Source organism: Bacteroides salyersiae WAL 10018 = DSM 18765 = JCM 12988 (assembly GCF_000381365.1).
GTDB lineage: Bacteria > Bacteroidota > Bacteroidia > Bacteroidales > Bacteroidaceae > Bacteroides > Bacteroides salyersiae.
In genome coordinates, this window is the sequence record NZ_KB905467.1 from 1,356,644 (window position 1) to 1,414,314 (window position 57,671).

General features: G+C 42.0%; 41 protein-coding genes and 1 tRNA gene (1 of these 42 cut by a window edge). 24 read left to right on the forward strand and 18 right to left on the reverse strand.

What is annotated here, in order from left to right; all coding sequences use genetic code 11:
• The first annotated feature begins 248 nt into the window (after positions 1 to 248).
• On the forward strand, positions 249 to 1,325 hold the full coding sequence (locus HMPREF1532_RS16980) for an endonuclease/exonuclease/phosphatase family protein (RefSeq protein ID WP_005932251.1): 1,077 nt from the start codon (positions 249 to 251) through the stop codon (positions 1,323 to 1,325).
• A gap of 95 nt (positions 1,326 to 1,420) precedes the next feature.
• Here HMPREF1532_RS16980 and HMPREF1532_RS16985 read toward each other — a convergent pair whose 3' ends face one another.
• The 3 genes from HMPREF1532_RS16985 to ettA form a co-directional block, all read right to left on the reverse strand.
• Positions 1,421 to 2,821: a choice-of-anchor J domain-containing protein gene (locus tag HMPREF1532_RS16985; protein WP_005932254.1), complete on the reverse strand. Its 1,401-nt coding sequence runs from the start codon at positions 2,819 to 2,821 to the stop codon at positions 1,421 to 1,423.
• Positions 2,822 to 2,849: 28 nt separating this feature from the next.
• Entirely contained in the window at positions 2,850 to 5,531 is a 2,682-nt protein-coding gene (locus HMPREF1532_RS16990; RefSeq protein WP_005932256.1) for a TonB-dependent receptor, read from the reverse strand.
• Positions 5,532 to 5,747: 216 nt separating this feature from the next.
• Positions 5,748 to 7,442, reverse strand: a complete 1,695-nt coding sequence (gene ettA / locus HMPREF1532_RS16995) for an energy-dependent translational throttle protein EttA (protein WP_025819076.1) — start codon at positions 7,440 to 7,442, stop codon at positions 5,748 to 5,750.
• A 512-nt stretch (positions 7,443 to 7,954) separates the two neighbouring features.
• Between ettA and HMPREF1532_RS17000 the strand changes: the two genes are divergently transcribed.
• Positions 7,955 to 8,027: transfer RNA gene (locus tag HMPREF1532_RS17000), tRNA-Lys, on the forward strand.
• A gap of 179 nt (positions 8,028 to 8,206) precedes the next feature.
• Here HMPREF1532_RS17000 and HMPREF1532_RS17005 read toward each other — a convergent pair.
• The gene (locus HMPREF1532_RS17005) at positions 8,207 to 10,495 is read right to left on the reverse strand and encodes an outer membrane beta-barrel family protein (protein WP_005932261.1); all 2,289 of its coding nucleotides are present in this window, start codon (positions 10,493 to 10,495) and stop codon (positions 8,207 to 8,209) included.
• A 436-nt stretch (positions 10,496 to 10,931) separates the two neighbouring features.
• Between HMPREF1532_RS17005 and HMPREF1532_RS17010 the strand changes: the two genes are divergently transcribed.
• Entirely contained in the window at positions 10,932 to 11,150 is a 219-nt protein-coding gene (locus tag HMPREF1532_RS17010) for a hypothetical protein (RefSeq protein WP_005932265.1), read from the forward strand.
• Between the two features lie 93 nt (positions 11,151 to 11,243).
• Here HMPREF1532_RS17010 and HMPREF1532_RS17015 read toward each other — a convergent pair whose 3' ends face one another.
• Positions 11,244 to 11,945, reverse strand: a complete 702-nt coding sequence (locus HMPREF1532_RS17015; protein WP_005932269.1) for a sensor histidine kinase — start codon at positions 11,943 to 11,945, stop codon at positions 11,244 to 11,246.
• Positions 11,946 to 12,243: 298 nt separating this feature from the next.
• The gene (locus HMPREF1532_RS17020; protein WP_005932273.1) at positions 12,244 to 14,016 is read right to left on the reverse strand and encodes a helix-turn-helix domain-containing protein; all 1,773 of its coding nucleotides are present in this window, start codon (positions 14,014 to 14,016) and stop codon (positions 12,244 to 12,246) included.
• A gap of 273 nt (positions 14,017 to 14,289) precedes the next feature.
• On the opposite strand from HMPREF1532_RS17020, the gene HMPREF1532_RS17025 reads away from it, so the two are divergent.
• The 4 genes from HMPREF1532_RS17025 to HMPREF1532_RS17040 all read left to right on the forward strand — a co-directional run bounded on the left by HMPREF1532_RS17025 (position 14,290) and on the right by HMPREF1532_RS17040 (position 18,357).
• A complete protein-coding gene (locus tag HMPREF1532_RS17025) occupies positions 14,290 to 15,636 on the forward strand; it encodes an MATE family efflux transporter (protein WP_005932274.1) in 1,347 nt (448 codons plus the stop codon).
• Positions 15,637 to 15,733: 97 nt separating this feature from the next.
• Positions 15,734 to 16,408 (forward strand): OmpA family protein, encoded by a 675-nt coding sequence (locus tag HMPREF1532_RS17030; RefSeq protein WP_005932275.1) that lies wholly within the window; start codon positions 15,734 to 15,736, stop codon positions 16,406 to 16,408.
• On the forward strand, positions 16,389 to 17,093 hold the full coding sequence (gene mtgA / locus HMPREF1532_RS17035) for a monofunctional biosynthetic peptidoglycan transglycosylase (protein WP_005932277.1): 705 nt from the start codon (positions 16,389 to 16,391) through the stop codon (positions 17,091 to 17,093). The genes HMPREF1532_RS17030 and mtgA overlap by 20 nt, the downstream gene beginning before the upstream one ends.
• 13 nt (positions 17,094 to 17,106) lie before the next feature.
• Positions 17,107 to 18,357, forward strand: coding sequence for a type IX secretion system plug protein (locus tag HMPREF1532_RS17040; protein WP_005932280.1), 1,251 nt, complete (start codon positions 17,107 to 17,109; stop codon positions 18,355 to 18,357).
• 161 nt (positions 18,358 to 18,518) lie between these two features.
• Here the strand turns inward: HMPREF1532_RS17040 and HMPREF1532_RS17045 are convergent, their stop codons facing one another.
• Positions 18,519 to 20,294: a hypothetical protein gene (locus HMPREF1532_RS17045; RefSeq protein WP_005932283.1), complete on the reverse strand. Its 1,776-nt coding sequence runs from the start codon at positions 20,292 to 20,294 to the stop codon at positions 18,519 to 18,521.
• Between the two features lie 279 nt (positions 20,295 to 20,573).
• The gene (locus HMPREF1532_RS17050; protein WP_005932285.1) at positions 20,574 to 21,077 is read right to left on the reverse strand and encodes an RNA polymerase sigma factor; all 504 of its coding nucleotides are present in this window, start codon (positions 21,075 to 21,077) and stop codon (positions 20,574 to 20,576) included.
• A 244-nt stretch (positions 21,078 to 21,321) separates the two neighbouring features.
• On the opposite strand from HMPREF1532_RS17050, the gene HMPREF1532_RS17055 reads away from it, so the two are divergent.
• Both HMPREF1532_RS17055 and HMPREF1532_RS17060 read left to right on the forward strand, forming a co-directional pair.
• Positions 21,322 to 21,882 (forward strand): LemA family protein, encoded by a 561-nt coding sequence (locus HMPREF1532_RS17055; RefSeq protein ID WP_005932288.1) that lies wholly within the window; start codon positions 21,322 to 21,324, stop codon positions 21,880 to 21,882.
• 24 nt (positions 21,883 to 21,906) lie between these two features.
• A complete protein-coding gene (locus tag HMPREF1532_RS17060; RefSeq protein ID WP_005932292.1) occupies positions 21,907 to 22,872 on the forward strand; it encodes a M48 family metallopeptidase in 966 nt (321 codons plus the stop codon).
• A gap of 111 nt (positions 22,873 to 22,983) precedes the next feature.
• Here HMPREF1532_RS17060 and HMPREF1532_RS17065 read toward each other — a convergent pair whose 3' ends face one another.
• Positions 22,984 to 23,397 (reverse strand): DUF3592 domain-containing protein, encoded by a 414-nt coding sequence (locus tag HMPREF1532_RS17065; RefSeq protein WP_165353988.1) that lies wholly within the window; start codon positions 23,395 to 23,397, stop codon positions 22,984 to 22,986.
• Positions 23,398 to 23,766: 369 nt separating this feature from the next.
• Here HMPREF1532_RS17065 and HMPREF1532_RS17070 point away from each other — a divergent pair, with 369 nt between their 5' ends.
• Together HMPREF1532_RS17070 and HMPREF1532_RS17075 are read left to right on the forward strand one after the other, a co-directional pair.
• Positions 23,767 to 26,664: a M16 family metallopeptidase gene (locus HMPREF1532_RS17070; protein WP_005932300.1), complete on the forward strand. Its 2,898-nt coding sequence runs from the start codon at positions 23,767 to 23,769 to the stop codon at positions 26,662 to 26,664.
• Positions 26,665 to 26,850: 186 nt separating this feature from the next.
• Positions 26,851 to 27,336 (forward strand): DUF4251 domain-containing protein, encoded by a 486-nt coding sequence (locus tag HMPREF1532_RS17075; protein ID WP_005932302.1) that lies wholly within the window; start codon positions 26,851 to 26,853, stop codon positions 27,334 to 27,336.
• Between the two features lie 136 nt (positions 27,337 to 27,472).
• Here HMPREF1532_RS17075 and HMPREF1532_RS17080 read toward each other — a convergent pair whose 3' ends face one another.
• Entirely contained in the window at positions 27,473 to 28,087 is a 615-nt protein-coding gene (locus HMPREF1532_RS17080; RefSeq protein WP_005932306.1) for a trimeric intracellular cation channel family protein, read from the reverse strand.
• 106 nt (positions 28,088 to 28,193) lie between these two features.
• Here HMPREF1532_RS17080 and wecB point away from each other — a divergent pair, with 106 nt between their 5' ends.
• Positions 28,194 to 29,276 carry a non-hydrolyzing UDP-N-acetylglucosamine 2-epimerase gene (gene wecB, locus HMPREF1532_RS17085; protein ID WP_005932309.1) on the forward strand — a complete coding sequence of 361 codons (1,083 nt, stop codon included), beginning with the start codon at positions 28,194 to 28,196 and terminating at the stop codon, positions 29,274 to 29,276.
• 17 nt (positions 29,277 to 29,293) lie between these two features.
• On the opposite strand, the gene HMPREF1532_RS17090 is transcribed toward wecB, so the two are convergent.
• Positions 29,294 to 30,181, reverse strand: coding sequence for a glycosyltransferase family 2 protein (locus tag HMPREF1532_RS17090; RefSeq protein WP_005932311.1), 888 nt, complete (start codon positions 30,179 to 30,181; stop codon positions 29,294 to 29,296).
• A gap of 105 nt (positions 30,182 to 30,286) precedes the next feature.
• Here HMPREF1532_RS17090 and HMPREF1532_RS17095 point away from each other — a divergent pair, with 105 nt between their 5' ends.
• The 4 genes from HMPREF1532_RS17095 to HMPREF1532_RS17110 all read left to right on the forward strand — a co-directional run bounded on the left by HMPREF1532_RS17095 (position 30,287) and on the right by HMPREF1532_RS17110 (position 37,066).
• Complete coding sequence (locus tag HMPREF1532_RS17095; protein WP_044097557.1) at positions 30,287 to 32,875, forward strand: DUF5686 and carboxypeptidase-like regulatory domain-containing protein; 2,589 nt, start codon at positions 30,287 to 30,289, stop codon at positions 32,873 to 32,875.
• Positions 32,876 to 33,254: 379 nt separating this feature from the next.
• Positions 33,255 to 34,532, forward strand: coding sequence for a replication-associated recombination protein A (locus tag HMPREF1532_RS17100; RefSeq protein ID WP_005932314.1), 1,278 nt, complete (start codon positions 33,255 to 33,257; stop codon positions 34,530 to 34,532).
• A gap of 37 nt (positions 34,533 to 34,569) precedes the next feature.
• Positions 34,570 to 36,036 carry a glycoside hydrolase family 140 protein gene (locus HMPREF1532_RS17105; RefSeq protein ID WP_005932316.1) on the forward strand — a complete coding sequence of 489 codons (1,467 nt, stop codon included), beginning with the start codon at positions 34,570 to 34,572 and terminating at the stop codon, positions 36,034 to 36,036.
• A 73-nt stretch (positions 36,037 to 36,109) separates the two neighbouring features.
• Positions 36,110 to 37,066, forward strand: a complete 957-nt coding sequence (locus tag HMPREF1532_RS17110) for a D-2-hydroxyacid dehydrogenase (RefSeq protein WP_005932318.1) — start codon at positions 36,110 to 36,112, stop codon at positions 37,064 to 37,066.
• Positions 37,067 to 37,185: 119 nt separating this feature from the next.
• Here the strand turns inward: HMPREF1532_RS17110 and cydB are convergent, their stop codons facing one another.
• The 6 genes from cydB to HMPREF1532_RS17140 all read right to left on the reverse strand — a co-directional run bounded on the left by cydB (position 37,186) and on the right by HMPREF1532_RS17140 (position 45,774).
• Entirely contained in the window at positions 37,186 to 38,334 is a 1,149-nt protein-coding gene (cydB, locus tag HMPREF1532_RS17115) for a cytochrome d ubiquinol oxidase subunit II (RefSeq protein WP_005932319.1), read from the reverse strand.
• 32 nt (positions 38,335 to 38,366) lie between these two features.
• On the reverse strand, positions 38,367 to 39,935 hold the full coding sequence (locus HMPREF1532_RS17120; RefSeq protein ID WP_005932321.1) for a cytochrome ubiquinol oxidase subunit I: 1,569 nt from the start codon (positions 39,933 to 39,935) through the stop codon (positions 38,367 to 38,369).
• 59 nt (positions 39,936 to 39,994) lie between these two features.
• Positions 39,995 to 40,222 (reverse strand): DUF4492 domain-containing protein, encoded by a 228-nt coding sequence (locus HMPREF1532_RS17125; protein WP_005932323.1) that lies wholly within the window; start codon positions 40,220 to 40,222, stop codon positions 39,995 to 39,997.
• Positions 40,223 to 40,411: 189 nt separating this feature from the next.
• Positions 40,412 to 42,733, reverse strand: a complete 2,322-nt coding sequence (locus tag HMPREF1532_RS17130) for an ABC transporter permease (protein ID WP_005932325.1) — start codon at positions 42,731 to 42,733, stop codon at positions 40,412 to 40,414.
• Between the two features lie 31 nt (positions 42,734 to 42,764).
• Positions 42,765 to 45,086, reverse strand: coding sequence for an ABC transporter permease (locus tag HMPREF1532_RS17135; protein WP_005932327.1), 2,322 nt, complete (start codon positions 45,084 to 45,086; stop codon positions 42,765 to 42,767).
• 13 nt (positions 45,087 to 45,099) lie between these two features.
• Complete coding sequence (locus HMPREF1532_RS17140; protein ID WP_005932330.1) at positions 45,100 to 45,774, reverse strand: ABC transporter ATP-binding protein; 675 nt, start codon at positions 45,772 to 45,774, stop codon at positions 45,100 to 45,102.
• Between the two features lie 506 nt (positions 45,775 to 46,280).
• On the opposite strand from HMPREF1532_RS17140, the gene HMPREF1532_RS17145 reads away from it, so the two are divergent.
• The 7 genes from HMPREF1532_RS17145 to HMPREF1532_RS17175 all read left to right on the forward strand — a co-directional run bounded on the left by HMPREF1532_RS17145 (position 46,281) and on the right by HMPREF1532_RS17175 (position 54,903).
• Positions 46,281 to 47,087, forward strand: coding sequence for a metallophosphoesterase family protein (locus HMPREF1532_RS17145; protein WP_005932335.1), 807 nt, complete (start codon positions 46,281 to 46,283; stop codon positions 47,085 to 47,087).
• Positions 47,088 to 47,109: 22 nt separating this feature from the next.
• A complete protein-coding gene (locus tag HMPREF1532_RS17150; protein ID WP_224204039.1) occupies positions 47,110 to 47,730 on the forward strand; it encodes a hypothetical protein in 621 nt (206 codons plus the stop codon).
• Between the two features lie 92 nt (positions 47,731 to 47,822).
• On the forward strand, positions 47,823 to 49,163 hold the full coding sequence (locus tag HMPREF1532_RS17155; protein WP_005932341.1) for a sigma-54-dependent transcriptional regulator: 1,341 nt from the start codon (positions 47,823 to 47,825) through the stop codon (positions 49,161 to 49,163).
• Positions 49,160 to 50,473: a sensor histidine kinase gene (locus HMPREF1532_RS17160; protein ID WP_005932344.1), complete on the forward strand. Its 1,314-nt coding sequence runs from the start codon at positions 49,160 to 49,162 to the stop codon at positions 50,471 to 50,473. Before HMPREF1532_RS17155 ends, HMPREF1532_RS17160 begins: the two co-directional genes overlap by 4 nt.
• 76 nt (positions 50,474 to 50,549) lie before the next feature.
• Positions 50,550 to 51,215, forward strand: a complete 666-nt coding sequence (locus HMPREF1532_RS17165; protein WP_005932347.1) for a Crp/Fnr family transcriptional regulator — start codon at positions 50,550 to 50,552, stop codon at positions 51,213 to 51,215.
• Between the two features lie 409 nt (positions 51,216 to 51,624).
• Entirely contained in the window at positions 51,625 to 53,256 is a 1,632-nt protein-coding gene (gene hcp, locus HMPREF1532_RS17170; RefSeq protein ID WP_044094000.1) for a hydroxylamine reductase, read from the forward strand.
• Positions 53,257 to 53,457: 201 nt separating this feature from the next.
• Positions 53,458 to 54,903 carry a potassium/proton antiporter gene (locus HMPREF1532_RS17175; protein WP_005932350.1) on the forward strand — a complete coding sequence of 482 codons (1,446 nt, stop codon included), beginning with the start codon at positions 53,458 to 53,460 and terminating at the stop codon, positions 54,901 to 54,903.
• Between the two features lie 162 nt (positions 54,904 to 55,065).
• Here the strand turns inward: HMPREF1532_RS17175 and HMPREF1532_RS17180 are convergent, their stop codons facing one another.
• The gene (locus HMPREF1532_RS17180) at positions 55,066 to 56,853 is read right to left on the reverse strand and encodes an alpha-1,3-galactosidase-related protein (protein ID WP_005932354.1); all 1,788 of its coding nucleotides are present in this window, start codon (positions 56,851 to 56,853) and stop codon (positions 55,066 to 55,068) included.
• A 237-nt stretch (positions 56,854 to 57,090) separates the two neighbouring features.
• On the opposite strand from HMPREF1532_RS17180, the gene HMPREF1532_RS17185 reads away from it, so the two are divergent.
• Positions 57,091 to 57,671 carry the 5' end (the start) of a long-chain fatty acid--CoA ligase gene (locus HMPREF1532_RS17185; RefSeq protein ID WP_005932357.1) on the forward strand. 1,084 nt of this gene lie beyond the right edge of the window, so the window shows 581 of its 1,665 coding nt (coding positions 1–581); the start codon lies at positions 57,091 to 57,093; its stop codon lies off the right edge, out of view.

Genomic DNA, 57,671 nt, shown 5'->3' on the forward strand with positions numbered 1-57,671 from the left:
TTGAGAGTTGAAAGTTGAAAGTTACTATGCAGCGTGGCAGTATTTATTCAGTTGAAAGCCTTGTTCAGTTGAAAGTTGAGAGTTGAAAGTTGAAAATTACTATGCAGCATGGCAGTATTTATTCAGTTGAAAATTAGGAGTTGAAAGCTGCCATGCAATATGACAGTATTATTTAGTTAAAAATTAAGAATTAAGTAACGAACATAAAACTTCCCCTCCCTTCGGGGAGGGGGCAGGGGGAGAGGCCCATGGGAAAAAAAGCCGTATCAAAACTATTTTATCACCTATCCATCTTATCAACCTTCCTATTGGCAGGTATCACCCTTGCCGGAGCTTTCTCCGGCCAACTGTCTCCTGCCGGACACATCCGCTTTGCCTTTATCGGCTTGGCATTGCCCGTATTGCTGCTGATCAACTTCGCAGCACTCATCTATTGGGCTATACGGCTACGTGTCTGGCTGCTCATCCCCCTCATCGCCATTTTAGGCAATTGGGGATATCTGAGCCGGGTCATCCGGTTCTCTTCTCCGCCCCCCTCCCTCGCGGCATTCACCATCGCCACTTACAACGTAGATGCCTTTAATGGAGATCAGACCGGATATTCCTGCAAAGAAATAGCCCGGTATATGGAAGAACAGCACGCAGATATTCTCTGCATGCAGGAGTTCGGCAGCAATCGCGAATTCAATGTAGATAGTGTGAAAAAAGCCTTTTCCACATGGCCTTATTACTCTATTCCCCAAGCTCCCGCCGGAACACCGATCCTGCAACTCGCCGTATTCAGCAAGTATCCCATACTCAGCCAGCAACTCATCACATACCCCGACAGTAAAAACTGTAGCATGTGGTGCGACATCGACATCAACGGAAAACGTATCCGGATATTCAACAATCACCTCCAGACAACCGAAGTAAGCAGCAACAAACGGACGCTGGAAAAGGAACTTAAAAAAGACAATACCACCGGAACCGAACATGCCATCCTCAAACTCACCGACGGACTGGAAGAGAACTTCGTGAAACGTGCCGCCCAAGCAGAGCATATGCACAAACTGATAACCGCCTCCCCCCACCCCACACTGGTGTGTGGCGACTTCAACTCCCTGCCCTCGTCATATACCTACCACACCATGAAAGGCAACCGTCTGAAAGATGGCTTCCAAACCTGCGGCCACGGTTACATGTACACCTTCCGCTATTTCAAGAGACTGCTCAGAATCGACTATATCTTCCACAGCGAGGAGCTGGAAGGACTGGATTACTTCTCTCCGGAGCTGGATTACAGCGATCACAATCCGGTGGTAATGCGGATGAAGATCAAGTAAACGGAAAGGGTATCCCAACCCCTTATAAATGAAAAGCCCACGCTACAACTATCTGTAACGTGGGCGATTTCATTCTATGACTCTATGTGAAATCCTTACTTAGGAATGCCTACATATACATTATCAATCTGACAAGTAGTCGTGAGTCCGGTAGCGTTGTCGCCGATATAACGGAAACCGACGTAGATCGTCTGACCGATATACGATGCTAAATCCACACTATACGAAGTAAATGACTTGTCATTTGTTTTGTCTAAGTTGTCCGGAGTGACATCGACCCAGGTAGCCGAAGATATGCTTGACGGATCACCGTTGAAGTCGGTAGAAATCATCAGCGTAAACACATCTCCTGCCAGATATCTGTACTCAAAATCAAAGTTCAATACCATCTCCTTCTGCATGACCAGTGCCGGAGTAATCAACCATGTCTCCAACTCGCCGTTGTTATAGGCTGTGATATTAGCATATCTGTTATTCTGATACGATCTGTACTCCCAAGATTTTTCACCTTTCACCTTGCTGTTGCACCAGCCCTCCAAAACAACATTGTCATAATCTTTCCCTTTCTCAAAGTCTTCATTCACCAAGATATCCGGAATGTCGCTCGGAAGGGTCACAGTCCACGCACTCTTATCATTGTCTACCACCGCACGTGCCTCTTTCACGACAGTCGAAGTCTCTGATACTTCACGGGCAATATGGATGTTGTCCAACTGGATAGTGGTCGTTTTTGTATCGGCAGCACCCGAATATTTGAATGCAATATTGATAGCCTTTCCTTCATATGAAGATAAGTCCATCTCACCGGCAGGCCCTAACTTGCCATAGGCATTGTCCGGTTCTTTAGGGATGTCAAAATTTTCGGTGACATCCTCCCACGTAGTGTATTTGGAAGTCACATCCGAGCTTGAACCGGAAAAGTCTTCGGAGATGAATACTTGTAGACAATCTCCTTTGTAATATCCGACACAGACGTCAAAGCTCAATTTATCCCCTTTTACCACCGTATACTTGGGAGTGATAAGCCAGGCTTCGGTAGTTTCGGCATCACCGTTCGCCATCTGGGTATATGCATTTCCACTGTATATCTTGTTTATCCAAGTCTTCTCACCGGTAAAATAATTCATCCAGCCGTCAATCTCCGTATTGGCCCCATTTACAAAGTTTCTTTGAAAATCTTCATTAAAGCCTACTTCATCAGAATAAGATGTCTTAAGCAGATTATATTTAATGGTCGCTTCCGAACCCTTTTCTGCCGTATAATAGGTAGAATTCATCCATTTCTCCAGATTTATCTTAGCAGGAGCCGTAGGATCATCGGAATTGTCTTCACCATCAAGAAATCCGCCTGTCGATGTATAATCACCGGCGTAAGTCAATTCTAATTTCAATACGTTTCCCGGACTATATTCTTTCATTCCGTCAAATTCGGGTTCATGGTTACATGAAACGAATACAAGCGCCAACGCTGCAGTTGCCAATATTATTTTTTTCATACTTGTTATATTCTTTATTATCATAAAATTAGAATCTGATCTTCATACCCATAGACCAAGTACGACCGAAACCATAGAACACAGTTGCGTCTTTCCATCCGTGACCACCGGTCTTTGCACCATTGTCCGTAGCATCGGTAATATACTGCTCATTCAACAGATTGTTGCAATTGGCTGTCCAGGTTGCATCGATACCGCCAAGATTGAACTTGTAGCTGATACCCGCATCAAAAGTAAAGAAAGAAGGGATACGCCAAGGTTGTGCCACATCTACCGGATCTCCATTCAAAGTGCTGGTAGTAATCAGACCTGCAATATCGTATTCAGAATAGTTACGTCCATTGAATAATCCGCCTACAAAGACACGAAGACCTTTCAGCACCTCATAATTCACATCCAGAGATGCCGTTGTCTGGGCAGCGTTACCAATCTTCACCCCTTTTGTATTCATCAGCAACCGTGCATGCTCGTCCGAGCCGGGAGTTACCGGTTTCATACTTTTATCAACGGCCTGGCCTTGTCCGTCATACATATAACCCAATACATTGTCTTTCGTCATAGTCCAATCACCGAAAGAGAACATACCGTTGATTGTCAGCGAACGGACCGGACGCAGAGTGAAGTCCAACTCGATACCCTGGTGCAATTCACCCACACCGTTCAAGTATACGTAAGAACTTTCCTGCGATACCGACAGGCGCTTTTGAATTGTACGGTCGTCCCAAGTGGTACGGTACAGATTCAAATTGGCGGAGAAAATAGAAGAAACGAATCCGTAACCCAGTTCAAAAGAGAAAACACCTTCGTTCTTACAATTAGGATTGAGCGCATTGCTTGTCTGGGAATTAAGGAAAATGCCACCTGAGAAATAAGGAGTACGGGAGTAGTAGCCGATGTTGGCAAATACGTTATGATGGCTGTCGATATTATAGTTTACACCACCTTTTACTCCATAACCGACTTTCGTTTTCTTTGCAGACTTTTCATTGTCTGTATAGAAATAACCCTTACGCCAGTTCGAAGCGGCATTCACGTTTCCGGATACGATAACGGATAGTTTATCCTGAGAATATTCAGCCTGTCCGAAAGCACCGTATTGTGCTATATAGCTGTCAAAGTTACGGTAAACAACGTCACCTACCCCTAAGCGCTCGTTCTGCCAGGCGATATCATCCTTTTTATATCCTACATTTTTTCTATCCGGATCGACAATAAAGTCTCCTCCCAACAGATCTACAATTTCAGCTTTGTGTCCGCCGTTATAGTAACGGAGGTCTATACCACCCTGCAGGTTCAGGTAATCATTCACCTGGTTGGTATAAGTTGAAAGAAGTCCGTACCACAAGTGAGTATTCATGTTTTTGGCCAAAGCGACTTTACTTCCATTGTCGGAAGCCGCGTTTTCTTCCATAATAGCAGCATAATTCATCGTTCCGTCTATCCTGCGATAAGTGGTATTCGGGATACCGGCTGTTGCCCCGTAAAGGCTGCTGGTATTACCTACACCCCGATATCCGAAGCCGTCGCCAATAGACATATACACGGAAGAAGAAAGGCTCGACTTGCGGTCGATATCCCAAACGTGATTCAAAGAAATCTGTGGCTTATGGTAAGAGTTATAGCTGGTACCGGTCATGCCTTTACCATTAATGTCATATCCGTAAGCAGCATTATAGCGATAGCCCAAACCTTGATTTACCTTCTTCTGCTTGTCCCACTCTTCGATGGTCAGCTCGTCATAACGCTTATTGTGAGTTTGGGGAGCACCCGTTGCTGTCAGAGACAGAGAATGACTGTCGCCGATACGCTTGGATATATTAATAAACCAGGAATATGCGTCAAACTCACATCCTTGGATATATCCGTCACCCCATGTCTTAGAACCTAAAACAGAAAAGGCCCAGCCATCCTTTGTCAATCCGGAAGAAAGGCTGAACAATACTTTATTATATCCGTCATTACCCATACCATAGGATAATGTACCGCCTTTTTGCGCATCGGTAGAGTTTGTTATAACATTGATAGAACCACCCACCGACGGGGAAGAAAGCTTAGAAGCACCCAATCCTCTTTGCACCTGCATAGAACGGGTTACATCAGACAAGCCTGCCCAGTTGGACCAGTAGATACCTCCCCATTCCATATCATTCATAGGGACACCGTTAATCATCACTCCTACATTGGAAGTACCGAAACCGCGGACGGTTACACGGGATTCACCAAAACCACCGTTGTCTTTGGAAGCATATACGCCCGGAGTGGATTTCAATATCTCCGGAAATTCTTGTGTTCCCAACTTTTCCGAGATAAATACCGGGTCGACCGTAGATACCGCCACCGGAGTTTTACGTGAAATGGCAATGGACGAAGTAATCGTCACGTCATTCAACATCACTGCATCCTGTTCCAGTTTCACAATACCTAAATCCACAGAAGCGCCTTTCTGCGTTACTTTCTTTTTCAGGTCCTTGAAACCTACATACTTAAATAGTAACGTTGCATTGGGCGCGACACTTTGCACAAAATGACCGTCAAGATCGGTGACAGTTCCTTGTGAAGTACCTTCCACCATAATGGCCGCACCAACCAATGGCTCACCGGTTTCTGCATCCACGACTTGACCTTTCACTGTAGTCTGGGCAAAAGCCGTAGCAGCAGAGCATACTGTCAGTATTGCAACCAGCAGAAAATGAATTAGATGTCTTCTCATAATTCTGTTTGTTAGTTAATAGATTTTATTAATTAATAATGTTTTGAAGCGCAAATATAATTAATAAGATTTAGAACTACATTACATTTCCATTTCAAATTTTAAGGATGGTCAACATTTTATTGCATTCTAAAACAAAAAAAGCCCCGCAGGCGATCTGCAGGGCTTTCTATTTAAAACTGAACGAGTTAGAAATCTATCAAACTGACATCGATATCAATCATTCATTAGCTTTCTATAACGTACACGCTTAGGCTCTTCATTTCCGAGACGTTTCATCTTGTTTTCTTCATATTCAGAATAAGAACCTTCAAAATAGAATACATTGGAATCGCCCTCGAAAGCAAGGATGTGGGTACAGATACGGTCGAGGAACCAACGGTCGTGCGAAATGACCACGGCGCATCCGGCAAAATCCTCCAGACCTTCTTCAAGTGCACGAAGCGTATTCACGTCGATATCATTGGTAGGCTCATCGAGAAGCAGCACATTGCCCTCTTCTTTCAATGCAATAGCCAGGTGCAAACGGTTACGTTCACCACCGGAAAGCATTCCGCAGAGCTTTTCCTGATCGGCACCGGAGAAATTGAAACGTGAAAGATAAGCACGTGCATTGATATCACGCCCACCCATGCGAATCAGTTCGTTACCTCCGGAAATTACCTGATAAACAGTCTTGTTGGGATCGATATCCTTATGCTGCTGGTCTACATAGGCCACCTTTACAGTCTCTCCTACCTCAAATTCTCCTTTATCCACCGTCTCAAGTCCCATGATAAGCCGGAAAAGGGTAGTCTTACCGGCACCGTTAGGACCGATCACCCCGACAATGCCATTGGGAGGAAGCATAAAGTTGAGATCATCGAAAAGCAACTTCTCACCATAAGCCTTGGCTACATGTTTAGCTTCAATAACCTTGTTTCCTAAACGGGGACCATTCGGAATGAAAATTTCAAGTTTCTCTTCTTTCTCTTTCACATCCTCGTTCAACAGTTTGTCATAAGAGTTCAGACGAGCTTTACCTTTGGCCTGACGAGCCTTAGGAGCCATACGCACCCACTCCAGCTCACGTTCAAGAGTCTTACGGCGTTTGCTGGCAGTTTTCTCTTCCATTTCCATGCGTTTGGTCTTCTGGTCCAGCCAGCTGGAATAATTTCCTTTCCAGGGGATACCTTCGCCACGATCCAACTCCAGAATCCATCCGGCTACATGATCGAGGAAATAGCGGTCGTGCGTTACGGCGATTACCGTACCCTCATACTGTTGGAGATGTTGTTCGAGCCAGTCGATAGACTCCGCATCCAAGTGGTTGGTAGGCTCATCGAGAAGGAGTATATCCGGTTTTTGAAGCAACAAACGACAAAGAGCCACGCGACGGCGCTCACCCCCTGAAAGGTTTTCCACCAACTGGTCTTCGGGCGGACAACGGAGTGCATCCATCGCACGCTCCAGTTTACTGTCAAGATTCCATGCATCCGTAGCATCGATGATATCCTGCAATTCTCCCTGGCGCGCAAAGAGTTGGTCCATTTTATCTTGATCCTCATAATATTCGGGTAAGCCGAATTTCTGATTTATTTCTTCATATTCATTCAGAGCGTCTACAATAGGCTGTACTCCTTCCATTACGATTTCCTTCACGGTCTTCGTATTATCCAAATGAGGTTCCTGAGCCAGATAGCCTACCGAATATCCCGGTGAAAAGACCACCTCACCCTGATATGATTTTTCCAGTCCTGCAATAATCTTCAACAAAGTAGATTTACCCGAACCATTCAAACCGATGATACCGATCTTTGCCCCATAAAAAAAGGAAAGGTAAATGTTCTTCAGCACTTGCTTGTTATTCTGGAAGGATTTACTCACTCCCACCATTGAGAAAATAATCTTTTTATCGTCTACTGTTGCCATACAATATAATAATGTAAAATGTAATTTTGGGCAAATGTACACAAAATCTTCGATATTCATATCCGTCCCACTAAAAACAAAGTATTCTTCCCTACCCTCAAAGCATTCTTCTCCCCTCTCTCATCCACATTAACATCTTTAACAGTTCATCTTAAAAGACATTCCTCTCATTTGCAACAATCTATACTTTTATGGTATAATAATCTATACTATTGCATAGTAACAATCTATATTTAACACTCCATTAAGTATATACTTTTAATATCTCGGTATAACGACCAATATAAGATGCTATAAATAAACATTTTATATTCAATTCTTATTATTTCCCGTCCAACCATAATCCTAAAAGTGCTTTTGCATCCAATCTGCTTAACTTGCTATTTCAACAACTATAAAATGAATGTATTGTCATAGCTATTCTAAAAAACATTCAAATTATTTTGGTATTTATAAAAAACTCTCTATCTTTGCACCCGCAATCAGGAAATAACTGATTTGCAATAAGGATTGATTCGCTAGCTCAGCAGGTAGAGCACAACACTTTTAATGTTGGGGTCCTGGGTTCGAGCCCCAGGCGGATCACTGAAAATTAGAGAGTTACATAATAGTAGCTCTCTTTTTTTATACCTAAATTATGCTGGTTTACACGGGGAAATGTAAAAACGGATCAACGTAAAAACCTGAGGGATTTTCGAATTTACAAAAGTTAATCCCCAAGATTTCAAACTGAACCGAATTCAATCCCCTTGTATCCGTTTAAATTACATGCCGAAACGGGATGTATCTACCTCTTTTATTTCCTTTTTCTTATATCCGCCAAAACGAAAACTGAAATGCACCGTAAAAGCCCGAGAATAAGCAGCACTATTCATATCCAGATACTGTCCTTTGAAACGGACTTTTGTTTTGGGCATTCCTTCATTAAAAATGTCGTTACAGCGTGCCGACAAACTTATTTTATCATTGGCAAAATTCCATTTTACCCCAGCAGTAAGATCGAAAACAGTCCCTATATCAAATGTTCCTTGTATAGCAGGAGTCTGCACATTGCCAATTAACTCGAAAGAGAGGTTTTTATTGATTTTAAACGCGTTGTCCAACGAACTACTGAAGAGCCATTTTCTCCGGTCAAAGGGAATGTCAAAGAAGTTATCACAACGTTGATGCATTTGCATCCCGGTCATAGTCAAACGGGAATCAAGCCAATTTCCCACTTTGAAAGGAAGGATAAGGTTCACACCCCACAACTGCATGTAATTCCAATTCGTATTTTTGTAGATCAAGGCCAGTCTCTCCGTAGATTGGTACGGAGCTTGGACAAAATAGTCTGACGTATGCATAAAAAACAAATTGAAGATGTATTTTTGCTTCAAGATATAACTCCCATTTAAATTATAAGCTGTCATCGGTTTCAACCCCGGTGTCCCCCACAACTCCGTATATCCGTTAAGATAACCCACTGAAGACTGCATATCCCAATAACTCGGATAGGTTTTATCCGTAGACAATGAGAGTTGGAATATATGCTTCGGAGTTTTAAGATAAGTCAATGATGCTTGCGGATAAACAGCCCATTTATGATAATTACCAATAGTATAATATTCCCCCGTAGCAGATATGGAAAAGGAAGTTCCCGATGCATAATTCCGGCCTAATGAAACATAAAAACCGGCGGTCTGTTCTTTCAGGTCGGAATAAGTATCTTGCGTATAGATATCACCGGTCACCTGACTGTAAGTCTGAAAATCCCGGTCTTTCGCAAACCGGTAAGACACTCCATATCCCAAATTCCATTCTTTAGATAGCTGATGTTTTTGATCTGCATAAACAGAATACCGCTCAATCCTTTGCCCACCGACCATAGAGAAACGGCTCAGATCGCCATCCGTATAATCGGCCAACAGACTCTGATTGTTATTGGAAATATAACGGGTGTAATCACCACCGATATCAAGCCCAAAGCCCGAATGGTATTGCAACATGATGTTATTCATATGAGTATCAATATATTTGTCTACATTACTGGTCTGATAATTACCATTTGTCCGGCTATTGTTGTATTGGTCGGGAGTGTAGCTGCCGGTATATGCTATATTGATATTATTCTTATCGTCAAAGTTGTATTCAAATGCAGTTCTAAGATTATGATTCCAATATTTACTGCGCAATTGTTCGTTTTGTGTGATATCATATAGTTCGCCTTTCAATGTATGCCGGGAATATAGATCTATATATTCCATGTTTTTCACATTATTTGCCCCATACAATACGTCAAAAGCCATTTTAGGTGTCGATAAGCGAAAATTTCCTTTCATATTGCCACTGTTGAAGTACTTGTTCTTGTAGTCAGCGCTTATTTCCCCTTGAAAAGCGTAATCATTCGAGCGCTTTAAAACAACATTGACAACTGCGCCCCGTACATGATATTCGGGAGGGGCGCTGTACATTACTTCCACTTTCTCTACGCGGTTTATCGGAGTATTCCGCAAAAGGGTTTCAAGTTGCCCGGCATCCATCGTTGTAGGCTTCCCATTCAAGATTACAGTCAGACTTCCTGCTCCCGCCAAAGTCAATGTTCCCCTATCCTCTTGTATTCCCGGTAATCTCGTTAATGCTTCATAGGCATTATTCACCACATGGCTTTCTGCGAGAGCCGTAAGATTATATCCTAAACGCCCATCTTCCACTTTTACAAGAGGCCGTTCCGCTTTTACTACAACTTCATTTAAAGCATAATCTTTGGGCTGAAGCTGAATGATCCCCACACTCTTTCCCTGGCCCGTTATCTGTTTCGTTTGATATAAAAGATGCTGTATAATTAGTCGATATTCCTCCGGCTGGCTATTTAAAAGAAATGTGCCGTCGGCATTGGATATGGATGCACCTACATAGATAGAATCCATCGTTTGCAACACGATAGTTGCACCGTCTACCGGCTGTTGGCTGTCATCTGTAATTTTACCACTGATTGTCTGCCCCCAAACAACTGCCTGAAAATTATCTAAAACTATATACCCTATTATACACAAAATAATTCTGCTTAATCTCATATCCGCTCAGTTAAGTATTCAATATTTTCATCCAAAGCTATAGATTGGTGATGTGTTCTCAAATTTTAGCACAAATATTCGCACAAATATATATTGCATATCCATATATGTCGTGAATTATGCAAAAATAGGAAAGACAATTGCCAATTAAAAGCAATTGCAAAAATAAAACCTCAATAATCACCACTCTTTAAGTAATTTTCGGTTAAGATTATATTAATTATCAATATGCATAGTAGACAGCATGCGAAAGTACCCATTCTACTACACATAAGTAATATCCCTATTGGTCGCCCGGATCATACATTTCGTCATAAACAATAAGGGCGTTCGTCGAAAATAATTTTATAGAAACTTTTATTGATGTATCTTCGCGTCCTGAACAGAAAACAGAACATCCGATAACGAAACGATTCACAACAAAAAATGTCCCAATATGCAAAAACAAATTCTGATTTTCCGAACCTCCATAAAGGATAAGCAAGATATGAAGCTCATCCAAACTCTTTTCATCCAATTTCCCCAAATACACAAATGGAACGTGGACTTGGAAGATTGGGAAAAAATCTTAAGAATAGAATGTCATGGAGTGACTTCAACCGATATATTGAATGCATTGCAGACAATTAACATTCATGCAAAAGAATTAGAGTGAATATTTTCTCTGCCAAACCTTTGATCGGGCATTGTGGCAGCAGAAAATCAAAAGAGCATTCATATTATCTGCTTTAAAATATAAATAGCACTTTTACAAGCAAGTGGTATAAGGATGTGTAAACCAAAACCGCGAACCCTTACCCGGTTCGGACTCTACGCCTATATCCCCACCAAATTGTTTTACTACAACCTGACACACAGAAAGCCCTAATCCGGCGCCTTGTGAAAAAGCATCCAATTTAACGAAACGTTCAAAGATCCTTTCTTGCTGTTCTTTTTCAACTCCGATCCCAGTGTCAGTCACATAAAACTCGATGTGTTTATTCTTCAATATATATCCTATCACGATATTTCCCCTAAGAGTAAATTTAATGGCATTAGCTACTAAATTTGTGATAACCTGATGTAATCTTTTCCTGTCAGTCACGATATGGCATTCCGGTAAATCATTCTCCACTGACAACTCAACACCAGCCGGCAATCTGAAAGACATAACACATGCAATATCCTTACATACAGAAGAAATCTCCACATCATCTTTTTCAAAATCAAGCTCTCCGGCATCTATTTGAGAAATATCGATAATATCAGACAGCAAACGTAAGAGTATATCATTGTTTTCGCGGATAATCTGAACGTATTCTTTCCGTTCACCCTCATTTTCAGCATCCACCAACAGATCTGAAAATCCAACGATCGCATTTAAGGGAGTTCTGATTTCATGATTTATATTGGCTAAAAAGGCACTTGTTATGTCAAATTCTTTTTTGTGGCTTTTCTTCTTCTTGTCCATACATTCATCAAATGTAATTATACAATATTATACGTAAAGAAAGTGTATTTGAGATGAATGCGGCTACAATATTTAAAACAAGATATTAAGATTTGTTCTAAAGTTATTAATAAAAATATTAACCTGTTATAAATCAAAGAAATATAAATGAATATTTATAAGATTCAAAGACATACAAATATCATTTTCAAGTATTCGGGCACATTAACGCCCCACGGAATGGAAGCTGATTTCCCGATGCTATTTTATAAATGTATTATCCAGCAACTATAAAAAGACAGCAATATTCTGTCAATAATTATTCCAGTTCGTTTTGGGCTTTTTTAAATTCAAACGGAGTCATTCCGGTTTTCTTTTTAAATAAGATATGAAAAGTAGGCATACTATTAAATCCGGATTCTTCGGCAATGGCCTTTAGTGTATAATTAGGATATTCTTTCAGTAACCTGATCGCATGGGTGATTCGCAAATCATTGATATATCCGCTTAAATTAGTTCCGGTGTTTTCTTTTATCATCTTGGCAAAGCGCGCATTATTCATTCGCACTAACGGCACCAGATCTTCTCTGGCAAGTTCTGAAGAAAGATATAATTTCTCCTGCATGATGACTGTATTCAACTTATTGAATAATATTCTATTCTCTTGCTCTTCTTCATTCACCTCTGTATTATCTGATACATTTTGTACATCACCTGTTGATTGAACGGAACTTACAATACATGAAACTTTATCTTCTTTTATATCCACATTGCGATTACCATCCCCGGTCACTTTCTCTTTTTCATCAATGCCGGCAATCCGCTCATTGATAAGTTTGACCAAAGTCTGATTTTTATATTTGATAATACAGGTATGACGCCACATTCGCCATAGTATGAATAGAATCAGAACTGTAATGCAAGTGAAAAAGAAAATCGAGATATTCCTGACTTTCAATTGAAAAGCCTGCTCTTTAATAAACTCTTCCTTTTCATTCATTTTATGGACAGTGCTCAATTCCAATGCTGCGTTCTGTTTTTCACGAGTGTTCATACTATCCACTATTGTCAAAATCGACTCACGCAATTCCGCCACCTTTTTAAAGTCATGCAACCCGAGATAAGCCTTCACTTGTTTCTGCAAAACACTTAAATACTGCAAGTTTATAGTATCCTGATGTTGTAATACAGCCCTAAAATTTTCACATATATCAACAACTCTCGCGTATTGTTTATTCAGTAACAGATATGGGGTCGCATCATATTGCCCGTCCGGTGTCAAGGCAGCTTTGGTAGACAGATATCGGTTAAAATACTTCTCTGCCTCCATATATAGCTTTTTGAAATGGCAGATATATGCCAATTTTGAATACACATAAGCATATTGCCGGTCAATATACCCTTCCGGAGTCTGATATAACGAATCTATCGCATGAATCAGTTTCTCCCGTTGCAGTCCTATCGCCAAAGCTTCATCATAGCGGGAGTCATCAAGCAGATACCCCATTTTTATCCCATAAAAATACGACAGCATGGCCGCCCCTTCCCTGTCTTTAATATTTTGCAATAACCGGATGGCCGTATCAAAATGTTCGTAACTTCTTTCTTTTAAAGAGAGCATCCTTTCATTTTCACCGATACAGAAAAGTAATTTACTTTCAGCCTTAATATCATTTTGTCTTTGAGCAAATTCAATACCCTGCATTGCGTACCTCATACTTTCTTTATATTCACTGAGCAGATTTGAAAGTTCGGCTAAGGCTATCGTCATTTGCAGCAAGTGTTCCGGATTATTTTGTGAAACAGAATCGAGGACATACGATTTCCGGGCATAATCAAATGCCAGTTTATTCATATACATATTACGATAAGCCATACTACGCAAATCGCTAATAAGGTATGGCAACATGGTTCCCCGATTTTCCGCTTCATCCAATAGTTTCAATGCACGTTCCGGTTCTGCTATGTATATCTGCGAGATATATTCTCTTGTATACAACGAATCGTCACTCGCAACGTCTTTTGCCATTGATAATTGACTGTACAAAAACAGAAACGCAAAAGCATAAGATAAGATAGAGATGTATTTCATTAATTTCCATTATTGCGCTTCAAAAATAGAGCATATTTTCCAAATATTTAGTACGATTTGCCCGACCGGCCATTTAAAAATACTTAAACAGCTTGCAATTACCGGAATATTTCAACGCACTTCATTCTACATAAGAAAACATTATTCCATTAAAAAGACATTGTATCCATACTTTGGTATCAATGAAAAAAATCGCGGCAGGAATAGATATATCCGAGCATAGTTTTTCATATCTTTGCGCCTCATTTCATACGACAAGCAAAAGAATCATCCATGCAAGGAATAAAAAACTTAACCCACGGATCCATAAACCGTCAATTATTCAATCTGGCTATGCCTATTATGGCAACCTCCTTCATCCAAATGGCCTATAGCCTGACAGACATGGCATGGGTAGGGCGTTTAGGTAGTGAAGCAGTAGCAGCAATCGGTTCGGTAGGCATACTTACATGGATGTCCGGTTCTATTTCATTATTGAATAAGGTGGGATCGGAAGTTAGTGTCGGACAATCCATCGGAGCGCAAAATCAGGAAGACGCCCGTCACTTCGCTTCACACAATATCACGATCGCACTTCTTATATCCATATGTTGGGGAGCATTGTTGTTTATATTGGCAGGCCCTATTATACGTATCTACGAACTCGCTCCGCATATTACCGACAATGCCGTAACTTATCTCCGGATAGTTTCCACAGCGATGCCTTTCGTTTTTCTTTCGGCGGCTTTCACCGGTATCTACAATGCTGCCGGACGAAGCAAAGTTCCTTTTTATATCAGTGGGACCGGATTAATACTGAATATCGTGCTCGATCCGCTTTTTATTTTCGGATTCGGACTGGGAACTAATGGAGCTGCCTATGCAACTTGGATTTCCCAGGCAACCGTATGCAGTATCTTTATATATCAATTACGTTTCCGTGATGCACTTTTAGGTAGCTTTCCTTTTTTCACTCAACTAAAGAAAAGATATACGCACCGTATTCTGAAATTGGGGCTTCCGGTAGCTACCCTCAACACTTTGTTTGCTTTTGTCAATATGTTCCTGTGCCGCACGGCTTCGGAGCAAGGCGGGCACATCGGATTGATGACCTTTACTACCGGAGGGCAGATAGAAGCCATCACATGGAATACCTCACAAGGATTTTCTACAGCATTGAGCGCCTTCATAGCACAGAACTATGCAGCCGGAAGAACGGAAAGAGTTATAAAAGCATGGCACACCACTTTATGGATGACGGGAATATTCGGTACGTTCTGCACACTCCTGTTTATTTTCTTTGGAAATGAAGTATTTGCCATCTTCGTACCGGAACAAGCTGCTTATGAGGCAGGAGGCGTCTTTCTTCGGATAGACGGATACTCCCAACTTTTTATGATGCTTGAAATTACCATGCAGGGCGTGTTTTATGGTATCGGAAGAACAGTACCGCCTGCCGTCATCAGTATCACATGTAATTACATGCGTATTCCACTTGCCATTTTCTTCGTCCGTTTAGGTATGGGAGTAGAAGGTATCTGGTGGGCAGTTAGTGTAACAACCATTGCTAAGGGATTAATCCTGCTGATGTGGTTCATTATTATACGAAAAAAGGTTCTTTCCATCAACAAAATTGCATAGTTAGTTGTTTTTGAGAGAAAGGAACGACGGCATAACTAAATATTTTTTTATCTTTGTCCTCGTTTTAGAGTTTATCACTAATAAATTAATAAGAAGTATGAAAAAGATTAAGTTTATGGCCTTCTTCCTAAGTATGGCTTTAGTATTCGGAAGTTGTGGATCAATGAACAATACCGCTAAAGGTGGAATGATCGGTGGCGGTTCAGGTGCCGCTTTAGGTGCAATTATCGGTGGTATCGCCGGTAAGGGTAAAGGCGCTGCTATCGGTGCTGCTATCGGTACAGCCGTCGGAGGTACTGCTGGTGCATTGATTGGCCGGAAAATGGATAAGAAAGCAGAAGAAGCTGCCAAAATCGAAGGTGCACAAGTAGAGCAAATCACAGACAACAATGGATTGGCTGCTGTAAAAGTGACTTTTGACTCAGGTATCCTTTTCGGATTCAACTCTTCTACATTGAGCAATGCCGCCAAACAATCTTTGCGTGAATTTGCCGGTGTGTTGAAAAGCGATCCGACTTTAGATATTGCAATCATCGGACATACCGATAAGGTAGGTACGCAGGAAGCCAATCAGAAGGTTTCGAACAACCGTGCTTATGCAGTAGAAAATTACCTGCAATCTTGTGGCGTTCAGCCTTCTCAATTCAAAACAGTAGAAGGTGTAGGTTACTCACAGTATGACGAATCGTTAACAGCTGCTCAAAATCGTCGTGTAGAAGTATACATGTACGCCAGTGAACAGATGATAAAAGATGCGGAAGCCGGTAAGTAAAATACTTCGTATCATACGCAGTCTGCTGCTCTTTTTCTTCCTGTCAACCCTTGTTGCGGTCGTTATTTACCGGTTTGTTCCGGTATATGTTACCCCGCTAATGGTGATCCGAAGTGTGCAGCAGATAGCATCGGGAGATAAACCCACGTGCAAACACACGTGGGTTTCTTTCAATCAGATCTCCCCACATCTGCCTATGGCTGTTATTGCTTCCGAAGACAATCGTTTTGCAGAACATAACGGATTCGATCTCAAGGAAATAGAAAAAGCGATAAAAGAAAATGAAAGTAGAAAGCGAAAACGAGGTGCAAGTACTATCAGTCAGCAAACAGCAAAAAATGTTTTCTTATGGCCCCAATCCTCATGGCTAAGGAAAGGACTGGAAGTTTATTTCACCTTTCTTATTGAAACATTCTGGTCGAAAGAACGGATTATGGAGGTATATCTGAATTCCATCGAAATGGGAAAGGGCATTTACGGGGCACAAGCTGCTGCCCAATATAAGTTCAATACCACAGCCGCCAAATTAACAAAGGGCCAATGTGCATTAATAGCTGCTACGCTACCTAACCCCATACGTTTCGATTCTGCCCATCCGTCGCCTTACATACTAAAAAGACAGAAACAGATCATGAGATTAATGAATCTTGTACCCAAGTTTCCCCCGCCAACTACTCATCACTAAACCTCTTTTGTTTATGATAAAATATTGTTCACTTCTTTTCTCTCTGTTATGCCTGTCAGGCGGAATCAGAGCACAACGCACAGAAATTTACGCACCTCATATTCAGACGGTGCAAGTGGTAGCCAACAATGACATCAACGCTCCTGCCGTCATTACATTGGACAGTAATGATTATATCGAGCTCTCTTTCGATGAACTATCACATGAGTATCACCGATATCAGTACGTCCTCTCCCACTGTAATGCAGATTGGTCTGCTTCCGACCTTTCGGACATCGATTATCTGGATGGGTTCAACAATAATCCGATAGAAGATTACGAAACCTCCATCAATACAACGATGCCTTATACCCACTATCGCCTGACATTGCCCAATAATGAGGTACGCATGAAATTGTCCGGCAATTATCTCATAACAGTTTATGATGATTCGGACACCAGTAAACCTGTTTTCAAAACCTGTTTCCGGGTATTGGACAAGCAAGTCAGTGTATCGGCTACGGTAAGCAGTGATACGGAAATAGATCGTAACAAAGGTCATCAGCAAGTGAGTTTCAATGTCCGGCACAGAGGGTACAATATACGAAATCCGCAACAGGAAGTAAAAATTCAGGTAATGCAGAACGGACGGACGGACAATATGGTAACCGGAGTACTGCCTACCTACGTCGGCCCGGACGAACTGCGCTATACACACAATAAAGCCCTGATATTTCCGGCAGGAAACGAATATCGCAGGTTCGAAACAGTCAGTACACGCTATGCTAATATCGGTGTGGAAAGTCTTCAATTCCATGATCCTTATTATCATGCGACGCTGTTTCCAAGCGATCCCCGTACCAGAAATTATAGTTATGACGAAGACCAGAACGGACGTTATCTGATTCGTTACGACGATGCTACGGATAATGAAATCGAAGCAGATTATTTCTTTGTACATTTCAGCCTTCCCTGGGAAGATCCTTTTATGGACGGCAAGTTATACCTGCAAGGAGAGTTTACGTATGACAACTTTAACCGGCAAACGGAAATGAAATATAATAAAGAAACATACGCTTATGAATCGGTACAATTGCTTAAACAGGGTGCTTACAATTATCAATATCTATATGTCCCCAATGGAAGTACAAAAGGGGAAACCGGTCCGGTAGAAGGAAATTACTATGAAACGGAAAACGAATATCTGATTTTAGTATATGCGCGTCCATTCGGCGAACGGTACGACAAATTGATAGGCATGCAACAAGTCAGATTCAGACCTTAGAAACGCTAACTCAATAAAGTATAGACCAAGAATTCTTCTAAGATAAAAAGTCGGAACAGGCTTTATCTTTCATCATTCAGGAGTTAAGGAGCAGCACGATAATCGTATCAGAATCTTTTCTCGATAGACCTTTTGCTTCCCTTAACTCCTGAATCCGATAATCAGGCAAATATATTGCTACGTTCGATATAAGCTATTACATCTCCCTTATTTAAAGTAGCTCCTTGCTGAGCACAAACTTCGACAACGCGGCCTGTAAATCCGGTTAATATTTTCTCATATTCCCCCCACGGAGTAGAAAGGTAACAAAAGACTTCATCATGTTGATATTTACGCCCGATAAACGGTGCGGTGGATGGTCCTTCTACGGAAACCTCCCAAAGTATCTGCCCATTGTCCGGTGCTATAATAGGATCGGCTTTGGCGCGTTTCAGTTTTTTTATTTCTTCCTCCGAATACCCGTTCTTAATCATGGCTGCATCCTTGGCACGTTGCAGGTCTTCTTCAAATCGCTTTTTGGCGACACCGGACTTATAATCACGGTATTGCCGGTCATGCATAGCCAACTCGAAAAGTTCCTCGTCATCCGGCCCGTATTCCCAACCATTTTCATCCATCTCCTTTTTATAGTCTTCCAAGGCATCCGGATAATTTTCCTGTGGATCGGTGTCGATAAATTCGTATCCTTTGGAGTGTGCTAATTCGACAATTTCCGGTGCAAGATTACCCGGTAAACGGCCGCTCTTACCCAAAATCATATCCCAAGTATGGTTATCGATCATCGTCCAACGTTCGTCCCCTTTCACCAACTGCATTAAATTCATCAACGCCACATTCTTCACATACTGGCTGAATGGGGTCACTAACGGAGGATAGCCGAGTTTAGGCCACACATACTCCACTTCATCAAAAAGCATCACCAATAGATCATCAATACTCAGCTCCGGCTCGTTTTTACTCTTCAATATCATATTGATACCTGCATGAACACCTTTCAAATCGGCCATCATCGACCCCATCATGCCACCGGGAAGCCCGCATTTCAATAAAAGAGAAGACATCTGCTTATTGGTGGAATCCATGAAATATCCCAAAAAGTCGTCAATGAACTCCTGTGTCATGGCACGCGCTTTCATATAAGCCTTCATATTAATTTCAGGCACATCATATCCTTTATCCTTGAGCATGGCCTGTACGGATATTACATCCGGATGAACCTTTCCCCACGACATCGGCTCCATAGCCACATCAATAATATCGGCACCATTCTCGCAAACTTCAAGAATGGAAGCCATCGACAGCCCCGGTCCGCTATGTCCATGATATTGGATGATCACTTCGGGATGCCTGTCTTTAATAGCTTTCGTCAACCTGCCCAACATACCGGGACGACCGATACCGGCCATATCTTTCAGACAGATTTCCGGTGCACCGGCCTCTATCAGCTTATCGGCAATATCGGTGTAATATTCTACCGTATGCACCGGAGAATGAGTAATACAAAGAGTAGCTTGTGGAATCATGCCGCCTTCAATTGCGTACTTAATAGAAGGAATTATGTTGCGTACTTCGTTCAGCCCACAAAAAATCCTTGTAATGTCCACACCTTGGGCATGCTTTACTTTATACATCAACCGACGTACATCCGCAGGTACGGGATACATACGCAGCCCATTCAAGCCACGATCGAGCATATGGGTCTGGATGCCGGCCTCATTAAAAGGTTTGGTAAATGCACGCACCGCCTTATTCGGATTTTCTCCATACAAAAGATTCACCTGCTCAAAAGCTCCTCCATTGGTTTCGACACGGGCAAAACAACCCATCTCTATAATCAACGGAGCAATTCGCATTAACTGATCGACACGGGGTTGATACTTTCCGGACGATTGCCACATATCCCGGTAAACAAGACTGAATTTAATTTCCTTTTTCATTGCCGTAATCCATAAAGTGATTTCACATAAAATTGGTTAACACATCTTCTTTCACAAATATATAGACTTATTTGACATAAAGACAATTTTTAGCAAGAAAAATAAGCCTAATCGGATATGTTTTATATCATATTGTCACAAAAAACAAAGGAGCAAAAAGGGGAATTTCCTTCTCACTCCTTACAATTAAGCAATAGCCGTTCCATTTAAAACATTAATTTGATAATTACACGACCGTTTGTCTTTCAGTTTAAAACTATATCTAATTATACCTATTGATTATACAAAATCTTTCAGTTCTTGCTGTAACCGTTGGCGTGTGAAAAATATACGGCTCTTTACAGTTCCGAGAGGCAAGCCAAGTTTCTCAGCTATTTCACGGTATTTAAATCCGGAAACATGCATTGAAAAAGGAATTTTATATTCTTTGGGAAGAGCATTTACTACACGATGCATCTCTTTAAGGTCATAGGCGCCTTCGGTACTTTCAAAACCGGAATCCTGCGGCAGATTCAAATGGTAAAGATTATCTGTCTGGTCTACAAAAGTCTGGTCACGTACAACCTTACGGTAATTATTAATAAAGATATTACGCATGATGGTATACATCCATCCCTTAAAATTTGTATCCGGGATATATTTTTCCTCGTTATCCAAGGCTTTTAGTGATGTTTCCTGCAACAAATCATTCGCTTCCTCACGGTTAGCAGTCAGTTTATAAGCAAAACGTAGTAACTCTTCTTGAACTCCAATCAAATCCTTTCTGAAACTTAAACTTTTCATATCTAATGGTTTTTACGGTTAATATTTCGTTTTTTTCTCGATGTTGCAAGTTTAAAGGTATTTTCAGACTTCAATAGGGGGAAATCCGTCTTTCTTTGGGGTAAAAACTATCAAAAAACAGTTTTTGGGTGCTTTTTGATAGTTCTCAGGTGCTATTTACGAAAATTATCAGCTGTTTTATTGCAGGAATAGTTACTTTCTTCTACCTTTGGAATATTAATAACTCTAATAAATACACAAAATTATGACTTTATTGATCATTTTAGGAATCATCGTTGTACTTGGAATCATGATCGCCTCTATGTATAACTCACTGGTGAAGTTAAGAAACAACCGTGAAAATGCATTTGCAGATATAGACGTACAGCTTAAACAACGACATGACCTCATCCCACAATTAGTAGATACGGTTAAAGGATATGCCTCTCATGAAAAGGAGACACTCGACCGGGTGATTCAAGCACGCAACGGTGCTATCAACGCTCGTACAATCGACGATAAGATCAATGCCGAAAATCAACTGACCTCAGCCCTTGCCGGTTTAAAAATTACGCTCGAAGCATATCCGGACTTGAAAGCCAATCAGAATTTTCTTCAATTGCAAGAAGAAATCTCGGATATAGAAAATAAGTTGGCTGCCGTTCGCCGTTATTTCAACTCGGCAACGAAAGAGTTGAATAATGCAGTCCAGACATTTCCTTCCAATCTGATTGCCGGAATGTTCGGTTTCCATAAAGAAATCATGTTCGATTTAGGAACAGAACAGCGTGCCAACCTGGAACAAGCTCCCAAAATCAACTTCTAATTCCTCACGGAAAACAGATAAACTATGCAATACGTCGGAATTCAAACACAGCAGAGCAGAAACAATGCACGTTCTCTGTTTCTGTTGTTTCTCTTCCCTTGTCTGGTAGGAGTACTCTCTTATCTGTTCTGTTATTTATTGGTAATGCTCACTCAGGAACAATATGCAGACTACGACCGGATGGATATGATCAACGGAATATTTCTCCAATCCATACCTTATATAATAGGTGGTGTGACAATTTGGTTTCTTATCGCCTATTTTGCCAATACCAGTATTATAAAAGCGGCTACGGGTGCCCAAACCTTGGAGCGTAAAGACAACAAACGAGTCTATAATCTGGTAGAAAACCTCTGCATGTCGCAGGGAATGAAAATGCCCAAGATAAACGTTATCAATGACTCTTCACTGAACGCCTATGCCAGCGGTATCAATGAACGGACTTATACCGTAACTCTCTCTCGCGGGATTATTGATAAACTGGACGATCAGGAACTGGAAGGTGTCATAGCACATGAACTGACACATATCCGTAACCGGGATGTCCGGCTGTTGATCGTCTCCATCGTATTCGTAGGTATCTTTTCGATGTTGGCGCAGATAGCTATACGATCTATTTATTACAGTTCACGGGCACGCAGTAGCAATAGTAAAGGGAATGGAGCCATTGTATTAATCCTGATAGCCCTCATCGTTGCCGCCATCGGTTATTTCTTCTCGAGCCTTATGCGCTTTGCCATTTCCCGTAAACGTGAATATATGGCCGATGCCGGTGCTGCGGAAATGACAAAGAACCCGCTTGCTCTTGCCAGCGCCTTACGTAAAATATCTACAGACCCGGATATAGAGGCTGTGAAACGGGAAGATGTGGCACAGCTCTTCATCGAGCATCCCGGTAAACAAGCTAAAAGTGGATTCAACGGACTTAGCGGATTATTTGCAACCCACCCTCCTATTCAAAAAAGGATTGAGGTATTGGAACAGTTTTAAATTCCGATATAACTAATATTCAGAATTTATAAGAATATGATGTATGCTTATGCTATAAAAGTTACTCCTGCCAAACATAGTAGCATAAGGACTACTTTCAATATTCCTTTCTTAATTTTTATTTCTTTGAGCTTTTGTAATTACTATGCCTAAAAAAAGACAAAATGTACCAAATATCCACATACTCCCCCATATAAACCCCTCTTCAAAAGGTATTACAACCTCCTCTGTACGGTCAGGATAATACCATAATGAAATTTCACTTCCCTGGAATATAAAAGGATTGTACAATTGCATCCTTACATGACTGCTGTAACGTTTTGTTTTATATTCGATGCGGGCAGTATGCTTGTATCTTACTTTTCGGTTACGATATATTCTCTCCGTTTTCAAATCCGTTACAACTCCTACGGTATGCTCCATTCTGTTTGATTTATCATACAGTCTATAAAGGCTGTATGAACCTGCAATAAATGAAATACTGCCTATAAAAAGCAACAGAAATATAATAACCTTTGATTTCATATACATCACCATTCTTGAAGAGTGCAAAATTACAAAAAAGCCGTGATAATTCATTCAACTTAGGCTTGATCCTTTTTTGACGTAGAATATTTCTTTATCATACATGTGAATCAACAGTTGCTAAGTTAGTTTTGTAACTAACTAATAAACAACAGTATCCATTCTCCCTCTCCCACGGAGAGGGCTGGGGAGAGGCTGACTGTTTATCAGATTTGAACCCAATATCCGACTACAAATTCGCATTACACATCACTTTCAAACTTATATTTTCAAACAAAATACTATTTTTCCGAACTTTTCGTAGAGGTTATTGTGATTTTTTTATAGCTTTGCCTACATATACATAAAAACACTTTATTTAATTATTTTATGAAACTACTTAAATCTCTCATCCTTTTAGTTGCGATAGCAGTTTCCGTTCCGTCATTCGGACAAGGACTGAAAGCATTCAAGCTAAAAAACGGTCTTTCTGTATATATATGGGAAGACAATACCAAGTCTGATGTCTTCGGATTGGTAGGAGTACGTACGGGAGCAGTAAATGATCCGGCCGAATACACCGGACTTGCTCACTATCTGGAGCATGTAATGTTCAAAGGCACCGATAAAATCGGTACATTGGACTGGAGTGCCGAAGAACCTATTTATAAGAAAATCATCGCTAAATACGATGAAATGGCGAACGAAACCGATCCGGTAAAAAAAGAGGCCATCGGTAAGGAAATCAATGAACTGACTATCGAAGCAGGAAAAGTAAGCGTATCCAATGAATTCTCCAACTTGATGGAAAGCATGGGAGGTAAAAATCTGAATGCTGCAACCGGTATGGATTTAACTTTCTACCATAATTCATTCCCTACATTCCAGATCAATAAATGGCTGGAGATTTCATCACAGCGTTTCCTTAATCCGGTATTCCGTACTTTCCAATCCGAATTGGAGACTGTATACGAAGAATACAATCGCGGACAAGACAATCCGGGACGCGTACAATACGATTTTATCCAAAGCAAAGCCTATGAGGGGCATCCTTATGCACGTTCAGTGCTCGGTTTACCCGAACATTTGAAAAATCCCCGCTTGAGCCAATTAATCAAATTCTATAATGATTGGTATACGGCAGAGAATATGGTGCTGATTCTGGTAGGTAACATCAATGCCAACCAGATCAGTGGACGAATAGCTTCTACCTTTGGCCGTCTTCCTCAAAGAGCGACTCCCGAGCGTAAAACCTATCCCGACCTGGATATCAAAGGCCGTACACAATATACTGCCAAAGTGGGCCGTTACCCATCCGTATGTTTAGTATACAAAGGAGTACCGGCAGGTCATCCGGATGAAAAGCCTTTGGAAATAGCTCTTTCACTATTAAGCAATAGCAGTGCAACAGGTGCGCTCGATAAATTATCTATCGATGGTGAAATCACAAACGGATATGCATCCTTGGATGCGAACCGCGAACAGGGCCGTTGCAAGATTTCGGTAACCCCGTTGTATGACGAAAACCAAAGACGCTTTGAATCCAACAAGAGTGCAGAGAAAAAAGCACTGAAAGCCATTCAGCAAATTGCCAACGGTGAAGTGGAAGACTGGATTATCGATGCCATTAAAAGCAATATGTGTCGTGAGTTCGACCGCGTCATGGAATCCAATGAGAATAAAGGGCTTATCCTCTTGCAAGCTTTCATTAACGAAGAAGATCTGGGACAGGTTCTCAACTACAAAGATGAGATCATGGCAATCAATATCGACGATATCAAGCGTGTGGCTAAGCAATATTTAAACAATGACTATCTGGCTCTTTATATAGAAAAAGGCAACTTGAGTAAAGATGCTAAAATAAAGAAACCGGGATACAAACCAATCGAACCTCCTGTTGGAAAACAATCTCTTTATGCACAGCAATTCAAGAGTTTACCGATCGGACAGGTGGAAGAAAAGTTTATGGATTTCAGTGAAGTTCAGACGAAACAAATCAACGACCGTTCCAAACTGTTTTACACATCCAACCCGGAAAATGAAGTATTCAGTCTGACTTTAAAATATGGTGCAGGCGAACGTGTTTTCCCGAAAGTCGGCATTGCCGCCAATCTGATGAACAACGCAGGAATCATGGGAATGTATGAACCTCAAGATTTGAAAAAGGAACTTAGTAAACTGAATGTCAGTTGTGATGTATTTGCGGGTGATGATTATCTGTACATATCTATGCGTGGATACGAAAACAACCTTCCGGAAGCCTGTCAACTGCTTGCCCGCCAGATTTTAATGCCGAAGCTGGACGAAAAACAATTAAGCCGTATTAAAGGTAGCATATTAGGATCACGCCAACAGCGTAAAGAAAATGTTCAGACGTTAGGTGCTGCATTGAATCAATATATCCGCTACGGAGAAAAATCTCCTTTTATAGATGAACTGACAGACAAACAAATTCTGGAATTACAGATCTCTGAATTGACCGGTGACATTAACCGTGCCTCAAATTATGAAGCGGAAATCTATTATACGGGTACATTGCCTTTCGATAATGTATACGAAATCCTGAGTAAAAATCTTCCATTGGTAGCTAATGAGAAACCGACAGATTCACCACAAGTGAAACCGATTGCCCCGGTTACTGAAAACACTGTATATTTCTTACCAAACTCGGATGCAGAACAAGCTCAGATTTATTTCTTTATGCCAACGGCAAATTATGATAAGAAAGATGATGTACTACGTGATGCATTCTATCAATATTTCTCCGGTGACTTTAACGGATTGGTTTTAAGCGAACTCCGTGAAAAACGCTCAATGGTTTATTCGGCATACGGAGTAGTTACCACTCCTGCTCTTCCGGGATATCCGACTACCTTTATCGGGCAGATAGGAACGCAAAATGATAAAGCCAATGAAGCATTAGCCCTCTACATGGATCTGTTGCGCAACATGCCGGAAAACCCGGATCGTATGGATAACATTAAGAGCTATCTGCGTCAGGAAGCATTGACAACACATCCCGACTTCCGTGATAAAGCTCAATACTTCGAACAATACAAGAGAGTAGGTTATACACAAGACCCTGCCATTGAAAATGTACCAAAAATCGATGCTTTGACTTTTGATGATATAATGAAATATTATAAAGAAAATATCAAAGACAAACCGATAGCTATCGGTATCATGGGTAACCCTAAGGATATCAATGTAGACGAACTGAAGAAATTCGGTAAAGTAATAAAATTATCAGAAAAGAAACTGTTCAATTCTAAAGATGCTTTATTCTAAAATCCGGTAGTTTTACCTGATATCGGTTATAATTGATCCCCGTTTGTATGGTGTGCAAACGGGGATTTTTATATTAGCTCCCCTCCTCTTCGCTATGTTATACTTCTGTTTAATTTCATTAAATAAAGTGCAGTTAATCTGTATTTTAGTATCTTTGGACTGTTAGTAATAAAAAAGAGTAGCGATATGAAAACGAATCAACGTATTATTATCATCTTAATGTTCATGATGATGGCCGGCCTATCCGACATTTATGCTCAAAACAAGAGAGAGATAAAAGAACAGAGAGAGCAAGCTATCAAAGAGCAGATCATAGCCGAGAAGTATAAGATCAGTGTAAACACAGCCTACCCCCGTCGAGGGAGAACCGTTCATTTATCCTCCCCTTATTCTGTGGAAATAAGGAATGACTCCGTTATTTCCTATTTACCTTTTTACGGACGAGCTTATTCAATTCCTTATGGTGGAGGAGAAGGATTGATATTTCAGGCACCACTCGATGAATACGAGATGGAAATGAATAAAAAAGGAACAGCAAAAGTTAAATTTACAGCTCGTAGCCCGGAAGATAAGTTCACGTTCAATCTTACTATCTATTCCAACGGTTCGGCAAGTATCAATGTCAATATGCAAAACAGAGAATCTATAAGCTTTTCGGGGGAAATGGAGTAAATAATGTGCCAATATGTCAATGTGCCAATGTGCCAATTGGCTGCGCTATTTTCTATTAGTATATTGATAAATTGGTACATTGATCACATTGGCATATTATATCATTGGCATATTGGCACATTATTTCATTGGCACATTATTCCTCCTCTCCTTTCAATATCGGAAGGCAAATTTGATATTTCACAGCCAGAATACGGGTTATGAACACACTGCATCCGCTTATAATTTGTGTGATCACCGTATCTATTCCTAAAAGATGACACAACCAGTAGACAATGCCCCCCACCACACAAGCCATTGCATAAATTTCCTTGCGGAATATCAAGGGAATTTCATTGATAAACACATCACGAATTACTCCACCGGCGGCACCGGTGATACTGCCCATGATAATAGCTACCCAAAAAGGATATCCCAACGCTATACTTTTTCCTACACCGACCACGGTAAATAAGGCAAGCCCTACACTGTCAAATATAAAAAAAGTATTGTGCAGATGAATTAAGTGTTTACCGAAAAAAATAACCCACAACAAAGCCATTCCGGTACAAATAAGATAGACAGGATCCGTCATCCACCCCGGAGTGACGTCCAGCAATACATCACGGATCGTACCACCTCCAATGGCAGTGGCCAACCCCACCACATATGCTCCAAACCAATCAAAACGCTTGGCAGAAGCTAAACGGATACCACTGATTGCAAAAGCAAACGTACCTATAAAATCAAGAATCTGAACAAATGTCGGCATATCTAAAGTTTTTTGTCTACAAAGGAACAAATAATTCCGCAAGAAAGCGTACATTTGTTTCTTGAAAATAGACGGAAGAACGATATAATATAGATAAAAGAACGATATGAAAATAACTATTGTTGCCGGGGCACGCCCTAACTTTATGAAAATAGCGCCTATCACGCGTGCCATTGATGCTGCACGGGCGCAAGGCAGAAGTATCTCCTACCGGTTGGTATATACAGGAAAGCGTGAGGATACCAGCTTGGATGCTTCCTTGTTTGCCGATCTTCATATGAAAGAACCCGATGTATTTTTGGGAGTGACCGACAGCAATGCCACTCAACTGGCTTCCGGCATAATGGTTGCATTCGACAAAGAGCTGACCGAGAATCCGGCCCATATCGTTCTTGTGGTAGACGATCTCACAGCGACAATGAGTTGCGCCATCGTTGCCAAGAAACAAGGTATCAAGGTAGCGCACCTTGTTGCCGGTACCCGTTCGTTCGACATGAATATGCCTAAAGAAGTAAACCGGATGATAACGGATGGATTATCGGATTATCTCTTTACAGCCGGTATGGTAGCCAACCGTAACCTGAATCAGACGGGAACGGAAAAGGAAAATGTATATTACGTGGGAAATATCCTTATCGATAACATCCGTTACAACCGGAATCATTTTATCCGCCCGCTTTGGCTTTCCGTATTGGGAGTAGAGGAAGGAGACTATATACTGCTCACCCTCAACAGACGTGTACTTCTGAACAATAAAGAGAATCTGCGCCGGCTCATGGAAACGATCTTGGAAAAGGCGGCCGGTATGCCGGTTGTCGCTCCTGTCCATACCTACGTACGTGATGCTATCAAAGGGCTCAGCATTTCGGCTCCGAACCTGCACATCATGCCACCGCAAAGTTATCTTTCTTTTGGATATCTGATGAATAAAGCCAAAGGTATTATTACGGATTCGGGTAATGTGGCCGAAGAATCCACCTTTTTAGGAATCCCCTGCATTACACTTAACAACTACTCCGAACACCCGGAAACCTGGCGCATCGGAACCAATGAACTGGTTGGAGAAGACCCGGCGGCACTGGGCAAAGCAATGGATGTATTGATGCGGGACGAATGGAAACACGGCGAACTGCCCGAACGCTGGGACGGACGGACAGCCGACAGAATTGTACAGATTTTGTTGTCCTGATTCTTGCGTTCACATCATTAATCAGGTTTCTTTTGAGATAAGAAATTACACAAATAACCTAATTTATAAAAAGCAAAAAGCTTCAACGAAGGTTTTCGGCTGGTAAGATTGCTTACCAGTCTTTTTTCAATCTGCCGGAACAGAAAAGCAACCAAAGGAGCCATTCCTAAACGTTTTACACAAGCATACCACCGCAATAGCTTGACATGCGAATGCATCTGTTCGATATGTCCGTCCAAATTACGGACCGCCCGGCGGATTTTCATCAGAAATTGCTCACTATTCTCTTCCACCAGATGATAGACCGGATTGTCGATGTGTAGAATCTCTACTCCGGCCTGCTCCAGTTGCATGCCAAACAGAGTATCCTCGTATCCCAGATGAAACGTCTCATCAAAACGGACTTTCAGAAAAGCATCCCGGCATATCATAAAATTCATACTGATAAATCGATTGTAAGGTTCCTTGTTTCTCTGCCCGGCAGATTGTTCTTCAACAGCCATTCCGTATTTATAACGCAATATGGCATTGGCAGGAATACTCTTACGCGGATAAATGAATCCGCCACAAACCACCCGGCCGGTACGCGCCACTTGCAGATATTCCTCCAAAAACGAATCCGATACGGGCATAACGTCCGAATCCAGAAACAACAGATAAGGATATCGGGCTTCCGAAGCCAGATAATTACGAATACGTGCAGGCCCTTGATTCTCTTCCTGTTGCAGATAGCGACATCCTTGCCACTCTGTCATTTTGCGATTTTGCTGACGAATGTTTTCGCATGACGCGTCATCTGCCAACAGAATTTCAAAAGGTATTCGCAAAGCGATTGCTTGTTTGTACATCTTTTCGATCAGAGACAAACAAACAGCATTGTAAGTAGGTATCAGTATAGAAATCATTATCAATCATAATTATAGGAGACAAAAGTAATACAAAAAAGGTTATTAAGAACAAACTATTCGAGAGTTATTTACTAACTTTGCCGACTCATGTTGAAGTATATGATGAAACAACGATATAAGAAGCACATTTTACTATTCTTGCTCGTATTTTCTGCCGCATCCTCTTTTGCGCAGTTAAAAGGAGTTATCACCGACTCGATTACGCACGAGCCTTTAATGTATATTTCGGTTTATTACGAAGGAAAAGGCGTGGGCGGAGTATCCAACGCCAACGGCGAGTATCAGATTGAAACACGAAAAGGATGGAACGAAGTCACATTCTCATCTGTCGGTTACCGCACGAAAGTAATAAAAATCACTCCGGGACAAAAAGTATTGAATGTACAGATGGCTCCGGACGATGTGATGTTGACGGAAGTGGTTGTAAAACCCAAGAAAGAGAAATATTCGAAAAAGAATAACCCGGCCGTGGACTTTATGCGGAAAGTCATCGAGCACAAAAAGGCGCAAAGGCTGGATGAGAACGAATATTACCAGTATGACCAATACGAGAAGATGAAGATGTCTCTCAATGACATCACTCCCGAAAAAATGGAGAAAGGAATCTATAAGAAATATTCATTCCTTCTGGATCAGATCGAAGTATCCGAAGCCACTAACAGTCTTATTCTTCCTATCTCGATACAGGAGACTGCATCACAAACGGTATTCCGCAAAGATCCGGAAAGCAAAAAGACAATTATCAAAGGAATGAATTCCAATGGTATCAATGAATTCTTTTCTACAGGTGACATGCTCGGAACGGTATTACAGGATGTTTTTACCAATGTGAACATCTATGATGACGAAATCCGTCTGCTGCAAAGACGTTTTACCAGCCCCATTGCCAAAGAAGGAATCAACTTCTACAAATATTACCTGATGGACACTTTGACGGTGGACAAAGATACGTGTGTACATCTGACTTTTGTGCCGCAAAATTCACAGGACTTCGGTTTCACAGGACACCTGTACGTACTGAAAGATTCTACCTATGCCGTAAAGAAATGCATAATGAACTTACCTAAAAAGACAGGTGTGAACTTTGTAAACCAACTGAACATCGTACAGCAATACGAGCAATTACCCAACGGGAACTGGGTATTGATGGACGACGATATGCTGGTAGACCTTGCATTGGTAAAATCGACGGGGGGGATACAGGTACAACGGGTGACGAAATACAGCAACTATAAATTCGACCCCATTGAGCCGCGTATGTTCCGCCTGAAAGGATCGGTTATAAAGGAGGCAGATATGCTATCTAAGAGTGACGAGTACTGGGCTGAAGTCCGCCAAGTACCGTTGAGCAAGACCGAAAGTACCATGGATGTATTCATGAACCGGATTGAACAGATTCCGGGATTCAAATATATCATCTTCGGTGCCAAAGCTGTGATTGAGAACTTCGTAGAAACTACCGGTCCCAAAAAGCCGAGTAAGTTCGACTTCGGTCCCATTAATACTACCATATCGAATAACTATGTAGACGGACTCCGCCTGCGACTCAGTGGTATGACGACTGCCCATCTCAATCCGCATTGGTTCGTAAACGGATATGGCGCCTATGGTTTCAAAGACCACCGTTGGAAATACAGTGGAACGCTGACTTATTCTTTCAATAAGCGCGACTATGTAGTATGGGAATTCCCCAAGCACTACATTTCCGCCACTTATAGTTACGATGTGATGTCGCCAATGGATAAATTCCTGTTTACGGATAAAGATAATGTATTCCTCTCTTTCAAAACAACTACCGTAGACCAGATGTCATACATGCGTGACATAACCGTCAACTACGAACTGGAAACTCAGACAGGTTTCGGTGTAAAAGGAATGCTCCGCCACCGTAATGACGAACCGACAGGAAATCTGAAATACTATGCCAATAACAGCAGTGCCAATAAAATGCCACTGCCCGATGAGCAGCCTATTCACGATATCACCACCACCGAAGTAAGCGCCACTTTGCGTTATGCTCCGGGTGAAGCGTTTGTCAACTCCAAGCAACGCCGTATTCCGGTATCACTGGATGCTCCGGTCTTCACGCTGACGCACACTTCCGGCTTCAAGGGAGTACTTGGAGGAGAGTATAACTTTAACCGTACGGAAGCCAGTATCTGGAAACGATTCTGGTTGCCCTCTTCTTGGGGAAAGGTAGATGTCAGCCTTAAGGGAGGTGCCGAGTGGAATACCGTGCCTTTCCCGTTACTGATATTGCCGGAAGCCAACTTGTCGTACATCACTCAGCGTGAGACGTTTTGTCTGATCAATAATATGGAGTTTTTGAATGACCGTTTCGCCTCCCTTTCCCTATCATATGACATGAACGGAAAACTGTTCAACCGCATACCGTTGCTGAAAAAACTTAAATGGAGAGAAATGGTTCGTTTCCGCGCCCTTTGGGGAACGCTGACGGATAAGAACAACCCTTTCAAGAGTGATAATCCCGAATTATTCCTCTTCCCGATGCGCGACGGACAATATACAAGCCACGTGATGGACCCGAAAATCCCTTATATGGAGGCGAGTGTAGGAATTTATAATATTTTCAAACTACTGCATGTAGAATATGTACATCGTCTGACTTATCGTAATAACCCCGACATTAACAAATGGGGAATACGATTTATGGTGATGATGACGTTTTAAAACAGGCAGAGCCTTTTTCTTAGTTGAAAGTTGAGAGTTGAAAGTTGAAAATTGCTATGCAGCGTGATAGTATTAATCATTGCAGACTGGGTGAGTAATTGCAGACTAAGTGAGTTAATTGCAGACCGGGTGACTGAGTAAGTGCTGACATTAGTTTTCAACTAAATGAGAGTTTTAACCGGTTAATGGTTATCTACGTTGCCACGCTGCATAGTAACTTTCAATTTTCAACTCTCAACTTTCAACTAAGGAAAGGACTTTCAACCGGATAAATAAGAGTTTTAACTAAATAAGAGTTTTAATCGATTGATGGTTATCTACGCTGCCACGCTGCATAGTAACTTTCAACTTTCAACTCTCAACTTTCAACTAAAAAAACGTGCAACCATTAGCAGAACGGCTTCGACCGAAGACATTAGATGAATATATAGGCCAGAAACATCTGGTAGGCCCTGGTGCTATCCTGCGGAAGATGATCGACGCGGGAAGGATCTCTTCTTTTATTCTTTGGGGACCTCCCGGAGTAGGGAAAACAACGTTGGCTCAAATTATAGCCAATAAGTTAGAGACTCCTTTCTATACATTGAGTGCGGTGACTTCCGGAGTAAAGGATGTGCGCGAAGTAATCGACCGTGCGAAAAGTAATCGTTTCTTTTCGCAAGCAAGCCCGATACTTTTTATCGATGAGATCCATCGCTTTAGTAAGTCACAACAAGATTCGCTGTTGGGAGCAGTGGAGAACGGTACGGTGACACTGATAGGAGCTACTACCGAGAATCCGTCGTTTGAGGTAATCCGTCCTCTCCTTTCGCGCTGTCAGCTTTACGTCTTGAAATCTCTTGAAAAAGACGATTTGTTGGAATTGCTACAACGTGCCATTGCTACGGATGCGGTGTTGAAAGAACGCCAGATCGAATTGCGGGAGACGAATGCCATGCTTCGTTTTTCCGGAGGTGACGCACGCAAACTGCTGAATATACTTGAGCTGGTAGTCGAATCGGAAGCAGAAGAGACCGTAGTCATTACCGATGACATGGTGACCGAACGATTGCAGCAAAACCCGCTCGCCTACGATAAAGACGGGGAAATGCATTATGATATCATCTCCGCATTCATCAAATCCATTCGTGGAAGTGATCCCGATGGTGCCATCTACTGGCTGGCCCGCATGGTGGAAGGCGGTGAAGATCCTGCTTTCATAGCACGCCGTCTGGTTATCTCGGCTGCAGAGGACATCGGGCTTGCCAATCCGAATGCCCTGCTTCTTGCCAATGCCTGCTTTGACACACTGATGAAAATAGGTTGGCCGGAAGGAAGGATTCCTTTGGCGGAGACCACTATCTACCTGGCTACAAGTCCTAAAAGTAATTCGGCTTACAGTGCTATCAACGACGCTCTTGCGCTGGTACGCGAAACCGGTAGCCTGCCCGTCCCCCTGCATCTGCGCAATGCACCGACCAAACTGATGAAGCAATTAGGATACGGACAAGAATACAAGTATGCGCATAGCTACGAAGGCAATTTCGTGAAACAGCAATTCTTGCCCGATGAACTGAAAAACAAACGTATCTGGCAACCGCAACATAATCCGGCAGAACAGAAACATGCCGAACGGATGCAACAGTTGTGGGGTGACCGATACAAAGAGAATAAATAAAAAATATCCCGCACTGAAAAAAAATACTAAAAACACCATGAGAATTGTCCGGCTGTTTGCCCTGCTCCTATCGTTTCTGAGCATAACATCATCTGCCTTTACACAAAACAAGAAACAAAAAAACTACATTCCCTGGAGCAATGGAGAACTTTTGGTTTCTGAAGAAGGACGATACCTGAAACATCGGAACGGTACCCCTTTCTTCTGGCTGGGCGATACCGGCTGGCTACTCCCCGAACGATTGAACCGCGATGAAGTTGAATACTATCTGGATCAATGCCAACGTCGCGGATATAACGTGGTACAAGTACAAACCATGAATGATGTTCCGTCCATGAACATCTACGGGCAATATTCCCTACCCGACGGTTTTAATTTTGCGAACATCAACCGAGAGGGCGTTTACGGATATTGGGATCACATGGACTACATAATCCGCACGGCTGCCCGAAAAGGAATTTATATCGGTATGGTATGCATCTGGGGAGGGCCTGTTAAAGCCGGAAAGATGTCGGTAAAAGAGGCACAGGCTTACGGAAAATTCCTATCTGAACGGTACAAGGACGAACCGAATATCATCTGGATTATTGGAGGAGATATCCGTGGCGATGTAAAAAGAGAGGAATGGGAGGCTTTGGCCACTACGCTGAAATCAATCGATAAGAAACACCTTATGACGTTTCATCCGCGAGGCAGAATGACTTCTGCAGAATGGTTCGCTAATACTTCCTGGATGGACTTCAATATGTTTCAGAGCGGACATCGCCGTTACGGACAGCATTTGGGAGATAAAGAGTATCCCATTGAAGAAAATACGGAAGAAGACAACTGGCGCTATGCAGAACGTTGTCTCGCAACAACTCCTCTGAAGCCCGTCATCGACGGAGAACCGATCTACGAAGAAATCCCTCATGGCCTGCATGACGAAAACGAGTTGAGATGGAAAGATCATGACGTACGGCGTTACGCTTATTGGTCGGTTTTCGCCGGCTCTTTCGGGCATACTTACGGTAATAATTCCATCATGCAGTTTCTTAAGCCGGGGGTAACCGGCGCATACGGCGCAAAGAAGCCTTGGCAGGAGGCTATGAATGATCCCGGCTTCAATCAAATGAAATATTTGAAGAACCTTATGCTTACTTTTCCGTTCTTTATACGTGTACCGGATCAAACGATCATCGCCGGCACAAACGGAGAACGTTACGATCGTGCCATAGCTACACGTGGAGACGACTATCTGCTGGTATACAATTATACCGGACGACCGATGCAAATCGACCTCCGTAAAATCAGTGGAACCCGAAAATCCGCATGGTGGTATACAGCCAAAGACGGCAAATTGGAATACATCGGAACGTTTGACAACGGCATACATGAATTTCAGCACCATAGCGGTTACAATAGTGGAAACGATCACGTACTGATTGTAACGGACAGTAGCCGGAACTATGTACAGAAGGAATGGACCGAACTACCGGACGCACAACAAAAATGGATAAAATAATGGTTCAGAATGATCCATTCTGTCCGGAATAAAATATAAACCGACTCGAATAATAACCATTAAACGAACGAATATGAAAATTGTAGTATTAGACGGTTATGCCGCCAATCCCGGTGATTTATCCTGGGAAGGTCTGAAAACGTTGGGCGAATGCACGATTTACGACCGCACTGCTCCCGAAGAAGTATTGGAACGTGCTGCCGGTGCAGAAGCGATCCTTACAAACAAAGTAGTAATCACCGCAGAACAGATGGCAGCCCTACCCGATTTGAAATATATCGGAGTACTGGCTACCGGATATAACATCATAGACATCAACGCAGCCCGCGAACGTGGAATTGTCGTTACCAATATCCCGGCATACAGTACCCCCTCCGTGGGACAAATGGTATTCGCCCATATCCTGAATATCACCCAGCAAGTGCAGCATCATTCCGAGGAGGTACGCAAAGGCCGGTGGACGAATAATGCGGACTTCTGTTTTTGGGATACTCCGCTCATCGAATTGCTTGGAAAAAAGATCGGCCTCATCGGTTTGGGACAGACAGGCTATAACACCGCCCGCATCGCTATCGGCTTCGGTATGAAAGTATGGGCTTATACTTCCAAGTCGCGCTTGCAACTGCCGCCGGAAATAAAAAAGATGGAACTCGACCAGATATTCCATGAATGCGACATTGTGAGCCTACATTGTCCACTGACGGAGCAGACACGGGAATTGGTAAATGCCCGCAGACTGGCTTTGATGAAACCGACCGCTATACTTATTAACACAGGACGCGGGCCGTTGGTCAATGAACAAGATCTCGCCGATGCACTTAATAACAACCAGATTTATGCTGCCGGAGTAGACGTATTGTCTACTGAACCACCACGTGCGGATAATCCGTTGCTTACGGCACGTAATTGCTACATCACCCCGCACATTGCCTGGGCTACTACTGCTGCCCGTGAACGGTTGATGGGAATTATGCAAGAAAACTTAAAAGCCTATATAGCAGGAAAACCGGTAAATAATGTGGCAAAATAATAAGTATTTCATCCTTATGTTTACACAGACCTTTTACTAAAGGATAAATTACAACAGAAAAAGACGGATAAGCAATGTACTAAGTTACTTATCCGTCTTTTCATAATCAACTTACCTATTTAGTAAGCGTGGCCGCCTTCGTCCATCTCTTCGGCATCGATCTTCTTTTTATCGATGCTACGCCATGCATAAAATATATAAGCAATAACAAAAGGCACGAGAATAGACACATACGCCATTGTCTTGAGAGTAAACTGGCTGGAACAACTGTTGCTCAACGTCAGCGAACTCTGGATATCAGTAAACGATGGATAATAAGCAGTGTTATTATATCCGGCCGTAAGCAGTAAAGCAAGCACGGTAAGAATCGTACCGATCCCGGCAAACCATATTCCTTTATCAAAACCCTTCTTCAAAAGGGTACGCAAAATACCGAACAGTACCAACACTACTCCTAACAGAAAAATCCCTAAAACAACAGGCATCTCCAAAAAGTTCGTCAAATACTTATACGGCTCCATATACACCTCTTTCGTGTCCGGATTCACCGCATAACCGTCAGCGAGCAATGTGCGGATAACGAATGCCAAGAAAAAGATAAGAAAAAGCGCTGTATTTCCATATATAGAACGACGGCATTTTGCCACCAGCTCCTCATCGGCAATATTATTGATAAAATAAAGTGCACCCAGAATACGTGCCAAGAAAAATACAGCCAGTCCAAGAATAACATTCCACGGATTAATCAATGCATCCAGCCCGTGCCATCCATTACCCCATTGGCTGATGACAGGCATAATCGCATTCCCCATGTTCGCCTTGTTGATATAGAAATCGGAACCGGTAAAGAAAGTAGCTACGGCGCCACCCAACAATAACGGTCCTACCACTCCATTAATTACCAAAAACACCTGATATGTCTTTTTACCCAACAAATTACCGGCCTTACTCTGAAACTCATAACTGACCGCCTGCAATACAAAGCTGAATAGGATAATCATCCAAAGCCAATATGCACCGCCGAAACTCGTACTGTAAAACAGAGGAAACGAAGCAAAGAAAGCGCCACCGAACGTCACCAGTGTAGTAAACGTAAACTCCCACTTGCGACCGGTGGAGTTAACCATCATCTTACGATGTTTTTCTGTCTTTCCCAAACAGAAAAGCAAGGAATTACCACCCTGCACAAACAACAGGAACACAAGTATGGCTCCTAACAGAGAAACTATCAGCCACCAATAATGTTGAAGAAATATATATGTACTCATACTTTTAGCAGTTAGAATTTAATAGTTAGAACTTAGTAGCTGGAATCGTCTTCAGAAACCTTCGGGCCTTTCTTTATCTCACGTAGCATAATCCCTATCTCGGCAATCAGCATGACAGTAAAAAGTATCACAAAGATAAAGAAAGTAGCTTGCACAGACCCGACATCCAATTTAGAGATCGCAGCCGAGGTTGGCAACATATCGCGAATAGCCCAAGGCTGGCGTCCGCATTCAGCTACAACCCAACCGGCCTGTCCGGCGATATACCCCAACGGAATCGTCCAAAGGGCAATATATTGCATCCAACGCATTTTAGATAAATCCTTCTTGTATACAAAGAAAAGAACAACTATAAAAAACAGGATGAAATATCCTCCCAACATCACCATCACACGGAAAGCATAAAAATTGAGAGGGACATTGGGTATCAATTCGTGTACATCCTTAATATATCCATAACCAAAATACGGTACATTTTCCATCAACACGGAATAGGCAACTTTTGCATCCGCTTCATTGCCCACCGTTTTGGCAGCTTTATAGGCGTCCAGTGCGGCAATGGCAGTCCGTCCCCGTTCTATCTTTTCAGTTGCAGAAAGGGCGATCGTACCGTCTTTCTGCACATAACCTCCCTCTATGATATTGTTGATACCGGGCACAAAAGCATTCATCTCCCGCTCTGCCAATAAGGAAAGCAATTTGGGAACTTCGATACGGAAAAGAAAAGGATCCACTCCATCGTCATACGATTTCTTTTCGGGATTCAGCATACCGACAGCCACCAGCCCTGCCCCCTCTTGTCCTTCATAATAACCTTCCACAGCCGCCAGTTTCATCGGTTGCGTCTGTGCAATCTGATAACCGGAACCATCTCCTGTCCATAAAGAAAGTAAAGAAGCAACCAATCCAAAGATTGCACCGATCTTAATGCTCGACATGGCAAATTTCGTATCACGCTTCTTCAAAAGAAACCAACAACTGACACCTACCACGAAAATAGCTCCTAATACCCAACCGCTCAATACCGTATGAAAAAACTTATTGACCGCTACCGGAGAAAAGGCCACCGCCCAAAAATCTACCATCTCATTGCGGACACTATCCGGATTGAACTCCATGCCTACCGGATTTTGCATCCAGGCATTGGCAACAAGAATCCACCAGGCAGAAATCGTAGCTCCCAACCCGGTAAGCCAGGTAGAAACAAGATGAAAACGTTTGCTTACCTTTTCCCATCCAAAGAACATGACAGCAATGAATGTGGCTTCCATAAAGAAAGCAAGGATTCCTTCGATTGCAAGCGGGGCACCGAAAATGTCGCCTACAAACCAAGAATAATTGCTCCAGTTGGTTCCGAATTCAAACTCGAGTATCAAACCGGTAGCTACTCCGACGGCAAAGTTTATACCAAAAAGTTTCATCCAGAACTTAGCGGTGTGCTTCCAGAATTCCTTACCTGTTTTGTAATACAGTGTTTCCATAATACCCATCACTACTGCCAATCCGAGAGTGAGCGGAACAAAAATCCAATGGTACATGGCGGTCATTGCAAATTGGGCTCTCGACCAATCAATCAATGAGGTGTCAATACTTTCAATCATATTATTTTGTAGTTAGTTGTTAAAAATCAGTAGGAAAGGTACAGAAATGACACAACCGTTCAATCCGAAGGAGGAATAGCCCGCCGGATGAGTTCGTCTCCTACATATTCGCTCTTTTCTTTATCAGTGGAAAGATGCCCCAAATAATTAGGGAAGAAGAAGATCTTGAGTATGAAGAACATAATAAATAGTTTCACTATAATAATAATCCATAGCGTACGACCGAGAGTCATACTGCGAAAGCCTTCAAGATAGAAGTTCCAGATATTCATAAGTGTATTCTTCATATATCAAAGCGTGTAGAAATTGATAACTGTCGCTAAAATACAATTTATATGAAGATTAACAAACAAAAAGAAGAAAAGGTTCAAAAAAAGTAGTGAGTAGTGATAAGTGATTAGCCGGCCGCGCTGTGATGCTGCATGGCACTAATCACTTATCACTAATCACCATTCCGGCTAATCACTTATCACTACTTATTCATTTTTAATACTGTTCACCGGATTCTCATTGGCAATATGCCAGGCTCTGAGCACCACACAAAGTATAATAAGTAACAGCACACCGATACCTAACGCTATGAACCATAAAGGCGAAAGTAACTTACTATCCGCAAACTGTTCCAACCATACCCCGGATACGTACCAAGAAAAGGCGATACCTATAACAACCGCACCGACGGCAACTTTTAATATATCTATAGTCAATAAATACAAAATGGAAAATGCAGCGGCACCATTCACTTTACGAATAGCAATTTCTTTACTACGGCGCACCGTTTCATTATTTACATAACCTATTAACCCCATGAGAACGATAAAAAGGATGCAACAAGAAGTAATCCAAACGACATTCCGGAAACGGTATACATCTTTATAGTTCATACTTTGGATGGTAGAATAAGAAGTGAATTCCAACGTAGACATCGGATACGTTTCTTTAATAAAAGTATTCAGCCGTATCAGATTCTCGTCCATCGGTTCCTTCAAGCGCACGTTATAAGCAAAATTATATTGGTCATTATATATAAAAGCCGTACAGGTTTGCCCTAAAAAGAAACCCATATTACGTATATCCTCAATGACACCGACCACCGTAGGCTGGCTGTCGAGCCCCACCCATCCCGGTTCGACGGGTAAACGCTGCCCTAAGGCTTTGTCTTCCCATTTCATTATTTCCACTACCTTGCGGCCTATCACAGCTTCTCCTTTATGCGACGGCCAGTTCCCCTCTACCAATTTCATACCCACCGCCTGCGGGAAACCTTTGGAATATCTTTGGAAATGCAGCGGGCAGATGAAATTTCCTTTCGTATCCAGCAGCCTTGTTGTGCCATAATGTGACAATAGCGATTCGGAAGAACGTACTACCGATTCTACATACGGCTGCCGACGGATTGCATCTTCTATTCCCTGCAAATCTTCGGTTCTATACTTTCCTGTTACCAACCTTTCCGTATCGAAGCCAAGATGGCGGGTAGTCAGGTCATGATATTGCCAGATAGTAGTGAGCAACATACCAAAAATAAACGATACACCCACAAATTGCACAAACAGTAATCCGCGTTTCCATGTACGTTTAGCATCGGCATAGCGGCGGAAGATTTGCGTCACAGGAATGTGGGCAAACATTCGTCCCGGCAAAACGCCCGCTACAAAGAAAAGCAGCAATACCGTCAATCCGGGTACCCAAAGATTCTGCCATACAAACAGGTCCGGCAAACGAACACTCAGCAAGTCTTCTATTCCTTCACGGAAGTTGTACATCAAAAGCAGGCATAGCAATGCAGAGGTAAAGACAAATAGGGCAGTCTCCCATAAAAACATCTCCAACACCCGTGCATCATTAGCACCACAGCATTTGTGGATACCTACCGCCTTTGCCCGGTGGCCCAAAGAGGCAACAGCCGCCAACACATAATTCATGATCGAAACAAAGAATATAGAGAACCCCAATGTTCCCAATATCACCAATAGGCGAATGCTTCCGGGCATACTGAGATGGATGTCCGGCAAGGGAATCACGTTGTATTCGACGGTGGTATCCGATCCCTGCCGCGTACTCTTATACTTCTCCACCGCTTTCTGTATTTGTCCGTTCATAACCTTCACATCCCCCGGGTGTTTTAAACGGAAAAAGATGTAATACATGTCATTGCGCCCCCAAGTGCCACGCCCAAATCCAAGTTCTTCCAATGTGAGCATAGAGATGGCAATATTATGCGGAAAGACGGTATTTCCGGGTATATCCTGATAAATTCCGCGTACCGTAATCTCCTTATTTCTAAGTATCGAAAACGTTTTCCCCAAGGGATCCTCGTCACCGAAAAGCTCACGCGCCTTACTCGCAGATAAAAAAGCAGATCCAGGCTGTCCCAACTCACGTGGATTCCCCTTTAGAACTTCTAAGCCAAGTGTGTGGAAAAAGAGGGTATCGACATACATAATGGCTACATCCTCTAACTTTTTGTCACCAATGTAAAGCTCCGGTTGAAAGAAATTCAAGCCCGCAGTTGCGCTTTCCACAAGTTCGGGTAATGCTTCCCAAAGGTCGGCAGCAGCAGGATAAAATACAGTATAGTCATATCCATTATCGGGTATATTGTTTTTAATATACCGGTTACGCAATAACACCACGTTGTCCGGCTCCTTGTAGAAATTCTCATAATTCAGCTCATAGGCAATCTGAGAAAAAAGCAGAACCCCTATCAACAATCCCAATGTGAGGGACACCAATTTTATAATATTATTCCCGCGTCCTCGCAACAGAATCCGAATGGTATAATAAAGTTGTCGCATAAAATTATCACTACTAATCACTTATCACCACTTATTCATTTTTAATACTGTTCACCGGATTCTCATTGGCAATATGCCAGGCTTTGAGCACCACACAAACGATAATCAATAATTGAATGAACAAGGCTGTACCTATAAAAAGTAACGGATTCAACTCTATTTGCTCGGCAAACTGATCAAGCCAAGCTCGTCCGGCAAAATAAGAAACAGCCGTACCGATTAGAATGGAGAGAACGGAAACATATAAGATATCACGTGTCAACAAGCGCAACACATGAAAGGCTTCCGCCCCATTGACTTTACGAATGGCTATTTCCTTGCTTCTGCGTTGAGTTTCATCGTTCACATAACCTATTAATCCCATAATCACGATAAGCAGAATGAAACAAGAAGTTATCCAGACAGAATTACGGAAACGGTATACATCTTTATACAGGTCTTTTACCATATGATCTACCGACATGAAATGCAAGGATACATCGGGAAAAGTTTTCTCCATATACTCATTCAAGCGTTTTAAATTCTCATCAAACGGTTCTTTCAAACGGACATCAAATGTATGGTTAGCCTGTTCCTCAGTACCTATCAGGATAATGGGTGACTGAGCGGCATAAAAACTCTCGTTACGGATATCACGGAATACACCGACTACCGTTCCCGCTACATTGTTTACTCTTTTTCCCACAGCGCCATCTGTCCATCTCATCAGGCGTACAAGTTCTTCATTGACCAGCAAATCTCCCCCTTTCTTCATAGGAGTCCCCTCTATAATCTTGATACCCATTACTTCGGGATAATTGTAGTGGCAGTAATTAAAATTAAGCGTGGCAAGACGTTTACCGTCATTACTCATCAATCCTCGTGTCCAATACTGCCCAAGTACACTATGAGTAGCCACGGTTACACCTTCCACCATCGGCTGTCGTCTCAACTCATCCTTTATATGCTCTACTCTTTCTTTCGGAAGCCAGCTCTCCGCTTCGGTCAACCCGGTTACATCGATTCCCATATCGCGATTCATCAGATGCCCGTACTGCAATAGTGTAACCAGCAACAGGCCAAGCACAAAAGATACCCCGGTGAACTGTACGAATAGCAACGAACGTTTCCATCCCTTCTTCCCGTCGGTATAACGGCGAAACACTTGTGTAACGGGAATACGTGAGAACAAACGTCCCGGAATCCCGCCTGCCAGTACGAAAAGAACAAGGATAGTCAGTAAGGGTACCCATAGCGTTCCCCAAGTGAAAAGGGAAGAAAGACGTACGGAAAGTAAATCTTCGATCATTTCCCGGGCATTAAAAATCAGAAGAAAACTTAATAACACGGAAAGTATTACAAGAATTCCCGTCTCGGCCAAAAACATACTGAAGATATTCGTTGAACTGGCACCGCTACATTTATGTACACCCACACTCTTTGCACGCCGGCTTAAGGTGGCAATAGAAATAAGCATATAGTTCATGATGGCAACAAAGAAGATGGCAAAGCCCAAAAAGCCATAAATGACCAAACGCTTTTGCACATCAGGGGAATCTAAATGACGCTTCACAAGCGGAATAATACTGTAATCCATTTTCCAGTCGTCAATGGTAGTCTCGGTGTATTTTTCTATCACACGCTGGATGTTATCATTTACTTTATCCATATCCGACTCACGGCGTAAACGCAGAAAAGTATAGAATACATCATTCCCATTCCAACCATTCCCTGCCTGATATCCTCCATTATTATTATAGATAGATACCACAAAATCGTGGGTCAGCATCGTATTTTCCGGTACATCTTTGTATACACCGCGAATCGTAAAAGTATTCTGTTTGTCGGCAGAGAGTATTTTACCGACAGGATCTTCATCTGCAAAAGTTTCACGGGCAAAACGCTCAGAAACAAAAACACTTCCGGGAATAATCAAATCCTTCAGATTCCCTTTCAGCAAGGGGATACCGAAAACTTGAAAAAAACAACTATCCACATAGATATAATCCACATCCGACAGCAACTTCTCTTCATAATAAATATTATACTCTCTTTCCGGAAGAACACAACTTGCATACTCCACCTCCTCAGGCATACTCTCGGCTACCGCGTTAGCCGTCGGTGCAAAGACCGTATAGTCATAGTTGGTACCATCATCGCCCATTATCTCCCCTGTGCTAAGATTGGTTATCTGGGCACGTACCATTGCCAACCGTTCTGCCTCCGGGTAACAATTCTCATAACTCAGTTCAAAAACGATCTGTGAAAAGAGTAGAATACCGATGGTCAGCCCCAACGAAAGTGAGATCACTCTTATAAGATTGGAACCGCGCTCACGCAGTAATGTCCGTATACTATAATAAATTTGTCTCATAATATCTTACAATTTAAATGGTTACACTTGCCACGACACTACCATCAAAAAGATGAACCGTGCGATGGGCAAACGAAGCATCATGTTGGGAGTGTGTCACCATGATGATAGTCGTACCTTCTTTGTTGAGCTCCGTCAGCAGATTCATTACTTCGGCACCATTTTTCGAGTCAAGATTACCTGTAGGCTCATCGGCCAAAATCAGCTTGGGATTGGTAACCACCGCACGGGCAATAGCTACACGTTGCTGCTGTCCACCGGAAAGTTGCTGCGGAAAATGTTTGGCACGATGGCTGATGTTCATGCGTTTCAGCATATCCTCTACCATACGGCGGCGTTCGGTGGCCTTGATGCCTAAATAAGTCAGTGGTAACTCTACATTTTCGTACACGTTAAGTTCATCGATCAAATTAAAGCTCTGGAATACGAAACCCAATTTACCCTTGCGTACGCGGGTACGCTCTTTTTCTTTTAATCCGGTCACTTCTTCCCCCATCAGTTTATAAGAACCTTCGGTGGGATTATCCAGCAATCCGAGAATATTTAATAAGGTAGACTTACCACAGCCCGAAGGCCCCATGATGGCAACAAACTCTCCCTCTTTTATATCCAGATTCACATGATTCAATGCAACCGTTTCTACTTCAGAAGTACGGAACACCTTACTAATGTTTTCAATTTGTATCATACTGTTTTTTTATTTATAGGTTTTTATTATTCACTTTTTATACTATTTACAGGAGCTCGATTGGCAATATTCCATACTTCATAACCACACTCGACAGAATAATCAAAGAGCAACGTTTGAATCACATAATAAAATTGTCTCATATATATCTTACAAAGTTAATTGTTCTTTTTTAGAAATAGAGAAGAAACGTTTCACAACGTCCCTCCTCCACCGGCTTATACATGAAGCCAGTTAATCTTAAAGAAATCATATTAATTGTTTATATTCCATTGCTTGCTTTAAAACAGAAAACATGCCAGAAACAGGAATTTTCTCATTTTCAAAAAGATATAAAATCGTAGACTTTAGCAGAGTGTCTAATAATTAGACAACACCCGTCTAATTATTAGACAATACTTCTGCAATATTGTTCCATAACTCTGAATCGGAAAAAAAGAACATTGCCCATACGTTTGAAAACTATATCTTTGCCGAAAGTTTTCAATAAATAAACGAAGTAGATTATGAAAAGAAAGAATATGAATGCCTTTCTGGCTTGTCTGTTCCTGTTTTCCGGATGCGATATAATAGATTACCATCCCTATGATGTACGTATCAAAGGAGAAACGGATATCAATGCCAAAAACATTGAAAAAATAGAAGTCAACTGTAAAGGCAAAACTACCATCCGGTTCGTTGCTATGGGAGATTCGCAACGTTGGTATGATGAAACGGAAAAGTGCATAAACTCCATCAATCAAATGGGAGATATCGATTTTGTACTTCACGGAGGAGATGTAAGTGACTTCGGCCTTACTGATGAGTTCTTGTGGCAACGAGACATTATGAACGGTCTGAAAGTACCCTATGTCGTTCTGTTGGGTAATCACGATTGCTTGGGAACCGGTAAAGACACTTACATGAAAGTATTCGGACCGACCAATTTCGCTTTCATTGCAGGAAATGTAAAATTCGTCTGTTTGAATACCAATGCACTGGAATTTGACTATTCCGAACCCATTCCGGATTTTAACTTTATCGAGAAACAATGGACAGAACGGCAGGATGAATTTGAGAAGACAGTTGTAGCCATGCATGGCCGTCCGGGATCGGATGTATTCAACAATAATGTATCTAAAGTATTCCAACGTTACATTACCCAATATCCCGGACTTCAATTCTGCATCAATGCGCACGACCATAGATCTACCGCAGACGATCTTTTTGAAGACGGCATCATCTATTACGGAAGCGACTGCATGAAACACCGCAGTTACCTACTATTTACCATAACCCCCGATAACTATACCTATGAAGTGGTCTATTTTTAAATATGCTCTCTGTGCAGGACTGATGCTTATATGGTTCAGCCCTGAAGTTTCCGCCCAACAAGCACCGGCCGAACTAAACAGCAAATATGACAAACGCGTTCACCGTTATCGCAGAAACTGGGAGAAACTGATTCCGACACATACCAAAATCCAGTTTGCCGGAAATATGGGATTGCTTTCTTTCGGCACCGGATGGGATTACGGAAAAAAGAACCAATGGGAAACAGATATTTTCTTCGGTTTCGTTCCTAAATATGACTCCAAACGCGCCAAAGCTACCATGACATTAAAACAAAACTACCTGCCATGGAGTTTACATTTAGGAAAAGGTTTCTCCACCGAACCACTAACCTGCGGTCTCTATTTCAATACCGTATTCGGCAATGAGTTTTGGGTTCGCGAACCGGACAGATATCCGAAAGGGTATTATAATTTCTCCAGTAAGATACGTTCGCATATTTTCTTAGGACAACGATTAACTTATGACATCGACCCTAAACAACGACATACAGCAAAAGCAATCACCGTATTTTACGAGCTAAGTACCTGCGACTTATACCTGATAAGCGCCGTTACCAACCGTTACCTCCGACCAAGAGACTATCTAAGCCTTTCCTTCGGGTTGAAACTTCAACTCTTTTAGTGACGAGGAGTAGTGATTGGTGATTAGCGGCCGGCACTAATCACTTATCACTAATTATTATTATCTTTGTTCCCGTATTAACTTCCAAACTTATGAACAAACAGGGAACTATTCTTATTGTCGATGACAATAAAGGGGTACTGACAGCTGTCCAGCTACTCCTCAAAAACTATTTCACAAAAGTCATCACACTCGCTTCTCCCGTTACCCTGCCGGCAGTACTACGCGAAGAAGTACCGGAAGTGGTTCTTCTCGATATGAATTTTACTTCCGGTATCAATAATGGCAATGAAGGTCTTTTCTGGTTGCACGAAATTAAAAAACTACGCCCTGCTCTCCCTGTCGTACTTTTCACTGCATATGCCGATATCGATCTTGCCGTACGGGGCATCAAAGAGGGAGCTACGGATTTTATCGTAAAACCCTGGGATAACCAAAAACTTGTCGAAACATTGCAGACTGCCGTTACCCATACCAAAAATAGAAAGAAGAAGAGTACAAATGAAGAAAAAACATCCGGTTCTTCCATGTATTGGGGGGCAAGTAACGCCATGCAACAACTTCGCCAACTTATCGAGAAAGTAGCCATCACCGATGCCAATATACTCATTACAGGTGAAAACGGTACAGGAAAAGAAATGCTGGCAAGAGAAATACATGCTCTGTCTTCCCGAAAACAAGCAGAAATGGTAGCAGTCGATATGGGAGCCATCACGGAATCTTTATTCGAAAGCGAGCTATTCGGCCATGTGAAAGGCTCCTTCACCGATGCCCATGCCGACCGGATAGGAAAATTCGAAGCAGCCAACCGCAGCACCCTCTTTCTGGATGAGATAGGAAATCTCCCCTATCATCTGCAAGCCAAACTACTGACCGCCATCCAACGACGAAGTATCGTTCGTGTAGGAAGCAATGAACCACTGCCGATAAACATACGCCTTATCTGTGCTACCAACCGCAACCTTCAGGAAATGGTAGACCGGAACGAATTCCGTGAAGACCTACTCTACCGTATCAATACCATTCATGTCGAGATTCCCCCTTTACGCGAACGGAAAGAAGATATCGTACCTCTGGCCGAACGTTTCATTACCCGTTTTTGCAAACAGTATGATAAAGCACCGATCAACCTTAGCCCGTCAGCCAAAGAAAAGCTGATTGCCCATCCTTGGTACGGGAATATCCGTGAATTGGAACATGCCATTGAAAAAGCAGTCATCATTAATGACGGAACCCTCATTCCCGCAGAGTTATTCCAGCTTCCCCGCCGTACAGAAATGCCCGATACCGCCGCATCGACTCTTGAAGAAATGGAAATGAGAATGATTCAAAAAGCTCTTGAAAAATGTAATGGAAATCTTTCTGCCGTAGCCACACAGTTAGGTATCACCCGGCAAACCTTATACAACAAAATGAAAAAGTTCGGTCTATGAACTCCATATCCAAATTATTAGTAAACCGATATTGGTTTCGCCTCCTGCTGAGTATCTGCCTGAGTGTAACCGCAACTTTATTCGGAGTGAATGGAAACTTTTTCTGGATGGGGCTGAGCATAGGTGCATTGGTCATCAGCATCTGGTGGCAATTACGTCTCTACCGACATCATACCCGCCAAGTACTCTTCATGATCAACGCACTCGAAAACAACGACAACGCTTTCCACTTTCCCGAAGACCAGGATACAATAGAAAACCGGCAAATAAATCATGCCCTCAACCGGGTAGGTCATATGCTATACAATGTAAAAGCAGAAACGGCCCAGCAAGAAAAATATTACGAACTTATACTTAATTGTGTCAATACCGGATTGCTGGTTCTCAGTGACAGTGGTGCCGTTTATCAAAAAAACAATGAAGCTCTCCATTTACTCGGACTCAATATATTCACACATATACGACAACTCAGCCGCATCGATACCGGCCTTATGGAGCTTATCTCTTCTTGCCAGGCCGGAGATAAGCTTCAAACTACTTTCACCAATGAACGGGAAACGATCAACCTGTCCATCCGTGTATCGGATATAACAGTAAGGAAAGAACATCTTCGTATTCTGGCTCTCAACGATATACATACCGAATTGGATGAAAAGGAAATCGACTCCTGGATCAGACTGACCCGCGTACTGACTCATGAAATCATGAATTCCGTTACTCCGATCACATCACTCAGTGATACGCTACTCTCCCTCTCCAATACAAAAGACGAAGAGATACGCAACGGGCTGCAAACAATCAGTGCCACCGGAAAAGGACTGCTCTCTTTTGTAGAATCCTACCGTCGTTTCACCCGTATCCCGTCTCCGGAACCTTCTTTATTTTATGTCAAAGCCTTTATCGAACGAATGGTGGAACTGGGTAAACATCAAAATCCGGATGGAAACATAACGTTCCAAATAAATATTTCACCGGCCGATCTGATCTTATATGCCGATGAAAATCTAATTTCTCAGGTTGTCATCAATTTGCTAAAAAACGCAATACAAGCAATAGGCAATCAGCCCGATGGATGCATCTCCATTCACGCTTACTGCAATGAATCGGAAGAGATTATGATAGAAATCAGCAATAACGGCCCTGTCATTCCGCCGGAAGTAGCCGAACATATATTCATCCCTTTCTTCACTACCAAAGAAGGAGGAAGCGGAATCGGACTTAGCATATCAAGACAAATCATGCGTCTGTCCGGAGGAAGCATCACTCTATTCCCGGGGAAGGAGACAAAATTCGTATTGAAGTTCAAATAGAACTCAATCAAAACGGTATTCAAACAAAAAAGATCTGCCAACTGTTCTATTTGTACATTATTAAATCATATAACTCATGACATCACTTATCAACAATCCGCTATTCAGTGGTATTTCTGCCGAAGTACTTTCCGATAATCTCAAGGATGTTAATTACCATACTAAGGTTTACCGGAAAGGAGACATTCTTGCCCGGCAAGGAGATATCTGTAACCGCCTTGTCATCCTTACTAAAGGAAGTGTACGCGGAGAAATGATCGACGATTCCGGACGTTTGATTAAAGTTGAAGACATTACCGCCCCAAGAGCTATCGCTCCGCTTTTCCTTTTTGGAAACGAAAACCGTTATCCGGTCGAAGTCACGGCCAACGAAGCAACCGAAGTAATCGAAATACCCAAAACGAGTGTATTAATGTTGTTCAGAAAAAACGAGAGATTTCTGGAAAACTACATGAATCTATCTGCCAACTATGCCCATACTCTTTCAGACAAACTCTTCTTCATGTCTTTTAAAACGATCCGACAAAAGTTAGCTTCATATCTGCTTCGTCTGTCCGGACAACAACAAAGCGAACAAATTACCCTCGATCGTTCTCAACAACAGCTAAGCGATTATTTCGGAGTATCACGCCCTTCACTGGCACGAGAACTGGCTCATATGCAAGAAGACCGGTTAATTACGGTTGACCGCAAACAGATAACCATCCTCCGTAAGCAGGAACTAATCCGGTTGATTCAATAGACACCTCTTGCACAGGAATATCCTGAACAACACATATTCTCATCTAAAACTGTAAAACCAGAATATTTCCTTTCATATTTAGAGCCAGTTTAATTTTCCCCTTAAGGTTTTATCTGCTTATTTTGAGTATATTTTCGGTCTGTTTCCCTATTTTTTCACTCGTCAGATAGCCCGCTACCCCCCCCCCTCTTAAAAGCAGAAAAACATCCTCAAAAAGAACTCTCAAAATAATGCCGAGCAAAATTTAAACAAGCTTATGCTTTCTTATAAAGCTGAATCACTTTACAAACATAGAAACTTAAACAAAATAAAATAAAAAAATCACGAGTTGTAACATTGGTTACAGAACCGCCTCAAACCATTCCTCTACTTTTGCGTTCAATTAATAACCTATAAATACGTAAAAATTATGAGTATGTTCTGTTATCAATGCCAAGAAACGGCAAAAGGCACCGGCTGTACGCTAAAAGGGGTCTGTGGAAAAACGTCCGAAGTCGCTAATCTTCAAGACCTTCTGCTCTTTGTTGTGCGGGGAATCGCCGTATACAATCAAAAATTACGTTGGGAGAAACGCCCTTCCGACGAAGCGGACCGCTTTATTTTTGACGCACTCTTTATCACCATTACCAATGCTAATTTCGATAAAGTTGCCATCATCCGTAAAATTAAAGAAGGCTTAACACTGAAACATAAGCTTTCGCAGGAAGTTACTATTGAGAATGCTCCCGATGAATGTACTTGGAACGGCAGTGAAGAAGAATTTGAGGAGAAAGCCAAAACGGTCGGAGTACTCCGTACACCGGATGAAGATATTCGTTCTCTAAAAGAATTAGTACATTATGGTATAAAAGGGATGGCTGCATACGTAGAACATGCTTATAATCTGGGACACGAATCACCGGAGATATTCGCATTCATGCAACAGGCACTTGCTGAACTGACACGCGATGACATTACGGTCGATCAGCTAATCAGTCTTGTACTTGAAACCGGACGATACGGGGTTTCTGCAATGGCACAATTAGATGCAGCCAATACAGAAACTTACGGCAATCCGGAGATTTCAGAAGTAAATATCGGAGTAGGTGAAAATCCGGGTATTCTTATCAGTGGACACGATTTAAAAGATCTCGAAGAATTGCTGCAACAAAGCGAAGGTAAAGGTATCGATATTTATACTCACAGTGAAATGCTTCCGGCACATTACTATCCCCAACTTAAAAAGTACAAACATCTGATCGGTAATTATGGTAACGCCTGGTGGAAGCAAAAAGAAGAATTTGAAAGTTTCAACGGCCCTATACTGTTTACCAGTAATTGTATTGTTCCTCCCCGTCCGGACGCCAGTTACAAAGATCGTATCTACATCACCGGTGCTTGTGGCCTGGAAGGTGCTACTTACATTCCCGAACCCGAAAAAGGGAGTCAAAAAGATTTCTCTGCCATCATCGAACATGCCAAACGTTGTCAACCGCCCGTAGCAATAGAAAGTGGTAAAATTGTAGGTGGTTTTGCTCATGCACAAGTCATTGCACTGGCAGATCAAGTGGTAGAAGCCGTTAAGAGTGGAGCTATCCGGAAGTTCTTCGTCATGGCCGGATGTGACGGACGCATGAAGAACCGCGAATATTATACGGAATTTGCAGAAAAATTACCTAAAGACACGGTTATTCTTACGGCAGGCTGCGCCAAATACCGCTACAACAAACTGCCTTTAGGAGATATCAACGGCATTCCCCGTGTATTGGATGCAGGACAATGCAATGACAGTTATTCACTGGCAGTCATTGCAATGAAATTGAAAGAGGTATTCGGCTTGAAAGACATTAATGACTTGCCCATCATATACAATATTGCCTGGTATGAACAGAAAGCAGTTATCGTATTACTTGCTTTATTGTCTTTGGGCGTAAAGAATATACACCTTGGTCCTACCTTACCGGCTTTCCTTTCGCCAAATGTTAGAAAAGTACTGGTCGAAAATTTTGGAATTGCCACAATCAGCACTGCAGATGAAGATATTATGAAGTTCCTGAGCTGATTCCGGTCATGTAAGAAAAAGCCATACAGATTATACAAATATGCGCAGATTGCTATTCCCGTATCCAATGGAAACAGCATCTGCGCAATCTTTTTTTAGATGAAATACATCCAAAACGTACTTTCATTTGTTATCTAAATTGTGTAACTTCGCAGAGTGAACCCCCAAAGACTAATTTATAACTTTTATAATACATAGCCAATGTTATTCACTGCAGAAAATATCCTACTTGTAGGTTCTATCTTACTTTTCGTTAGTATTGTTGTTGGAAAAACCGGATATCGTTTCGGAGTACCCGCATTGTTATTATTCCTCGTTGTCGGTATGGCATTCGGAAGTGATGGGCTTGGTTTCCAGTTTCACAGCGCCCAAACAGCACAGTTTATCGGTATGGTAGCATTAAGTATTATCCTTTTCTCGGGAGGTATGGATACCAAATTTACCGAAATACGTCCCATACTTACTCCCGGTATTGTATTATCCACTGTCGGTGTGCTGTTAACCGCCTTATTTACAGGACTGTTTATATGGTGGATTTCCGGTATGAGTTGGAGTAATATCTATCTCCCACTTACCACTTCGCTACTATTGGCTTCTACAATGTCATCTACAGATTCCGCTTCCGTCTTTGCCATTCTCCGTTCACAAAAGATGAATTTGAAGTACAGTCTTCGTCCTATGCTTGAGCTGGAAAGTGGTAGTAATGACCCGATGGCATACATGCTCACTATCGTTCTCATACAATTTCTTCAGTCTTCGGGCATGGGAGCAGGTGCCATACTCGGTTCATTTGCCGTACAGTTCCTGGTAGGTGCTGCGGCCGGATACGGATTAGGCAAGCTGGCCATATTAATCCTGAATAAAATAAACGTCGACAATCAGGCACTCTATCCCATCCTACTGCTCTCATTTGTGTTTTTCACGTTTGCCATCACCGACCGTCTGCACGGAAACGGATATCTGGCCGTATACATTGCCGGTATTATGGTAGGTAACAACAAAATCATGTATCGCAAGGAGATTGCTACTTTCATGGACGGATTAACCTGGCTTTTCCAAATTATCATGTTCCTTATGCTCGGCCTGCTCGTCAATCCCCACGAAATGCTTGAGATTGCCTGTGTGGCGCTTCTTATCGGTATATTCATGATTGTTATCGGTCGTCCGCTCAGCGTATTCCTCTGTCTGCTTCCTTTCCGGAAAATAACATTTAAATCACGATTATTCGTTTCGTGGGTCGGATTGCGTGGAGCGGTCCCCATCATCTTCGCCACTTATCCGGTAGTAGCCAATGTAGAAGGTTCCAACGTCATATTCAACATCGTATTCTTTATCACCATTGTTTCATTGGTCGTACAAGGTACCACAGTTTCTTACGTAGCCCGCTTACTCAATCTCTCTACTCCACTTGAGAAAACCGGAAATGATTTTGGCGTAGAATTGCCCGAAGAAATTAATTCCGATCTCCGGGATATCACAGTAACACAAGAAATGATTGAAAAAGCCGATACACTGAAAGAGATGAACCTTCCCAAAGGCACCCTCGTCATGATTGTGAAACGCGGTGATGAGTTCCTGATACCTAACGGAAGTCTTAAACTCCATGTCAATGATAAGTTGCTGCTTATCTCGGAAAAAAAAGAATAATAATGTGACAATGTGCTAATATGCCAATGTGCCAATTAGCTGCGCTATCATTCCGCACAGTAATTGGCACATTATTTATTGGCATATTATTTAATTAATACATTATTTGATTAATACATTCTCCAATTGGCATATTGGCACATTGACCAATTGGCACATTATTTACTCTATCTGTGCATTTGTAACCCGTTCCAGAAGGAAACGGCTTTTGTTCCAATGAAACGGTTTATACTCTGTATTTAATCGGATCGTGTTATTACGGAATATAAGTCCGTCCACTGATTTCGCATAAAGAATAGGAGCATCAAATGTATCGAATTCATTCTCTTCAATCACAATGCCTCCCTCAGTACCACCATGAAAATATTTTTGCTGTGATTTCAAGTCCGGTATCTCCGGATAAATGGAAATTACAGCATTGGTAAACTGGAACATATTTGTCAATGCATTGACAAAACGATTTTTACGGATAATCACATTCCGGCAAGCTCCCGTCTCATACCAACCGTTACAATCTCCACACAGCAATATAGCCGTTCCGGATGTATGGTCAAATAAATTATTTTCTGCAACCGTCTTCCTGGGAGTACTGAACAACGCACCCCGTGCACGGTTATTACGAACCACATTATCAGCAAACACAACTTCCGGTGTCCAAGTCAGGTTCTCTATACCAAAGCCACTTTCTTCATTAATAGCCGGATCGACAGGGTCACGAAACGTTATACTAAATTCACGTGCTCCTTGAATATCCTCTTTGTCGTAGGGACGAATATCTGTAATGTTATTCTGTTCACCAATAAGTTCCATTGTCGATGAACGGATAAACTGCACTTCATCTCCGGTTCTTCCCCATTCGAATCCCCAAGCTTGGTCGTGCATATAGCGTCCTATCAAAGTACGGTCATCCACCCGCTTTACCACTTTCAGATAAGTGCCGTGTACATTGATCGCATCATCCATCATCCCTTCATACAATCCGTTTCTTGAAATTATTTTTCCTTTACAGCCCGAGAAGTGAGTAGCATCGGCTTGAGTAGTAAAATAACGGGGATCGTCATTCCCTTTCAGGCAAACACTAAACCCATCCAACGTTATATTTTCACACAATTGTGCCAATAATCCCATCCCTTCGGCATAATGCACTTTCACATTCAATAATCGGGTATCTGTATCATGAGAAAGAAATATTCCGGGTGCAGGCCGGAAATAGGTCCGCAAGGCAATAACCGTTCCGGGCACGAGACGAGTGTCTTTCCAGCTCTTTATATTTAAACGACGCGGTGCCACTTGAACCACCTCTTTATTGGGATAATGCAAATCACTTGTATTATAAACGATATGGCGGCTTTTAACTTCAAAAGCAATGCCACTGGAAGGCCGTAACATCCAGCCGTCTCCCAATGTCTCAAACACAGAATCCTTACTGACCCGATAATCCACCCATGGAGCTACCTCATACGTTGTTCCATTCTCCGGAGAATTATCTATAATCTGTATCTGCGTTATATGCGGATTTTCAAAATCGATACTAAAGTTTTTCAATACACAGTTCTCCGAGCGTAAAAGAGAAATCGGAAGCATCCGCCCATGAAAAATAAATTCAGAGCCTTGTCCGTCAAGAGTGAAATCCCTCATTTCTTCAATAGCAATTCCTACCTTCTTCGGGTTAGTTTGATCGTGATTGGAAATGTAATATTCACGAATGGTAGCATTTTTCTCATAAAAATGATACTGTCCCACAGGAAACTGAAGTACAATTTTATCGCCTTCCCGGTAATCCTTTCTGATTCTGTCCAATACTTTCCGCAATACGGGCGAAGCATCTTTTTTTACATTGGCTTTCAAGCCAAAATCGGAAACATTATATACACGATCGGCAGCACAGATATCTACAGAAAATAAAAATCCCAATAAACCGACAGAAAGAAATACAAAAAATGTTCTCATAGCATTCAACATTACTCTTGTTTTGAGTTTAACAATATATTCGGATACAAATATATATTTTTTGTACATAACCCGACTAAACCAATCACTTTTTTTGTCTAAAATCAAGTACAAATGTTCTTTTTTTCGCTATTTCTATTCTCTCGTTAATTAACCGTAAAACTTTTCGAGAGAATGTAGTTTATGTTAATGATATATTAATTTTGCGCAGTTTTAAAATAAATGTGCAAAAACGTAATGGAACAACAACAAGGGTTCATAGACTTTATTGAGCAGAGTATTATAAAAAACTGGGACTTAAGTGCCTTGACGGATTACAAAGGAATCACCCTTCAATACAAGGATGTTGCCCGTAAGATAGCAAAGTTTCACATAGTACTTGAAAGTGCAGGTATTCAACCCGGCGATAAGATAGCCGTCTGCGGACGCAACAGTGCACATTGGGCCGTTGCCTTTTTAGCTACAGTTACTTATGGAGCAGTAATCGTCCCCATTCTTCACGAATTCAAAGCCGATAATATACATAATATTGTCAACCACTCGGAAGCTAAATTGCTTTTTGTCGGTGATCAAGCCTGGGAGAATCTGAATGAAGATGCCATGCCATTATTAAAAGGCATTGCCTCTCTAACAGACTTTTCAGCACTCGTATCCCGTTGCGACAAGTTGACTTATGCATTCGAACACCGAAACGAAATATACGGTCGCCGTTATCCGAAAAACTTCCGTCCGGAACACATTTCCTATCGTAAAAGCGCCCCGGAAGAATTGGTAATCATCAATTATACTTCCGGTACGACCGGTTATTCCAAAGGAGT

Coding starts and splice junctions, on each gene's coding strand:
- HMPREF1532_RS16990 (WP_005932256.1), bottom strand. CDS start 5,531: ATGAGAAGACATCTAATTCATTTTCTGCTGGTTGCAATACTGACAGTA.
- HMPREF1532_RS17155 (WP_005932341.1), top strand. CDS start 47,823: ATGAACAAACAGGGAACTATTCTTATTGTCGATGACAATAAAGGGGTA.
- HMPREF1532_RS17030 (WP_005932275.1), top strand. CDS start 15,734: ATGAAAAAGATTAAGTTTATGGCCTTCTTCCTAAGTATGGCTTTAGTA.
- HMPREF1532_RS17010 (WP_005932265.1), top strand. CDS start 10,932: ATGCAAAAACAAATTCTGATTTTCCGAACCTCCATAAAGGATAAGCAA.
- HMPREF1532_RS17045 (WP_005932283.1), bottom strand. CDS start 20,294: ATGAAAAAGGAAATTAAATTCAGTCTTGTTTACCGGGATATGTGGCAA.
- HMPREF1532_RS17020 (WP_005932273.1), bottom strand. CDS start 14,016: ATGAAATACATCTCTATCTTATCTTATGCTTTTGCGTTTCTGTTTTTG.
- HMPREF1532_RS17075 (WP_005932302.1), top strand. CDS start 26,851: ATGAAAACGAATCAACGTATTATTATCATCTTAATGTTCATGATGATG.
- mtgA (WP_005932277.1), top strand. CDS start 16,389: ATGCGGAAGCCGGTAAGTAAAATACTTCGTATCATACGCAGTCTGCTG.
- cydB (WP_005932319.1), bottom strand. CDS start 38,334: ATGAGTACATATATATTTCTTCAACATTATTGGTGGCTGATAGTTTCT.
- HMPREF1532_RS17165 (WP_005932347.1), top strand. CDS start 50,550: ATGACATCACTTATCAACAATCCGCTATTCAGTGGTATTTCTGCCGAA.
- HMPREF1532_RS17025 (WP_005932274.1), top strand. CDS start 14,290: ATGCAAGGAATAAAAAACTTAACCCACGGATCCATAAACCGTCAATTA.
- HMPREF1532_RS17015 (WP_005932269.1), bottom strand. CDS start 11,945: ATGGACAAGAAGAAGAAAAGCCACAAAAAAGAATTTGACATAACAAGT.
- HMPREF1532_RS17095 (WP_044097557.1), top strand. CDS start 30,287: ATGAAACAACGATATAAGAAGCACATTTTACTATTCTTGCTCGTATTT.
- wecB (WP_005932309.1), top strand. CDS start 28,194: ATGAAAATAACTATTGTTGCCGGGGCACGCCCTAACTTTATGAAAATA.
- HMPREF1532_RS17070 (WP_005932300.1), top strand. CDS start 23,767: ATGAAACTACTTAAATCTCTCATCCTTTTAGTTGCGATAGCAGTTTCC.
- HMPREF1532_RS17135 (WP_005932327.1), bottom strand. CDS start 45,086: ATGAGACAAATTTATTATAGTATACGGACATTACTGCGTGAGCGCGGT.
- HMPREF1532_RS16985 (WP_005932254.1), bottom strand. CDS start 2,821: ATGAAAAAAATAATATTGGCAACTGCAGCGTTGGCGCTTGTATTCGTT.
- HMPREF1532_RS17125 (WP_005932323.1), bottom strand. CDS start 40,222: ATGAAGAATACACTTATGAATATCTGGAACTTCTATCTTGAAGGCTTT.
- HMPREF1532_RS17040 (WP_005932280.1), top strand. CDS start 17,107: ATGATAAAATATTGTTCACTTCTTTTCTCTCTGTTATGCCTGTCAGGC.
- HMPREF1532_RS17120 (WP_005932321.1), bottom strand. CDS start 39,935: ATGATTGAAAGTATTGACACCTCATTGATTGATTGGTCGAGAGCCCAA.
- HMPREF1532_RS17080 (WP_005932306.1), bottom strand. CDS start 28,087: ATGCCGACATTTGTTCAGATTCTTGATTTTATAGGTACGTTTGCTTTT.
- HMPREF1532_RS17110 (WP_005932318.1), top strand. CDS start 36,110: ATGAAAATTGTAGTATTAGACGGTTATGCCGCCAATCCCGGTGATTTA.
- HMPREF1532_RS17065 (WP_165353988.1), bottom strand. CDS start 23,397: ATGAAATCAAAGGTTATTATATTTCTGTTGCTTTTTATAGGCAGTATT.
- HMPREF1532_RS17140 (WP_005932330.1), bottom strand. CDS start 45,774: ATGATACAAATTGAAAACATTAGTAAGGTGTTCCGTACTTCTGAAGTA.
- HMPREF1532_RS17005 (WP_005932261.1), bottom strand. CDS start 10,495: ATGAGATTAAGCAGAATTATTTTGTGTATAATAGGGTATATAGTTTTA.
- HMPREF1532_RS17050 (WP_005932285.1), bottom strand. CDS start 21,077: ATGAAAAGTTTAAGTTTCAGAAAGGATTTGATTGGAGTTCAAGAAGAG.
- HMPREF1532_RS17130 (WP_005932325.1), bottom strand. CDS start 42,733: ATGCGACAACTTTATTATACCATTCGGATTCTGTTGCGAGGACGCGGG.
- HMPREF1532_RS17175 (WP_005932350.1), top strand. CDS start 53,458: ATGTTATTCACTGCAGAAAATATCCTACTTGTAGGTTCTATCTTACTT.
- HMPREF1532_RS16980 (WP_005932251.1), top strand. CDS start 249: ATGGGAAAAAAAGCCGTATCAAAACTATTTTATCACCTATCCATCTTA.
- ettA (WP_025819076.1), bottom strand. CDS start 7,442: ATGGCAACAGTAGACGATAAAAAGATTATTTTCTCAATGGTGGGAGTG.
- HMPREF1532_RS17060 (WP_005932292.1), top strand. CDS start 21,907: ATGCAATACGTCGGAATTCAAACACAGCAGAGCAGAAACAATGCACGT.
- HMPREF1532_RS17160 (WP_005932344.1), top strand. CDS start 49,160: ATGAACTCCATATCCAAATTATTAGTAAACCGATATTGGTTTCGCCTC.
- HMPREF1532_RS17150 (WP_224204039.1), top strand. CDS start 47,110: ATGCTTATATGGTTCAGCCCTGAAGTTTCCGCCCAACAAGCACCGGCC.
- HMPREF1532_RS17145 (WP_005932335.1), top strand. CDS start 46,281: ATGAAAAGAAAGAATATGAATGCCTTTCTGGCTTGTCTGTTCCTGTTT.
- hcp (WP_044094000.1), top strand. CDS start 51,625: ATGAGTATGTTCTGTTATCAATGCCAAGAAACGGCAAAAGGCACCGGC.
- HMPREF1532_RS17055 (WP_005932288.1), top strand. CDS start 21,322: ATGACTTTATTGATCATTTTAGGAATCATCGTTGTACTTGGAATCATG.
- HMPREF1532_RS17180 (WP_005932354.1), bottom strand. CDS start 56,853: ATGAGAACATTTTTTGTATTTCTTTCTGTCGGTTTATTGGGATTTTTA.
- HMPREF1532_RS17105 (WP_005932316.1), top strand. CDS start 34,570: ATGAGAATTGTCCGGCTGTTTGCCCTGCTCCTATCGTTTCTGAGCATA.
- HMPREF1532_RS17090 (WP_005932311.1), bottom strand. CDS start 30,181: ATGATTTCTATACTGATACCTACTTACAATGCTGTTTGTTTGTCTCTG.